This window comes from Microcoleus sp. PH2017_35_SFW_U_B (assembly GCF_020737865.1).
Classification (GTDB): domain Bacteria; phylum Cyanobacteriota; class Cyanobacteriia; order Cyanobacteriales; family Microcoleaceae; genus Microcoleus.
In genome coordinates, this window is the sequence record NZ_JAEQDE010000051.1 from 1 (window position 1) to 57,671 (window position 57,671).

Genomic DNA, 57,671 nt, shown 5'->3' on the forward strand with positions numbered 1-57,671 from the left:
CTTGGGGAAAAATTAGCCCTGTGCGTCACAAATACTGCAAAACTGTTCACCGCAATGATGGTTATATGTATGGGTTTTCCACTCTTGTCCGCTAAATCGGCGATTAGAGGCGTACCGATCGGAATGTCCCAACTGTGGGGCGAAGTTTAAGATTCCCGCGTTGTGGGCGGATGGCTGGTGTCAAGGAGGTTTTGTGAGGTTTAAAAAGATGGCGGAGTATCAGAAATATTGCTGATTCCTTGAGACAATAAAGTTCTGTATGCTTGCTGAGGATGAGTTGGTTCATCAGGATATTTGAGTTCTAGTAATTTTTCTGACAACATTGGATTAATAAAATGAGTCCTAATTGTTTCAGAACTGCGATTCAATAGTTCAGCTAATCTTTTGACAGTTAAATATCTTTCCGAGCAAAGTTTCAGAATCGTGTTTCTCATCAACTCTGGACTTGCCCGTTGCTTTTCTCGAACCGGAGCAGCTATTTCTAGTAAAAAGAAATTTTCATCATTATGCACGGAGCTTGACTCATTATGCACGGAGCTTGAGTAATTATGCACGGAGCTTGACTCGTTATGCACGGAGCTTGGCTCATTATGCACGGAGCTTGGAATCAAGGAAAGTAAATCAGGTTGACTTTTATTTGGTAGAGCGTACTGAGTTCCGCGACCACGACCAGAGCGCTCTAACCAACCATTATTTACGAATTGCTTGAGACATTCCCCTATATCTCTGGGATGTTCTCGACTATAACACTGAATGTCAGCATTGCTAATTTCTCCTGATTGATGTGCCAGTATCAAAATAATCCGCTCTAATTCGGTCAATTCGCAATAGTCATCTCCCACAATTTCCCTTAACTCTGTTTCGACATTTTCGGGAATCATGCTCACCATTGGTAAAGCAACCAAAGTCATCTCTAACTCTAATTTCTCTGATACCAAAGGAAACCATTGCTGCTCTATCCATGCGCGGATCATCTTTCTAAAGCCCGATCCTGCTTTTTCTCCTAAGCCAAGCATTTGAAACATTTTTTGCAAATTAGGATTGCGAGGATCGCTAACGCCGCCTTCGTAAAGCTGCTGAATAGAAATTCTCAGACGACCCGGATTGGAAAACGAAAAACCATTTTTATACTTGGTAATTTTTAAAGGGCGAGTAGATTGATAATCGGCATGAATAAGAGTATTGACCAAAGCCTCTCGCAATGCTTCATGGACATGAGTTTCGCCACGACGTATGGCATCTTTGTCGAGTTGGAAAGGAACTTCTAAATCATTAACTACACGAGTATAAACACGATAGTAAAAATTAAACAAGTTAGGTTCCCACTTGCCGTCAAGTGTTAGTCTGTAAGTCCATCGTGTTTCTGGATCGTCAGAAAGTTGCTCCTGATAATCAAGTTGGTAGTGAGACAGTGCATCTAAAATACTACGTTCGCGACCAAACATGAGCAAACCAGCAATAGTTAACCCTTCTTGACCCGTGCTGCGATCGCGACTCCATCCCCCTAACTGACGCAACAAATCCGAATCATGTAATGCCAGCCAAGGATGATCTGGTTCTCTAGAGCTAAACCGTTGACGAAAGGATTTTAATGTTTCTGTATCGATATCACTAAGGTCGAAACCTTCTAAAATTTGGATATCTTGAGGTGCATCACTGGCATCGCGCAACATTTGACGGATTTCAGCATCAGTGCAACGATAATCCCCTTCATAATTGCGTTTATATGTGCCTGTTAAGGGATTATTGTTAATATAAACTGGTCGCTGTGTCCGAGTCGCTCTTGGCACTTTAATAATGACTAACTTATTAGTTTCAATCTCTAGTTGTTCTAGATCGGAGTTAAAACAGATAGGAGTGCTGAGTTTTTGCAGATTGTTATGATTGTTCCAAAATTCTTTTAATAGTACACTGGGGTTACGGACACCTGAAATCTCGAACCCATTTCGATTTTCCGTGACACCTAGAACAATATAACCACCATCTGTATTGGCAAATGCTGATACTGTTTCCCAACTACTTTTGGGAAAACCACCGTCAGCAGACTTAAATTCAATGTCTTGGTCTTCTCCAAGGTTTATGCGATCGAGTAATGTTTCTAAATCCATTTCCTTATCTCTGAAGCAGGGTGAGTAAACTCCAGTTCTTTCTCATAAAGGCGTTTGAGCGCTGCCAGTATTTCAAAGCTCAAACCCACAGACCAACAAGAGTCGATCGCTGCCAGCGCGATTAAGTATGTTATCAGTGATAAATATTTTGTTACTATACATTAAGTCAGAGTCCTAAATGTCGTAGCCATAAGGCTTAAAAAACTATGGACACAACTGGACTCGAACCAGTGACCCCTACGATGTCAACGTAGTGCTCTAACCAACTGAGCTATGCGTCCTCACGAATTACCAATGTAGCAGAACATTAGATGGATTGTCAAGCATAAATATAAAATTTTTCAAGCCACCCACAGCCACCACCCCTAATTCCCAACCCGCCAAATCTTCACAGTTCGATCGCCCGAACCGCTAGCCAAACACCCCGCATCAGCACTAAAGGCCACCGACAAAACCTCCCCCCCGTGTCCCGTCAGAAGTTCCAGCAAACCCCCCGTAGCCGTATCCCACAAATAAATCGAACCATCCCGACTCCCCGTCGCCAAAAACCCACCATCCCGGCTTAACGCCACACACAAAACATCCCCAGAATTGTCCCTCATACTCCGCAGCAGCGTACCTCGCCCCTGTGCGTCCACCCGCCACAGCTTCGCTGTACCATCCCGACTCCCACTAACCAAAATCGATCCTTCTCCTACTCCCCCCCTTGTAGGGGCGGTGCCCCCGTGCCCGCCCTGGCTGGGGAAGTTCGCAGCAAAGGCGATCGCCCGCACCCAATCCCCGTGCTCTGCTAAAGTACAAATCGATCGACCATTGCGCCAATCCCACAACTGCAAACTCTTATCCCGACTCCCCGTCGCCAAAAACTCCCCACCAGGACTAAAAGCCACCGCCTCCACCCCACCGACGTGACCATTCAAAGCCGACATCGGCCTACCCTTATTCAAATTCCACAACTGCACAGTCTTGTCCCGACTCCCCGTCGCCAAAACCTGACCGTCGGGACTAAAAGCCACAGCATAAACTCGATCCTCGTGACCGCGCAAAGCATACCACCACTTACCCTTATTCAAATCCCAAATTTGAATCGTTTTATCCCGGCCGCCGCTAGCCAAAGTCGCGCCATCAGGACTAAACGCCACAGAAGTCACCCAGTCAGAATGACCAGTGAGAGTGTACCACCGCTTACCCGCGTCCAACTTCCACATCTCGATCGTCTTATCCTCACTCCCGCTAGCTAAAGTCGCACCATCGGGACTAAATGCGATCGACGTAACAGCATGGGAATGCCCTACCAGAGTATGAACGCACCTCCAAGTAGGCGCGCGTGCTGGCACAACCCGCTGCATCGGTGGCACAGGTATAATAGTGCCTGCAACCGTTGGTGGCACGGCATTCTGCACCGCAGGCATCCTCTGCGGCGCGGGAATTGCAGGCGCTGGTAGGGGCGGTGGATGGTGCGTGCCCGCCCCCGACTGCTTCGGCTGCAAATCTTGGAGAACTTCAGCTACAGATTTGTAGCGGCGACTGAGACTCGGTTCGATCATTCTGTCGATGATGCGGCTTAATTTCGGATCGATTTGAACCTTCAAAAAATCTCGCCAAACCCAAACATCTTGATTGATATCGAACAAATCAAACGGAGATATTTGAGTCAGTAAATAAATGCAAGTTACGCCCAAACTATACAAATCGCTAGCATAAACCGCTTGACCTCGAATTTGTTCCGGCGCCACGAATTCAGGCGAACCAATCACTGTACCTGTTTCTCTCAAACCCTCCACAAGTTTTGCAGCACCAAAGTCAACTAAAACTAATTCCCCGGTTAGTGTTGGGTAAGTATAAATAATCGGAGTTTGAGCAATGCGGCGGCGGATAATATTTGGTGGTTTAATGTCTCGGTGAATTACATTGCGATCGTGCACGAACTGCAATACTGGCAATAAATCATTCAGCATACCGAGAATCTGATTTTCGCTAAAAGCCCCAGCCCCCGCCAATTCTTGCTGTAAATTTTGACCTTCTATAAATTCCTGCACTAAATACTGATATCGTTCCTGCTGAAAGTGCGCCAGCAATTCGGGAATTTGCGGGTGTTTCCCCAATTCGTCCAGCCGCACCGCTTCTCGGTTGAATAATTCTGCTGCTTTTTCGGCGCTGCTGGTTCCTTGGGATAGGGGGAAAAACTGTTTAATTGCACAGCGCGGTTTTGAGGGTTTGTCTTCGTCTACTGCTAAAAAAGTACGGCCAAAACCGCCTCTACCGAGGGGTTTGATGGCGCGGTAACGCTCTCTGAGCAACAGTTTGGTGCCGCAATTCAGGCAGAATTGAGTTCGATCGGCATTTTGCGGGTTTTGACAGGCGGGGTTTAGGCAATAACTCATAACTGAACCGGGAAGCAATCAGCAGCATATTTCTATGATACTGAGGCAATACCAAATCCGACTTAAATATCCCCTTTATTTCTTAGTCCGCGGAGGCGGACATCGTTTGTGTAGTCGCGGTTTCAACCGCCGAGTCTTATCTCTCGCGTTACAATTTAAAATTAAAGGACTGAAGTCCGAACGATCAAACCAGTTTGTAGTGAGGACTTCAGTCCGCAGCATTTAAGATCTAGCTTTAACATTCAGAGCATACTCTTTAAACCTTTCCAAGTCAGCCTGAATAGTCGATTCAACAACTCGCCCTACAAATGAATTGTCCATCAATGTTGCCAACCAGCCGGGAACTCCATAAGCCACCGTTAGTTTGACAATGCTGCTGTTTTTGCGATCGTAAAACCGCACCGCACCGCGATTTGGCAAACCGTCTACAGATTCCCACTGAATTATCTGATTTGGCACTAATTTGAGAATCCGAGAAAGCCAGCTAAATTGTAACCCCCCGGTTGCAAGTTTCCAGCGCGATAATTCTGGATCTTCTTCGAGAACTCGAACTGATTCTATCCACTTCATCCAGCGCGGCATTTGCTCTAAGTCAGACCAAAGTTCCCACGCTAATTCGATAGGAATTGCCACTTCTACTTGTACACTATGCTCTAACCAATCAGTCATTCGATTTTAGATTTTAGATTTTAGATTTTAGATTGAAGAATTGTTTCTTCTCGTTTCCAGGCTCGGCCTGGTAACGCATATCCAGAGGCTCCGCCTCGGTTTTCAAAAGCGAATATCAGAGGCAGAGCCTCCTCCAAGGCATTCCCAGCCAGAGCCTGGAAACGAGAGAAAATCATTAGCTTTTAGCTTTTAGCATTTTTCACTGGAGCGACTAATGCCAACTGCCAACTGCCAACTATCAACTGCCAACTAACTGTAAGTTTCCAGAATAGCCTTAGCCGCTTGATGACCGGAAAGAGTCGCACCTTCCATGCTATCAATGTAGTCTTGCTGAGTGTAACTTCCTGCTAAAAAGAAATTAGCAACAGGAGTTTTTTGAGCGGGGCGGTAAACATCCATTCCCGGCGCTTCCCGATACAAAGATTGAGCGAGCTTAACCACACTGTACCAAGTCATATTTAATTCCCGTGCTGAGGGGAATAAATCCTGAACTTGCTTGAGTACGTGTTGGGCGATCGCCTCATTGCTTTGTTTGATAAACGGATCGCCCGGTGTCAGCACCAACTGCAACAGAGAACCTTGTCCTTCTTTATAATAATCCTTAGGACTTGTCAGCGCCAAATCGGCAAAACAAGAAAAATCTGCATCTGCTGAATATAGCAAATTATCGATGCCTACAGCGTGGCTCAACTGTTTGCGCTTGGCTTCATCTTCCAGTTCCGTTACCCAACCGTCGAACCGCAATTGTACTGTCGCAACAGGTACCGCATCTAACTTATAAATGTTGTCAAATTCCGACCATTTGCGCCAAGCTGGAGGCAATATTTTTTGAATTCCAGGCACGTCGCAGGCGAAAACGTAGGCATCTGCGGTAATATGTTCTTCAGTTTCGCCGTTAGCTACTAGCAAACCTGTTACGCGCGTTTCTGTGCCTTCTTCAAACTGAATTTCTCGGACTCGGCGCCGCGTGTAAATTTTGGTTCCTTTACTTTCCAAATATTCGACAATTGGTTTGTGCAAATATTCGTTGGGAGAACCGGACAGCATCCGCATGACAGAGGCTTCGGTTTTGGAGGCAAAGAATTGGAAGATTGTCAACATACACCGGGCAGAAATATTTTCGGTGTCGATAAAACCTAGTGCGTAGGCGATCGGGTTCCACATTCTTTTGAGGGAGTTTTGGTTGCCCCCTTGACTGCGAAACCAGTCAGCAAAGCTAATTTTATCCAAATTGCGGATAGTTTTCATTGCTCCCTCAAAGTCGATCAAACCACGGACGATGGGGCTAGTTCCCAGGGCGATCGCATTTTGAATTTTGTCTTGTACCGTTAGCTGGGATGTAGTGAAAAATGCCTTCAAACCGTGCAAAGGAGCACCCACGGGAAAGCGAAAATCCAAAGAACCAGTTTCGCCGCCTCGATTGATAAAAGTGTGGACGTGATCTTTGAGGAGCAAATCGTCAAAAGCTCCCACCTTTTTCATTAGGGCAAATAAGTTATAATAGCAGCCGAAGAATACGTGCAAACCCATTTCAACGTGATTCCCGTCGGGATCTACCCAACTGCTGACTTTGCCGCCGACAAAAGGGCGGGACTCAAAAATTTCTACTTCGTGGCCGGCATCCACTAAATCGACTGCTGTGGTCATTCCAGCCAGTCCCGCACCTGCGATCGCAACCCGCATTTTACCTATCCTTATCCAGTATTTTTACAAATTGTAACAAGTTTTAGAGTTTCCGAAACATTCTAAAGTGCGTAAATGCCGATCGGCACTTGCACCCCTCTCTGAATTCTTGCCAAAAAATCCGCACTAATTGCACCGTAAGGGCTTTGTTCCAGATAAGTCTGGCGCAAAGCAGACACATTTTCGCAGACAGCTAAAGAATCAGCTTGTAATCCTCCCTCACCAGCCGGAATTAAGATGCGATTAGGATTATCTACGCCTGTAAGGTTACTTGTGAAAGGAACAACAATCACAGAATCGCTAAACTCGTTGCGGATGTCAGGAGAAACCACAACTACAGGTCTTTTTTTGGTATCTCCTAACTGACGCAAAGCCCTTGAAAGATAAATCTCCCCTTGTCTGGGATAAGTTGTAGTTATTGAATTAGAGTCCATCGGCGTTCCATGCTTCCTCTATCTGTTCTTCTACAAAATCAAACCACTCTTTTTCATCCTGAATATCTTCTTGACTGCGGTTGAGATAAAATTTCCGCAATTTATCTTCTATTTGCTTGGCGTACCAGAGACGGAGAGCTTGTTCGATCGCCTCCGTCCAATTATCGGTAAGCTGGTCTATTTTATCAGCAAACTCGGCATCAAGGGCGACCAACACTTCTCGCTTTTGAGTAGAATTTGACACGTTCGTTCTCCTTGCCAATTCAAATAAAAAAATGACTGCTAACTGTTGACTGGCGACTAATATCATTGGTTGTTAGTTATTGGTTATTAGCAGCATCACACGAGTAACAAATAACAAATAACAAATAACAAATAACTAACAACTAACAACTGACTTTAAAACATCGGCATCAACTGAAGTGGCCCAATTCCTAAGTCTTTAGGAGAAACCCAGCGCACCTCAAACAAAGCGACCATATCCTTAAACTGAGGCTGACCGCGAGAAGCACCCATCAACCCTTTAGCAATCACCAAACCGCACCAACCGTTAGTTGATTTACAGCGGCGCTCCCACTTTTTGCGAGCTTCCTGATGCACCGGGTCGTTTTCATTAAACTCGCCAAACAAATACAATTCCCCATTTTTTGTTTGCAAAATACCCAAGTCGTATTGCTCGTCTTGAAAAGGATCTTCGCCCGGATTAAAACAAATTGCCTTCACCCCTCCAGCTTCTTTCAAATCTTGAATCATAGTTTTAGCCTTGGGATTGGAAGTTTGAATCATCACTACAGGCAAACCATCCCCGGCGGTATTAATATCGACTTCTGCACCTTCGTGAAACTGGACACTTCCGCGTAGAAAATCTACCGTTTCCCAAGGTACGACACCCAGACTCAAGAATGAATTTTGCGGCACCAAATCGTCCCGCAGCCGTGGCATTTCAAATTCATCATCCTCATCGTCATCGTCATCGCCCAGCATCTGTAATAATTCGTCTGACACCTCAGGCATCGTCGAAACTTTAACCGATACCTGTTGAATTTCTCCATCAGACTGCGGAACAGGGATGCGGTAGCGACTGTTGAGAGCGGGAAATGTGTCTGCTGCCAATTTCCGGCGGCCGTTGTGGAAAAAGCGGTGGAATGCTTCGAGAGCAACTAACATCGTCAGGGCTTCTTCTTCGTAAAGAATCGATCGCAATCCTTCTAAAGGATGCAGGTTGCCAAAATTCGGTTCAATTTCCGATGGAGGCAAATCGGCTAAATCAATTTCGTCATCGTCATCCTCATCAAGCTCGCCGGCGCTTTCAAAGGTGAGAAACAAACAGTCTTGCCCTAAAAAAGCCTGTTCTAAATCTTCAAAAGAGTCATCGTTGACAACTCGCTCTCGAAACCGCTTCAAGGATTCTAGAGATCGGTACAGCAAAACTCCGTAATCCATTCTCCCTTGGCCCAATACGGATACGTAGAGGCTGGCGACATCCCACTGATTGATTTCAATAGATATAATTTGATGTTCGCTCAAAGTCCGCCACGGAGCATCGTGCCAAATTTGAGCGGCTTTTTCCATTAGCACTTCGGCGTACTCAGGCGGTAATTCGGGAGGCCGATTCACAGCGACCTCTTCCATGCCCCGAAAGATTTCATCAATTAAGGGCAATTCCGGTACGTAGTCAATGGAAATACCTAAATCTTGAAGTATTCCCCGCAGGTAAAATTGAATTTCTCGATTTTTGACTACGATTTTTTGGGGGCGGACTGCCGGGGCCGGACTTTGGGGATGTTCCATTGCCCGCAGGAGAGCGCGGACGATCGCCTCTGGGCCCGCATCTGGGCCTACCATGTCCATTGCTCTGACGATGCCTTCAGAGCCGTCCACCCAGAGAATACACTCGCCACCAGCTTCTGGATCGTCGTCGTCCTCTAGCATCATGTGCGAGTCAGCATTTGATAACGGTCGGCGGTCGCCCTCCCACACGCTGGGAATTTGAGGTAAGTTTTGTAGCCGACGAAGAGTAGAGCGATTCAGCGCTGCCATAGAGTAAGCCCGTTGGGTGAAGCATTGTTGCGGTGCCACAAAGGGTCAACCGCTGCTTCTCAATCATAAACCCTATAGGGGGAGAGGACATCAAGCTTGGAAATGAGGTCTCACCGTAATTAAAAATTTCCGGCTAAAAATTCTGCCTTCAACGTTCAGTTGACAGTTGACAGTTGACAGTTGACAGTTGACTCCGAAAGCTTTTGGCAGTTGGCAGTTGGCAGTTGGTAGTTGGCAGTTGGCAGTTGGCAGTTGGCAGTTGGCAGTTGGCAGGAAAGTAGGTGACTGACTGATGACTGATACTGATAACGTTCGCTCTTCGGGGACGCTCGCACTAATTAATGACTGATGACTAATGACTTCTTCCCTCTTCCTTCTTCCCTCTTCCTTCTTCCTTCTTCCTTCCCTGTACAATGGAGGTATAAGATTAAACTCTTAACATTCGACAGTCTCAGGAGTTCGACAGATTATGACTCAAGCGATTTCCCAACAGCGGGGCATTCAAATGACGGACTCTGCTGTTCGTCAAGTTTTAGCTCTTCGAGAAAAACAAGGTAAAGACCTCTGCTTGCGCGTAGGGGTGCGGCAGGGCGGCTGTTCTGGTATGTCTTACGTGATGGATTTCGCAGACCCCAGCACTGTGAAATCTGACGATGAAGTGTTCGACTACGAGGGTTTTCAGGTAGTGTGCGATCGCAAGAGCATTCTTTATCTCTACGGTTTGGTGCTCGACTTCAGCGATTCGATGATCGGCGGTGGCTTTAAGTTCACCAACCCCAACGCTACTCAAACTTGTGGCTGCGGCAGTTCTTTTTCTGCTTAAATGGGAAAATTGCTTGGGGCATGGGTATGGGCATTGGTAATTGGTCTCCAGCTAATTGCTGACAATCGGGATCGACAATCAGCCTCGGATGCGCTTCCTTTGTCCCGCACCCCATGCTTTTGAGCAATCTAAAATCTAAAATCCAAAATCCAAAATCGAATGACCCCTGAAGAAATGTTTAAAGACGGTTTCGATCGCTACCAAGCTGGCGAAGCCCCTGCTAATCTGATCCCCGTGTTCAAAGAATTGTGCGAGAAATCTCCCAAAAATGGCAATGCCTGGGCTAGCCTCGCGTGGCTCTACCTTTTGGAAAATAAACCCGGATCGGCTCAAAAAGCAGCGAAAACAGCGGTTAAATTGAACCCTCACGACGCCCAAGCTCGCATCAACCTAGCAGTCGCGATTCTGGATCTCAAAGAAAAAGGGGTGCGCCCCCACGTAGAAGTTGCTCAGCAACTCCTGATGGCTTCCGAAGAGTTGTTAGAGGAAGTTACAAAAAATTTTGAAGAAGGATTAAGCCGCAAACCGGACTGGAAGAGTCTCGCCCGCGTGAAACAGTGGCTTCTGGAAGCGTAAGCCCGCAAACAATGTCGATTTGGGGGCGGGGATCAAGGAAATCGGGTTTGTGGTTTATTACGATCTCGTAATAAATCAATAAATAACTTTATGGAAAACTCAGGAAGTCAGTGCTAGTATTTGAAAACTTAGACGATCGACAAACCGGCACAGCGGTTTTCAGACTTGACTACCATAAATACTAGGAGTTGTAAGAACATGAGCACTGACAGCCACGTTAACATCAAACCAGCAACCCGCAACCACAAAGGTTTCTTTATTCAGCCTGCTTCTTACAAATTGATGAGCATCGATAAATCCGGCTGGGCCTTGATTTGCATGGACAAAGCAGTTTGTCATTATGTAGATCCTGATGACTTGCAATTGCCGAATAAGTCGGGAATGTCTGAAGGTTAATCCAGAAGTTTTGAGAGACATTAAAATGCTTTATTTGAGTAGCTGCCCTCCCTGGAGAGGCAGCAACTTTTTTTTTGTCAGTTGTCAGTTGTCAGTTGTCAGTTGTCAGTTGTCATTAGTCCTGCCGTCGGGCAGTCATCAGTCATCAGTCAGAAGTGTACTAGATCTAACCCAATACAGTTCACTTAAGACAGTACACCAGGAAAAACGATTTGACAAACAGACCCTGCGATTGCTTCGCGAAGACGCTCGCAATGACAAAAAACGTTAAGTAAACCGTATTGAGATCTAACCAATGTAAGGAAGTTCGGCAACGGGTTGTGTAGCGGATGTAACGGATAGAATTCCCAATAACCGATTACCGATTACCGATTACCGATTACCAATTACCAATTACCAATTACCAATTACCAATTACCAATTACCAATTACCAATTCCCAATTCCCGATTACCAATTACCAATTCCCAATTCCCCATCGCCTAATTGCTAGATTTGATAGAAAAATTACAAATTACCGATTACCAAGAATAATGGGTTTAAAGCCTCCTCGTTCGAGGAGGAAATAAAACAAAATTATTCACTGTTTCAATCCTGTTCCTTCTAGGTAGAGGTCGATCTCAAACTGTCAACTGTCAACTGTCAACTGTCAACTGTTGACCAATTCCCGATCGCCTAATTGCTAGATTTGAAGGCAAAAAGCAGATCGAGCTGAGCAGTTGTCGGTTCTGTCGAAGTTGTGGCTACGCTGACTCCTCGGAGAGAATTGAGCACTTCAGCAACGGGCGGCGAAACTAAATTGGGCTGTACAGCGAGCAAATAACGGTTCGCCCATGACATGGTTTTTTCCATATCTATATAAAAGTAACCTTGGTTCGCCTGCGGTACAGCAGTGGCGATCGCCTGAAAACTCGGACTGCTGCTTAATGGTTGCGGTGGCGCTGTGGTGATGACATCAACTAAAGGGCCGCCGAAGGCAACAAATACAGAATTTTCATTCAGCCAACCGTGCCCGAATAAGGTTCCTTGTTGCGGTATTTGCCACTCTGTAACCTCTTTTCCCTGGACTTGTCTGGGGGCGACGCTGACTGTAGGATTGCTTTTGGCGATCGCATCGAGTTTTTTGAGGGTTGCTTCGGCTGCGGGGCGATCGCTCGTTTCAAAAATCATCGCCGCCCCCATCCCCAACTGAGACAAAATACCTTGCTCCGAACCGATCGCCCCGATCGCAAATTCCCCATTCATCCAGCCAAAAACATCACGATCGGCATCCAAATCCAAGCGTTTAAAACTACTTCTCACCTGCTGAATGCCCCTGTCAACTTCCGGGCTATCTTTTGCCTCTGCCGTCGCCTGCAACCAAATGCGATCGAGTCCCTTACCCCCTACTAAAGCAATGGTTTCGCCGGGAAATTTGGGCAACAATTTCGATCCGACTGGCGGCTTTTGCTGTCCGAATTTAGGATCTAACCGAGCGATAGTTTTCACCCTCAATCCCGAACTGTCGGCCCCTATTCCCGCTACCAAAGACTTGACTTGTTTAAACTGTGAAAGCACTGTCGAAGGCAATTGAAAATCATCGGGCAAATTAGTTTTTAATTGCTCGATTGCAGCAGGATAATCAGCAATGTAAATAGTTGCGATCGGATTCGGTACGCCAGCACTCTCTGCAAAAAACTTAGTTGTACTCTTCTGGGTAGCGAGGGAGGGCTGTCCTTTAAAAGTATCGATCGCCATTTCCACAGGCTTTCTCAAAGGAGCCATCACTAATTGATCGTCCAACAAAGCCACACTGTAGCGCTTGCCCGTTGGCTCTGCAATCTCAGAAATTTTAACTCCTTTATACTCAGTTTCTTGAGTTGTGGCACCTTCCTGAGATTTTAATTTATTAGCAAAATTCCAAGCACTAATTTTATTTTTGACACTGACTACAACGAGCAGTTTAGGAGGCTCTGTTTTAGCGGTAGCATCTGGGGGTAACAAAGCCACCATCACGCCCCCCAGCCAGGGCTTTAAGTCTCTCTCAAAGTCGATTTGAGTGCCTGCCAAGCTTTGTTCTTGAAAGGCCTTCAAACCCGCACCGACCAACTTTTGAGCGCCCGGGGTGCCGAATTGCTGCAACTGTGACAGTGCTTGGGGATTGGGGGAGATGAAGGCGGCCATCATTGCTTCGTCGGGTACAACTTTGGCGCTGTCTTGGGGGTTGGAGACTTGTTGGCTCAAACCGTGGAAGTAAAGGTACACCGCGGCGCTACCTGCTGCAATGATGGCGGCAGCAATTAGAAGCTTTGGTTTTTTTGCAGGCATTGTTTTCGATCCTAGCGTCCTTTATCAGTTTAATGAAAATCCACTGGGCTTGTGGGGAGCCGATCGAGCTTGCTATTTATTTTTATACAATTTAAAACGGGTTTGGGCGATCGTGTAAACTGCTGTTGAGATGAAGTGCGGGAAGAAATATGAAAGTAGCGATCGCGGGAGCAACGGGATTTGTAGGTAGCCGGCTGGTGGAGAAGCTGCAAGCAGCCGGACATCAAGTGGTGGTTTTGAGTAGAGATGCGGCGAAAGCTGGGCGAGTTTTCCCGGCTTCGGCTTATCCAAATTTGGAAGTTGTCGCCTACACTCCGGCGGAGTCTGGTGATTGGCAAAATTCGATCGCGGGCTGCGACGCTGTGGTTAATTTAGCTGGGGTGCCGATTGCGGAGGAAAGGTGGACGGAGGCGCGCCAGCAAGCGATTCTCGACAGTCGCAGATTGACGACGGCAAAATTGGTAGAGGCGATCGTCAATGCTAATCCTAAACCATCGGTGTTTGTGAGCGCATCGGCGATCGGCTATTACGGAACCAGCGAAACCGCTGAGTTTGACGAAAGCAGCCCTGCGGGAAACGATTTTTTAGCAGCAGTTTGCAAAGACTGGGAAGCTGCGGCCCAACCTGCCAAAAATGCAGGCACAAGGCTAGCAATTTTGCGGCTGGGAATAGTTTTGGGAATGGGAGGCGCGCTAGCAAAAATGCTGCCACCTTTTAAACTATTTGCAGGCGGCCCAATTGGCACAGGAAAACAGTGGTTTTCTTGGATTCACCGCGAGGATGTGGTTGATTTAATTTTGTATTCTTTGCAAAATTCGCAAGTTCAAGGCGTTTTGAATGCGACAGCACCGAATCCAGTGCGGATGAATGAATTGTGCCAAACTTTAGGGGAAGTTTTAAGTCGGCCTTCTTGGTTGCCGGTGCCAGGTTTTGCTTTAGAAATGCTGTTGGGAGACGGCGCTAAAGTTGTTTTGGAAGGGCAGAAAGTTTTGCCGAAACAAACTTTGGCTAGCGGTTTTCAATATCAGTATCCGATGCTGAAGTTGGCTCTAGAAGAGATTTTGGCTGGTAATTAAATCCTGCATTTTTAGATATCCCTCGTTCCCCGGCTCTTCTGCCTGGGAACGCATATCCAAAGGCTATGCCTCGTTCCTTCAAATAAATCATCCCACTCAACAATCAATCACATCAACTACCAACAATCGATTAATTCCAGTCGGTTTTAACCGACTTAAGCTATGAGGCAGGGGTTTAAACCCCTGCCGGACTGCGGAACTGACGGACAGGCCGACTGAAATTTTACCAAAATAGAATCGGAATTTACTATGCCAGAACCACAAGCAAACCAACCAATTATTTGCACTAGCTTTGGCGAATGGTGCTTTCACAAAAATAGTCTTTCAAAAGAAGCGAAACATACAGTTGAAGTGCTGTTAAAAAGAGCAGGAACTTCTTACTGTTATAAAGCTGAGCGAATCCTGTCAAATAGAACTTCTCTGAGTTTTGTAAGCGATCGGATATCAGACCTCACAGCCCTGCTATTTCTGACCGATTTGATCGATCTGAATCTGGAAAACAATCAAATATCAGACTTAACACCCCTGCAATCTTTAACCAATTTGACAACGCTGTGTCTCAACACAAATCAAATATCAGACTTAACACCCCTGCAATCTTTTAACCAATTTGACAACGCTGTGTCTCAACACAAATCAAATATCAGACTTAACACCCCTGCAATCTCTGAGGAATTTGACTCATCTGGGCCTGAGCAACAATCAAATATCAGACTTAACACCCCTTCAATCTCTGAGGAATTTGACTTATCTGGGGCTGGGCAACAATCAAATATCAGACTTAACACCCCTGCAATCTCTGACCAATTTGACTTATCTGAATCTGGACAACAATCAAATATCAGACTTAATACCACTGCAATATCTGACAAAATTAAATTATTTGAAGCTGGAAAAAAATCAGCTTCCAGACTCAACACCCCTGCAATCTCTGTGGAAAGTTACCGTCAATTCTACAGAGCGAGTCGATCGCACTCGTGCCGCAGCAGCGATCGAATTTGCTTACGCCACTCTCGGCAAGACTTGCCCAAAAATTATTTTTTGTGCGAGTCCTCACTCCGCCATAGCACAATTGAAAAGTTTGGAATTTCTAACTAATAAAACTGATTTATTTGTGTGTTTTTATCAACAGATAAAATCAGCCTGTCGGCTTTTTTACTGCATGAAAAGTCGTGTGAGTATTTCAGGAATTAGATGGGAGGGGCAGCTCGAACAAGAATTGCGACGAGATATTTCGGACTATTTGAACTATTCAACGTCGATATTTACTTGGAATTCTGTTATGAATTCTCTGTTGAAGACCATCTACATAGCTGACTTTTGTGTGTCTGTAATTAAAATTTTTATCAACCCCGATGCACAAAAAGCTTTTGAATGCTTGAAGCAGCTTTTAGTTGAATGCGGGTGGATTTTTGCATTTGAGGATGTCTGCTGCGTGTGCGATCGCCCCTCAAAACTATCCCTCGACAGTGAAGATCGACTGCACGCAGAAGGAGAAAGTGCGATCGAATTTACCGACGGTTACAAACTCTACTCGTATCACGGAGTAAATTTGCCGGAAAAATACGGACAAATACACCCGAATCAGTGGGAAGCACGATGGATTTTAGAGGAAGAAAATGCCGAACTTCGGCGAGCGTTAATTCAGGGAATTGGTTACGCTAGAATTTGCTCAGAGTTGCAAGCCACAGAATTAGATAGTTGGCAAGAATACACTCTGTTAAAAATAGATTTTGAGGACGATTTCGACGAATCTGGGCAGCCGTTACCAGTTTTTTTGTTAAAAATGACCTGTCCGAGCACCGGACACATTCATTCGTTGCGAGTGCCTCCTGATGTAGTATCAGCAAAAGAGGCAATTCGCTGGGTAAATTGGGACATTGACTCAGAAGAGTTTTCCGTGCAAACTTGAATGCAAGCAGCAGAAATACAAGAACCTTAGATTATTTGTTCATTAGGATGATTTCAGGAAATACGATATATGGTAGTTGCAGCAAAATCAACGATTTCTCTTGCAGAGTTTTTGCAGTTGCCCGAAACTAAACCAGCAAGCGAGTACATCGACGGTCAAATTTATCAAAAACCTATGCCGCAAGGAAAACATAGCCGATTGCAAAAACGATTGCTGGAGGCAATTTCTGAGGTTGGGGAACCTCAAAAGTTAGCCTGTGCATTTCCCGAATTGCGCTGTACGTTTGGGGGGCGATCGATCGTTCCCGATATTGCTGTTTTTGAGTGGTCTCGCATTCCCGTTGATGAAGATGGAGAAATTGCCAACCGCTTTGAAATTCCACCGGATTGGATAATTGAAATTTTGTCACCTGACCAATCTCCAAATCAGGTGATAAAAAAAATAATTTTTTCGATCAATCACGGTACTAAATTGGGTTGGTTTGCCGATCCGAGCGATAAATCAGTAATAGTTTTTCAACCGAATCAATTGCCTGAGGTTAAATCAGATACGGATATTTTACCTGTTCTTAGCGTGTTGGGCGATTGGCAGTTATCCGCAGCCGAGTTGTTTAATTGGTTGAAAATTAATTGATTTAATACGAATTTAAAAAAGTCTTGCTAGAATCATCAATCTTAGACCAATTCTTAACAGTGGCAGATCCCCGCGCAGGACACGGCAGTGCCGTTTCCCTACAGAAAACTGATATCTTTGCCAAAAACTTAATCCATAAAACACTAATCAACATTGGCCCTGTGCCACTTAAAATGGTGGAATGCACAAACCATCAATTTAGGAAAAACTGTTAATAAGATAAGAAAGAAGCCCGCCTTCAGTCAAAGGTGGGCTAAATTCATGCCAGCTTACAGACAGCTAGGCAATCGGGTCTCTTAGCCGATTGACGTAAAAGTTGAGAAAAAGATCCAAATCTTCCGGAAAAACTTATCCTCAACAATTAAGCTCCAGTTTACCCAAGCAGATCGGGAAAATTTCGCACACAGCGATGTTTCCCTGCAAGTGGGGAAATGCTGGAGCTTTATTTTGCCAGCAATCCCCAATCTCCAAGGGTTTAAGCGTCGTGATCGTGAGCGAAGCGGCGGAAGAGGAAGTCTAGGGCGTAGTTCCGCAAGTTGTAATATTCGGGATCTTCCATCATTTGTACCCGATCGCGCGGACGTGGGAAAGGAATCTCCAAAACCTCGCCAATCGTTGCTGATGGGCCGTTAGTCATCATCACGAGTCGATCGGCCAAAAACAGCGCTTCGTCAATATCGTGAGTAATCATCAACACGGTACAGCGGTGATCGTTCCAGATTTTCAGCAACTCTTCCTGCAATTCTTCCTTGGTAATTGCGTCGAGAGCACCAAAGGGTTCGTCTAAAATCAGCACCTTGGGACGAATTGCTAAGGCGCGGGCGATGGAAACCCGTTGTTTCATACCCCCGGAAATTTGCGGAGGTCTTTTCTCAGCAGCTTCTGTCAGTCCCACCATTGCCAAATGATCTTTGACGATCGCATTTTTCTCGGCTTTCGACTTCTCGGGAAATACAGCGTTAACGGCAATGTAAACGTTTTCAAACACAGTCCGCCAAGGCAGTAAAGCGTAACCTTGAAACACTACCATGCGATCGGGGCCTGGCTTTTCGATCCGCTGCCCGTTAATCGACACGGTGCCTTCGCTGGGATGGCTAAAACCGGACACCATATTTAACAGTGTTGATTTGCCGCAGCCGGAGTGTCCGATCAGAGTAATAAACTCTCCCTCAGCTACGGTCAAGTTAACGTTTTCTAATGCTCTGTAACCGTTTGGATATACTTTATAAACATTGTCCATCACCAAAAAAGGCTGGCGGCGATCGTTTGGTTGCTGGCTCTGGGTTTTGGTGTTTGTCTGGTTGACAGCAGTATTAATCATGGGTTTGAGAAGCCGTTAGTAGGTGATTAGCGATAGCAAATAATGGAGTTTTGAATGGTGAGCTGCGAGTCGAGACTGTAGATTTGCGAGTTCCCTGTATATTTTCAGTATTGAGTTTAAATTGCAAGACTTTTGCATCAATTATATAATTGTGCCGCTTCGCTCTCAACAATGCAATCAATCGCTGTGATTTCTGATTCCTCTTGTCTGACTTGTGAGTTGATAAGTCTTTGACAGGGGCGATCGAGAACCAAGCAATTTTTTCACCTTTTGATATCTCAAAACTCACAGAGCACCATTAGACATTGAGCCGGTGGAAAGAAGTCCACCGGCTGGACAAAAACAGATCCTAAGCAGCTCTGCGGCCCGAATCCAGAATCACTTCAGCCATCGTGTAATCGCGTTTAATCGCTAGATTGTTGAGATAGCCGATCGGATCTTCAGCATTAAACACCGAGCCATCAAACAAACGGAGAGAACCCCGAGTGTAAGTAATATCAGACATTCCCAGCTCCCGTGCTGCTGTACTGAAGGGGCCGACTCGCACCACCCGTTCCAGAATTTCTACCCAGTTGCGGGGGAAGACTGTATCGCCCCAACGCGCCATCTGTACCATGTGCCACAACTGTTCGGTACGGCTTGGGCGGTTCACCCCGTCGCCGGCGAACAAGTGGTGAGCGTATTCCCGCATCGGAGTATCCAGATTGCAAGCAGTAGATTTGGAATCGCCAATTTGGATGTAACTCTTGTCAGTAGCGACGTACTCCCGTCCCGCCACAATTTCGGAAACTTCTTGAGCGTGGGCCGGATCGCTGCAATAGTGACAAGCTTCTAGCAAAGCTTTCACTAGAGCAATGTGAGTGTTGGGGTAAGCATTCGCCCAGTCTTCCCGAACTCCCAGAATTTTTGCCGGGTGTCCAGGCCACAGTTCCAAATCCGTAGCCACGGTAAAGCCGACTCCTTCCATCGCCGCGCGCAAGTTCCAAGGTTCGCCGACGCAGAAACCGTCAATCGTCCCACCTTGCAAGTCCACAATCATCTGGGCTGGAGGGATGTTTTTCAGTGAAACATCATGATCTGGGTCAATTCCGCCGGAAGCCAGCCAGTAGCGCAGCAGCAGGTTGTGCATCGATGAAGGGTGAACGATGCCCATGCGGTGAGTTTGGGCGGGGGTTCTGTGCAGCATTTCTTTGAAATCTGCCAGAGTGTAGATTCCTTGGTCGTAGAAGCGACGGGCCAGGGTAATTCCGTTGCCGTTGCGGCTCATGGTGAGGGCTGTAACGGTTGCTATGGGCTTCTCTTGGTGGCCTCCTAAGCTCAACCACGCTGCCATCCCAGAGGGCATTTGGGCTGCGTCTAGGTATCCGGCGGCGATGCCGTCTACGATGCCGCGCCAGCTTGTTTCGCGCACGAGGTGGACTTCATCGAGGCCGTGTTTGGCAAATAAGCCTTTTTCTTTGGCGATCGCGAGGGGAGCACAGGCTGCGAGGGGGATAAAGCCGAGTTCGAGGTTGACTTTTTCTAGGCCGTGGCGGGCGATCGCCGGTACTTTCCGCGCGCGCAGTTTTTTCACCCGTTTCTGCTGGTTGAGGAAGTAAATCATTTCGCTCCGCAGCGCGTAGTAGCTGGGGTGCGAGACTACTTCCATACGTACCCGGGGGCGGGGGATGTCTACTTCGAGGATGCCGCCAATTTTCGATTCTGGGCCGTTGGTGAGCATGACGATGCGATCGCTCAGCAGCACCGCTTCATCTACGTCGTGCGTTACCATCAAGGCGCTAATTTCGTACTCTTGGCAGATTTCCATCAACTTTTCTTGCAAGTTGCCGCGAGTCAAAGCGTCTAGGGCGCCGAATGGTTCGTCTAAGAGTAACAGTTTGGGACGCAGGGCTAGGGCACGGGCGATCGCCACGCGCTGTTTTTGTCCGCCTGATAGTAGTGCCGGTTGCTTCTCGGCGTGGGGGCCCAAGCCCACCATGTCAATGTGTTTTTGGATGATGTCGAGGCGCTCGGCTTTAGCTAAGCCGCTCATTACTGAGTCTACGGCCAGGGTGATGTTTTCTCTGACTGTCCGCCAAGGTAGCAGCGAATAGTTTTGGAACACCACCATGCGATCGGGGCCCGGCTGAGTGATTCTTTGTCCGTCGATCGTCACCAATCCTTCTGTGGGCAGATCCAAACCTGCCACCATATTTAGCAGAGTGGATTTGCCACAACCCGAGTGTCCGACTAAGGAGATAAATTCTCCTTTTTTAATTTCTAAGTCGATCCCTTTGAGGGCTACGTATGTACCGCCGTCTGTTAAATTAAATGTTTTTCCGACTTGTTCTACCGCAATCAAAACTGACATGGTTTTCTTGCCTTTTTTGTAGGTTTGTCCTTGATTTTTCGATTATTTTTGACTGTTGACCGTTAGCTTTTATATTATGCCGATCGCCCAACTGCAATAATAATATTGGTTCGTAGTGAGGACTTCAGTTCTATTCTTTTAAAAAGCTGAGGACTGAAGTTCTGCTACTCCTTTAACTCGTTATCAGGCACAGCCTGGTAACACATAATCAGGAGGCTCTGCCTCGATTTTCCAGCCGAGGCAGATCCTCTTGGATATGGGTTCCCAGTTATTTTACCGGACTTGATATTAGCTTTTAGCTAACAACTGTCAACTGTCAACTGTCAACTGTCAACTGTCAACTGTCAACTATCAACCGTCAACTGTCAACTGTCAACTGTCAACTATCAACTGTTTTTATTTGCCTTGAGAGGGAGCAATTTTTTGCTGCAACCATGCCATCAGGCGATCGAGCATCAAACCAACAGCCCCAATGTAGAACACCGCCAAGAGAATTTCACTGATGTAGTTTTGCTGGTAAGCATTCCAAATAAAGAAGCCAATACCTGTAATCCCGGACATCACGATTTCCGCTGCAATAATCGCCAGCCAAGCCAAACCGATCGCAATTCTCAATCCGGTGAAGATATAAGGAAGCGCCGACGGAAACAAGATATTGATGTAATATTCCTTCTGAGTAAGTTGCAGCACTTTCGCCACGTTGTTGTAATCGTCAGGAATTTGACGAACACCTTCAGCCGTGTTGATTAAAATCGGCCAAACAGAGGTAATGAAAATCACGAACAAAGCAGCCGGTTCGTTTTGTTGAAGTGCAGCCAGGGCGATCGGTACCCAAGCCAAAGGTGCTACCATCCGCAAAAACTGGAAAATCGGGTCTAAAGCCTTGTTCAGGAAGGGATTCGTACCTACCAAAACCCCCACGCTAATGCCCACAGCGGCCGCGAGAGTGTAGCCTTTTGCTACCCGTTCCAAACTAGCCATAGTCTGCCAAAATAAGCCGACTCCGTAGGTTTTGGAGTTCATGAAAGGATACATCAACAAAATCCGCGTCCGTTCGTCAGTCCAAACGCTAGTTGGGGGTGGCAACTTGATGATTCCTGTACCCGACAGGAATTGCCAAATTAGCAGGAACCCTAAAAGTCCTAAAATTGGCGGCAATATATTTGACGAATTCTTTTTCCAAAACTCGCCAAGAACTCCTTGGACATCGACTCCGCCTCTCCGATTTGTGCTGACAGCCATCTTGCTAATCTCCTGTGTTTCTGCTGTTTTTTTTCGAGACTTAAGTTATGCGAAGCTTTTACCAACTAACAATGGTCTCGCATCCCCACGGAAGCGGATTGTTTTTAGAACGAGGTTTAAATCGCACGCTTCTAAAAACTGTGTTGTCAACTGTCAACTGTCAACTGTCAACTGTCAACTGTTTAACCCATCACGCTTTTTTAATTGCCAGACTCTTGATGTAATCTTCGGGCTTGTCCGGGTTGAATTCTTTGCCGTCGAAGAACTTCTCAACACCACGAGTCGATTTTGCCGGAATGTCAGCTTCAGCAACTCCGGCTAATTTAGCCGCAGCTTTCCACAAATCTCCTCGGTTGACTTTATCGATGATTGTCTTAGAATCTGCCAAGGTTTTTGTTGGCAAGAAACCCCAGCGGACGCTTTCGGTTAAGAACCACAAATCGTGGCTCTTGTAGGGATAGGAAACGTTGCCGACTCCATCATTCCAGTACAGCGTACTCATTTTGAAGTCGTTGATTTCGGGCTTGCCGTCGCCCATGATATACTTGCCTTCATAAGGAGGAAGCAACACTCCAGGAGCTACGTCAAAGAAGTTTTTGCCAGAAACAATCGACACCAATTCCGCACGATTTTCTGGTTTGTCGCACCACTGCTGCGCTTCAATTATTCCTGCTAACAGCGCTTCGGTAGCTTTGGGGTGTTTGTCTACCCAGTCGCCGCGAATTGCGAGGTATTCTTCTGGATGTCCTTTCCACATTTCGGCAGTTAAAGCGGACAAGAAGCCAATTTTTTCTTTGACAATCCGTAGGGGCCAGGGGTCACCTGTACTGAAACCGTCCATGCTGCCGGTTTTCATGTTGGCCACGGTTTGGGCCGCCGGTACTGTTAGCAACTCGACATCTACGTCGGGATTGATGCCGTTAGCTGCTAGCCAGTAGCGAATCCATAAATCTTGGTTGGCTTTGGGAAAAGTGTAGGCTGCTTTGAAGGGCGTACCTGCTTTCTTGAGTCCGAGGATGTAGTCTTGGGCGGATTTTTCTAGTTTGAGTCCGAGGCCTTTACCTTCGTGTTTGGCAGCGATCGCAATTCCATTTCCCTGAGTGTTTAGCTGTAACAGCACGTACATCGGGATGCCGGCTTTATTCTTGGTGATCAGGCCTTTGCTAATCAAGTATGGCATCGGCATTTGCCACTGCCCGCCATCTATACCACCGCCTGCTGAGCCGATTTCTACGTTGTCTCGGGCCGAACCCCAGTTGGCTTGTTTGGCGACTTTGACATCTACCATGCCGTATTTGGCAAAGAAGCCTTTTTCTTGGGCAATAATTAAAGGCGCTGATTCGACGATCGGGATATATCCCAATGTAATCTTCGTGCTTTCGATGCCTTCTACTCTTTTCTCGTTGGCCACAGCAACTGCTGATGTGGCAGCAGGGGCTCCTCCAGCCCCACCAGCACCACCATCAGCAGTTCCACCGGGTTCGGGGGGATTTCCCAAACAGCCTTTGAGCAGTATGGAACTGACGGCAGATGCACCTGCTGTAACTATAAATTTGCGCCGAGAAAAATTTTCTGAAAATTTGGTCATAGCCTAGCCTCGCTCCAATACATAATCTTCTGTAACGACATCACTGAAGTTTATCAAAGCACTTTATTGCTGTTCGCTAAATTAGGCTTAGAGAACTGTTTTAAGCGCAGGTTGGCAGTAAGGATGAAAAAACTTATGGTAACAATAAGTTTTTATGATATCCCTGCTGATTTGACTCTTTTGATTAACTCAATATTGCGATCGGCCAAGTTGTGTTAACTCGCCAAAAGCGAGTTCTACATTTAATTGGCTTGTTTATTCAGTTTACCGTACTCTTGCTGTGATTATAAAACAAATATTAAATTTAAATTATAAGTAAATGTTTTAGGCAGTTGTTCTCAATAAGTAGCCGTTTTTTTTGCAGGTCGGGTTTTAATTCGCGCAATATTTGCATAAAATTCCTTTGCTTATAAGAGTTTTAGCGTAATACCCTCTGAGGGGGTTCCCACCTCATTGTCAATAAGCCGGAAATTAGGCTGCCACCACTCATTAATATTACTTAATAATTCTCTAATTTTTGGCAAAACCAGAAAAAAGTATTCTGCGATACAGAATTATGGTACAATAATGTTATGCAGAAAATTTATCATCAAAAACAGTCGATCGCCCTTAGGGATTGAAATGGCGATCGGGAATTCAAATCGTGCGATCGTAAAAACCTGTACAAAGCCACCCAACAGCAGTATTGGTCGAGTCTGGTTTGTCGCCACCAAGAACCCAGGCAGGCCCTCTTGGCGCAGCCCCTTGAATCTACATTACTGACAGCGTTGCAGATACATCCTCGCAACCATATCCCCAGGATTAGCTTGCAAACATTTATCAAACAGTTGAAAGGCAGTCTCTTTATCCGAGGAATGATAGAAAACGATCGCCTGTTCAAAAGTGCTTTTCATGGCTAACTTCCCCTCTCGCAATTCGGGTAAATCTGCATCGAAAACCTCATACACAGCTACCTGTTCGGACTTCCCCTTGACTCGAACGCGATCGATCAAACGAATGTGATATTTTCCCGGATTTTTCAATACCATAAATGTGCGATTGCTAATCAACAAAGGCACACCGTACTGTTTGGTTAATCCCTCCAAACGAGATGCTAAATTCACCGCATCCCCGATCGCAGTACCATCCATCCGAGATGCACCACCCACCGTTCCTAGAATTAATGTCCCAGTATTAATACCAATCCCAATTTTAATTGGCGGACGTTCCGGTATCGTGCGCGTGGTATTATAGTCAGCTAGTCTTTGTAGCATCGAAATTCCACCCCTAACTGCCCCATCTGCATCTCCACTAAATAAAGCCATAATTGCATCACCAATATATTTATCAATAAACCCATGATTTTCAATAATTGCTGGTTCCATCCGAGAGAGATAACCATTAATAAACTTAAAATTATCATCCGGCGTCATCATTTCTGATAGACTTGTAAAATCTCGAATATCAGAAAACAACACCGAAATTTCTTGCTGAATATGTTCGCCTAATTGAATATCAAGAAAACTCGTTTTTTCCAATAACTGAAGGAACTGACGGGGAACAAACCGTAAAAAAGATTCATTGAGTGCTTGCAAATAACTTTCTTTTTCTTGAAGTTCCGCAATTAGTTTAGCTTGCTGGCGAGTCAGCGCTTCTAACTCTTGATTCATTTCTAGAAGTTTAGCATTTTTTTCTGCCAGTTTCTTATCTTGAATGTAACTGTGAACTGCTTCTGCTACCGTTAGTCTTAAATCTTCATTATGCCAAGGTTTACCGATGTATCGATAGAGTTTAGCGTATTTGACCGCATTAGTAACCGCTTCAATAGTAGCTTGACCCGTCAGCATTACTTTCAGCGTTTTTGGGGAAAGTTCGTGAACGCGGCGCAAAAGTTCGTCTCCCTTCATATCCGGCATAATGTAATCGGAAATAATTAAGGGAATTTCATCTCCATCTTCAAGTAATTCTCCAAGCAATTCTAACGCATCCTCTCCCCCTTCAGCGATCTCGACTCGATACTCTTCTCCAAATGATTTTCTCAATTCCGCTTTCAAACTCGTCAAAATGGTAATTTCATCATCTACACAAACAATGACAGGTTTTTTTGCAACTTTTGTCATAGTTTTTATAATCCATACTTGACGATATCGATCGACTGATTGGGCGACCAGGGTTTAAAGAAACATTTATCTACCTTAGCTGCTGCATAAGCCCGCTCGATAGCTTTTTTATCTGCTTGTCCTGTCAATAAAATTTTGACAATTTTAGTAATTTTCTCATTAACTGAAATTAGAAATTTGTCGCCTTTCATTCCGGGCATTAGCCAATTAGAGACAACCAATAAAATGCTAATATGATGTTTATTTAATTCATCAATATTTAGCGCTTCTTCAGCATCTTGGGCAAATTCATAAGCATAGGAACTGCCTAGTGCTTTTCTCAATTTGGCTTTCAAACTTTCCAAAATTACAGTTTTATCATCAACACACAAAATAACGGGTTTAGACATGGTAGTTAATCAGTTGACGGTTGACGGTTGACGGTTGACGGTTGACGGTTGACGGTTGATAGCACTTGACAAAGGAAGGAAGAGAATTGGAGGAATGAATAGTCTGATTTTAATTTCTCTCGATCGGGCTTGGGGCTTTAAACCAATTCTTTGCGGTAACTGTTGGCGGAGCAACCCGCGACGCAAATCAATTGCTGAACCATTGTTTAAATTGATGTTAATCGGTTTAAATATATGCTTGATTTGTTGAATTTTAAATTGTAGACTAATATAGTTCGGGGCTTTTTTGTGGTTAGAGGCGGGTTTGTTTAACCTGTTTGCGCGCTTTGGGATATTGATTAATCTGCCCCTACAGATTGTTGAAAATGATGCACGATTTCAACCAGCACGAATCGACTGGACATGATATTAGTTGCTAACTTTGTCAGACCTGATGGATCTGAATGTAGAGATACCTAATGGAGTAGAGACAAGAAAATGATTCCTGAAGCAGAAACTTCATTATCTTTACAACTGCTTTGCAGTATATCAGAATTTTTTTAATTTGGTTGATATTTATAATTTATTTTGAGTATTAATTCTTGATTCTGAGCTTGACTTTGGCTTCGGTGTATGTATATAACAATAATTGTTTTTTTATCGGAATAATTTACCGCAGAGGATGCAGAGGGAGTGAAGAGAGAGATGAATAATAGCGATGCTAACGGAATTGATATTACGCGATCGCACTTTTGATAATAAACCATCATTGGTTTGTAGTGAGGAATGCGAGTCAAGCGTCATGGATGCGGACTCGCATTCCTCACTACGAACCTTTAGCGAAGGCTGAATCCTATTAGTTTGGCGGATCGAAGCGGTTGACAGATAGCGCAACACCGATCATTGGTAGGGCGACGCCGAAGCAAATCAGCCACTGATCTAGGTTCATTGGAGCTGTCTCGAAGATGCGATTGATAAACGGAGAATTAGCAAAGATAATCTGCAAAATTACAGCTACGACAATGCCGACACCGAGGGCGGGAGCTCCGCTAACTTTTTCCTGAGAACCGCTAAATTTAGCCATCAAAGAAGGTAACAATTGGCTGAGACTCAGTAGGTAAAAAATTCTGCCCATTACTAAAGCTTGAATCGCCATTGTTCGGGCTAGTGGCAAAGTTCCCCAATCGGCTTGACGCACCCATTCAAACATTCCGAAAATTATTGTCCAATTGTACAGAGAAATAGCTAAGATGCGTTTGATCCGATTTTCAGTCAGGAAAGGTTCGTTGACTGGGCGCGGCTGCTGTTTCATCACTCCGGGAGACTTGGGCTCGAAAGCAAGGGGCACAGTCATGGTGATCGAGTTGAGCATATTCAGCCAGAGGATTTGTAGCGACAAAATCGGCAATTCTCGGCCGAGTAGAGTGCTGAGCAAAATTGTCATTGATTCTCCGCCGTTGACTGGGAGAATGAAGCTGATGGATTTAAGTAGGTTTTTGTAGACCGATCGCCCTTCTTCTACCGCAGATTCGATCGACGCAAAGTTATCATCGGTCAAAATCATGTCGGCGGCTTCCTTAGAAACCTCCGTACCGCTACCCATTGCGATGCCGATATCGGCTTGTTTGAGGGCGGGGGCGTCGTTAACGCCGTCTCCTGTCATCGCCACAATTTCGCCTTTTTGCTGCAAAGCTTCTACGAGGCGCAGTTTTTGTTCTGGGGCGACGCGCGCAAAAACTGAGCCGGCTTCTACGGCTTCGGCGAGGGCATTTTTGTCCATGGCGGCGAGTTGGGCGCCGGTGTAGGCTACAAGTTCTCTATTGTGTTTGGTTTTGCGGAATCCCATGCGGCGGGCGATCGCCCTGGCGGTAGCGATGTGATCGCCGGTAATCATTTTAACTTGGATGCCGGCGGTTTGGCAGGCTTGGACGGCGGCGATCGCAGAGGCCCGCGGCGGGTCGATCATGCCTTGGAGTCCGAGGAAAACTAGCCCTGATTCTACGTCTGAGTGAGCAACGGATCCCTGTTCGTGGGGAACGATTTTTTTAGCAAAAGCTAGGACGCGCAAGCCTTGATCGGCCATTGCATCGACTTGGTGGTGGATTTGCTGGCGATCGACTTCTGTCGAATTTCCTTCAGTGTCGAGACTCTCAGCGCAGCGGGTGAGAATTGATTCGACGGAACCTTTGACATACAAAATTTTGTCGCTTGTCGGAGTTCGATGCAGTGTCGCCATGTATTGAAACTGAGATTCAAAGGGAATTGAATCGAGGCGCGGCATGGATTTTTCCAAGACTTGCTGGCTGAGTTCTGCTTTTTTACCTGCTGCAATTAAAGCTCCTTCTGTCGGATCGCCGACGACAATCCAATCATTATCTTTGAATTCTAAATGAGAGTCGTTGCAGATCATTCCGGCTTGCAAACATTCTTGCAAAGCTGGAGATTGATTGACACTAATTGGTAGTTGGTTGAGTTCAATGTCGCCTTCTGGACTGTAACCTGTACCTGTAACGGAGTAGGATTTGCCACCAGAATAGATTTCTTGCACTGTCATCTGATTTTCTGTCAAAGTTCCGGTTTTGTCAGAACAAATGACTGTGGCGCCGCCGAGGGTTTCTACTGCGGGGAGTTTGCGGACGATCGCGTGTTTGGCGGCCATCCGGGAAACACCGACGGCGAGGGTGACGGTAATGACGGCGGGGAGGCCTTCGGGGATGGCGCCGACGATGAGGGCGACTGCTGGTTCGACTGCTTCTTTAAAGGCTGAAACTCCGGCTGGGACTGGTCGCCCTAAACGCACTGCAAAGGTCAAGGTTGCCATTGCGAGGACAAATAGCAGCCAGTTTTGACTGAATTGATTAAATTTGCGGGTGAGGGGCGTGGTGAGGTCGATGTGGCGATCGAGCAATTGGGAGATTTTGCCGGTTTCGGTTTTATTGGCGATCGCAATTACGATACCGCTACCTTGGCCGAAGGTAACGAAACTGCCAGCATAGGCCATGTTATCGCGTTCTGCGAGCGGCGTTTCTTCTGGCAAAACCAAGTTTCCCGCCTGTCCGAGTTGTTTTTCAACAGCAACGGATTCGCCTGTAAGTCCAGATTCATCTATTTGCAAGTCGCGGACTTTCACTAAGCGCAAATCGGCGGGTACTTTGTCACCGGAAGTCAGGGTTACTAAGTCGCCCACAACAAGTTCTTTTGAGGGAACTCTTAATTTCTTGCCACCTCGAATGACTGTGGCTTCTGTGGTAACAGCTTTAGCTAGGGCATCGATTTTTTTCTCAGCCCCAGCTTCTTGGATGAAACTGATAATAGCGTTGGTAGTTGTTACGCCCCAAATTACGCTGGCATTCAGCCATTCTCCAATCAGTGCTTTGATTAAACCGGCACTCAGTAAGATTATCAGGAGGGGTTGGTTAAATTGCAGTATAAATTTTAACCAGGCTGGTTTCCCTGCTTTAACTGTTAGTTCGTTTGGCCCGAATTTTTGTTGGCGACTGGCTGCTTCTGCTGGATCGATACCGTTTTCCAGATTGGTTTCTAATTGAGTTGCAACTTTGGATCTTTCTAAGTAGTGCCAATATTGCTCTGCTACGTCTACATCGTTGGCGGCTTTTGCTGGCATAATTTTTCCTGGATTTTTGTTGTTTGGCGAGCTTTCTTTTATCGATATTGAATCAGCGCGCTCAATACAACTCCTCGCTCGTTGGAGCGTGAATATATTGAGCGACAATAGGGTTGATTAATTGTTTGAAGGCGTTTTGACTTCAATCTATCTTACAGCAGATGTGTCTGTCTTTGCCAATTGGTTTGGGAAATTCTTTTCGGTGCTAAATCTTTTTTGGGAGTTTTCCGAACAGGTAAAAAAAGCTACTCAACTTCTTGACAGATGGCAAGTTTTAGGTTGTATAGATTCCTGAACAATTTAGCATAAACAGTTTGATTTCCGTACTCTGTAACTGTCAACTATCCACTGGTATATGTCTTCCTTGTCTTGTTTATTTGGCAGTTTTCTGCTGTGAGATTTTCCGATTCTGCGATTCCTCCACGGGCGATCGCGAGTGCGCGCGTGTTACAACCTAGGCTAAGGAACAAAATTGTGATCTCATGGAAATAGTGGTAACGCTGCTGCTGGGTTCGGCGCTGTTTGTCTGGGGAATGCGCGCAGGAAAGGCGTTAGTGCGATCGGGAGTGACGGCTAACGATCTGTTTAAGGGCCGAAACTCGATCGCCCTGCTGTTTTTGGGTTTTTACTTTGGCTTGCTGCTGCTGGCGTTAAATCTGCCTCAAATGCCTGTTTTGCCGATCGAGTGGCGATTCCATGGGATGCGAGTAACTTGGACTCTGCTGCGGGTGATGCTGATGGGAGTCTGCGGTATTGGGTTTACTGTAAGTTGGCTGACGGCGCGATCGCAAGTAATCGCAGTAATTTTAATTGGCTTGTTGGGATTGGGAGGATTTACAAGCGCTGAATCCTATTTTTTGGAGCCAATTTACGCTGATTTAATCGATAATTTGCAGCCAAACGGTGTATTTCGGCAAACATCTAGCAGCAGTTGTGCGCCTGCGGCGCTAGCAACCGTGTTGAGGCGTTGGGGAATCGAGGCGACGGAATCGAGTGTAGCGCGTTTAGCAGGAACCAGTCGCTTGGGAACTTCGATGCCGCAGTTAATCGTAGCAGCAAGAGCGTTGGGTTTGAACGCAATAGAATTGAGGCCGACTTGGGAGCAAATGCAGCAAATTAATCGCCCTGGCGTGCTGGCGGTTTGGCTGTTTGACGGCCCTCGGAAGTTACCGCACGCCGTGGCTTTGCTGGGAATGAATGACAGTGTAGCAGCGATTGGAGATCCGGCGCGGGGCAGGATTTTCTATTTAGACAGGGCGACTTTTGCCATGATTTGGCGGGAGGAGTACGTGCCGATTTTTCGTGCTACGGATATGTTGTTAAGTGACAAACAGGCTGTTGATTATTTGACTAAGTTAGGATATAATTCTGGTAATTTGCCAGCAGACATCGAGCGATTTCAAACAGACAAAAAAATGAAAGTCAGCGGCAAATTAGATAGAATGACTGAGTTAATGTTGAGCGGCCCTTTCTTGGAAGGAGTGCCGAGATTGGATGGAAAATAGTTATAAAAAATACCGCGCTCAAGTTTGTAGTGAGGACTTCAGTCCTCTTAAGTTTTTGAGGACTGAAATCCTCACGAAAAACCCGGGCTTTTAGCGCTCTTTCCTAATATTATAAAGAGCGCTGAAGCGCAACTACGTACCTAATTTGTCTAACGACAATAAAACCACCCTGTTTTTTAAGGGGGGGGTTAGGGGAATCGGTTTTCAGTTAAGCGTATTGTATCATAGCATTCATCAAATATCTCACAAACAAATACCAGCCCAACTATCAATTGACTGAGTAGATTTAACCACATTCATCCCCGCCTGCGCGAATCTTAAAAAAGCCGCATCTGCTTGTTCAGTAAAATCAACAACACCAGGAACAACCACCGGCGAAGTACAATCTTCCAACAAATAAACCTTCCTAGCCAACATAGAATCCCGCGCCACAATGTCAGTCAACAAATCATCAATCGTCCAAGCAACACAATGACTCTTCGCTTGTCCCGCAATAATTACCGCATCAAACTCTAACAACTTATCAATAAACCCAGCATTTTTATGAGCAATCGGATTTCCGTCGGCCCCATCTAAGACTTCCGGCTGCAAAACCGAATAGTTTTCAGTTAAGGGATTCCCACCTTTAATCTCAAAAAGTGCTTGACTGTGGCGCGCCATACTGTGAAAAAATATCGCTTCTTCCACCGCAGAAACCAGGGCGTGTCCAATCCCACCCAGCATCGAGTGATACGGCCAAATTGTCAAGGGAAATTTGCCATTGTCGCTGAGTTTCTGTACGTAGTGAAGGCAGTGTTTTTGTAGTTCCGCATAATTCCCACCCGCGATGCTATCGGCGACGGCTGGGTTGACTTTCCAAATTCCTTGCTGCACATCTTCCAGAGTAATTAATGTGGCGGCGGGAATGGGGTTTTCGCCTGCATCATCGATCCAAAATATGGGATGAAAAATTTGCATGGCGGTGTGCGTATCCATTGTCGGCGCAATCGTGGTAATTGCGTTTAAGTTGCGGTAGATGAATTCGCATAGGCGCAGGTTGTCATCAACAGCACCGCTACCGGAACGCCCGCCGACAAATAGTTCAAATTCCGGTACGCAAAATGTATTTTGGGCATCAATTATTAGCAAACAAATTCGCTTTTCGTCGCTAGCTGCTGGCTGAATACTATGTTTTAAAGCCCAATTATTAGCTTCATTCGCTCTTTCTTGATAGGGAACTCGCCAGATTTGACTGATTTTATGGGCATCGAAATATTCTGGAATTGGGAGTTGTGTTTTTGTGGTCATGGTTGATATGTTCAACAGTTGACAGTTGACAGTTGACAGTTGACAGTTTGAGAGCTACCTCTACCTAGAAGGAAGAGGATTGGAGTAATGAATATTCTGATTTTAATTTCTCCCTCAAGGGGAGAGGCTTTCAACCAATTCTTTCTGGTAAGTTAACAACTGCTATATAATGCTGGTATCTATTTATTTATCGGTCAATTATGGAGCCAGAAGCAAGTCAGATTTCTAGCAGCTATACTTTTAAAAGCAGATTGTTGTTTTTGTCGATCGCCCTTGCAGTCCCTCTGTTAATTGTAGCAACTAGATCCGCCTACGTTCAAGGACTGTTAAGAGCTGTTTTAATCCAAATCGAGCATTTAGGCGTCTGGGGCCCGATCGCCTTTATCGCTACCTACAACTTCGCTACGATACTATTTATACCTGGTTCCGTGCTGACCTTGGGAGGCGGCGTGCTGTTTGGGCTGTGGTGGGGCTCGATATACGTGTTAATCGCCGCCACCCTAGGGGCGACCTTTGCTTTTCTGATCGGGCGATACCTGTCGCGCGATCGCGTGGTAAAATATATGGAAGCTCACCCAAAGTTTCAAGCCCTCGATCGCGCCGTTGCTAAAGAAGGATTAAAAATAGTCTTTTTAACTCGTCTTTGTCCTTTATTTCCGTTCAATTTATTGAATTACGCTTTGGGGATTACTCAGGTTTCTTTGAAAGATTATGTATTAGGTTCCTCCGGCATGATTCCGGGAACCGTGATGTACGTTTACTCAGGTTCTTTGGTAGGAAATATTGCTGCTATATGTACGGTAAATCAGCCTGCAAATCCTCAAGCCGAACTTGTAAAATGGTTGATTAATACCATCAGTTTTACGGCTGCTGTCGCCGTCACCGTCTATATAACTAGGATTGCTCGCAAAGCTTTAGATGAAACTATTTAATTAGGAAGATTTGCTCATGTCGCAGTCAAAAGTCGATCGCGTAACAGTCCCCCCGATGGACGAATACAACCAAAAATTAGTCTCCTACTTGCATCCGCCGGATTGGGTAAACCCGCAGCCCGCTAGCAGCTACAACTTAGTAGTAATTGGCGCCGGGCCCGCCGGATTAATTGTGGCTGCGGGCGCCGCAGGTTTGGGTGCGAAAGTTGCTTTGATTGAAAAACATTTGATGGGTGGCGACTGTTTGAATGTCGGTTGTGTCCCGTCAAAGGCTTTAATTCGATCGGCCCGCGCTGTCGGCGATATCTGGAATGCGAGTAAATTTGGTGTTAATGTTCCTAACAGTGCAGAAGTGGATTTTGCTGCTGTGATGGAACGGCTGCGCCGGATTAGGGCGGGAATCAGCGATGTCGATTCAGTCGATCGCTACCAGCACAAATTAGGAGTCGATGTTTTCTTAGGTTCCGGTAGTTTTACTAGCAATTCTACCATAGAAGTTGCAGGTCAAACTCTTAAATTCAAAAAAGCAGTAATTACCACAGGCGCAAGGGCGCTAGAACCGCAAATTCCCGGTTTGAAGGAAGCTGGATATTTGACAAATGAAACTGTATTTAACCTCACAGAAAAACCTCAGCGTTTGGCGGTAATTGGCGGTGGGCCGATCGGCTGCGAATTAGCCCAAGCTTTTCGGCGCCTGGGTTGCAAAGTCGTGTTGCTGCACAAAAATGCTCAGATTTTGGACAAGGAAGATGTCGATGCTGCTACCATTGTGCAGGAAGCTTTTGTCAGGGAAGATATTCAATTAATTTTAGATTCAAAAATAGACCGTGTTGAACAAACAAATGCAGGCAAAATAGTTTATTATCAATCTCAAGGTAAGGAAGCATCGGTAACGGTAGATGAGATTATTGTCAGCGTAGGGCGATCGCCAAACGTGGAAGGATTGAACCTAGAAACTGTCGGCGTGGAGTACGATACAGAAAAAGGCGTCTTTGTCAACGACAATTTGCAAACAACTAATCCCCGAATTTATGCCGCCGGCGACATTTGCATGAAACATAAATTTACTCACGCTGCGGATTTTGCCGCCAGAATGGTCATCCAAAACACCCTGTTTTTCGGGCGCAAAAAGCTCAGCACTTTGACGATACCTTGGTGTACTTATACTAGCCCAGAGGTGGCGCGCGTCGGAATGGGCGATCGAGAATTGCAAGCCGCGGGGATTGATGTCGATACGTTTTTGATTCCTTTCGATACAGTCGATAGAGCAATTATAGATGGTGAAGATGAAGGTTTTGTGAAAATTCACGTCAAGAAAGGCAGCGATAAAATATTAGGTGCAACTATTGTGGCGCGACACGCGGGAGATATGATTAGCGAGATTACTTTAGCAATGGTAAACAATATTGGTTTAGGAAAGATTGCTAGTGTCATTCATCCGTATCCGACGCAAGCCGAAGCAATTCGGAAAGCAGGAGATGCTTACAATCGTACTCGCTTGACTCCGTTTGTAAAAAATTTGTTCAATAAATGGCTGGCTTGGACGCGGTAAAAAATGCCATTATAATTTACGCACAAATTGTATCTAATCTTGTGGGATGGGCTTCTAGCCCGTCCGAAACATAAAAGTTAAAGGTGAAACAAATTATGTATGTTGATGTTTCTTGTGGGATGGGCTTCTAGCCCGTCCCGAATATGCAATTTAAATGTGAAATAGCCTATTTTTCAGTTTCTGTTTCCGTTTCTATTTCAAAAGTAACACCTTCATACAAAAGTTCGATCGCCAATTCAAATTCAATGCTTGACAAAGTTACAATCTCTCCAGCACTATAAGAATAGTAAAGCCACATTTTACCCTCACCCCGACAGTAACGTTCAACGGAGATTTTTTCAGAATCAATCAAGATATACTCTTGTAAAGTCGGAATTTTCAGGTAAGCCGTGAATTTTTCATCCCGATCCTTACCACTTGTACCGGGCGAGAGAACTTCCACAATTAGTTTCGGATGTTGAATAAACTTGCGCGCATTCATATCTTCAGGATCGCAACTAACTATCACATCCGGGTAATAGTAACGGCTGCGAGGACTGACTTGCAATTTAACATCTGACACGTTCGCGCGACAACCTCTAGAACGCAGATGAGGGCGCACAGCCGTGTAAAAATTAAGTGCAAGATCGTTATGGGGAATTGTACCGCCAGTCATCGCAAAGACTTCGCCGTTGACATATTCGTAGCGAATGTCTTGTTGCGCTTCCCATTCGAGATATTCCTCGAAGGTCATCCTTGGGGGTTGTTGGGGAATAGCTATCATATTGACAGTTGACAGTTGACAGTTGACAGGTAAAATTTGGATTCAATCTTACTTCGATTGTAGCATCACGGCCAGGGCGATTTATCGCCCGAATCCATCCTTCGTTAAAAATCCCCTTCATCTACTTGAAATACAGTCAATCCCAACGATCGCCACATATCAACCACCTGCTGGCGATCGTCCAATACAAACTTAACATTATATTGCCCTGCAATCTGCTGCCGATAGATTTCCTCCTTCATAATCGCATCCTTCCTCATATCCCCAGTTTTCCGCATATAGAGACCTGCATAATTCACCTCGTATTGCCGCAACCATTGTTCAGTCTGAGGTTGACAGTCATCGGTTCTGCCCGATACTACGATAATATTAACGCTAGACTGCCACTTGCGGATGGTATCTAGGACAGGCTGATTCGGTAAATCGCGATCGCACTTTGAAGCATCAAAAGGATTTCTACCATTGAGAAGCGCTAATGTACCGTCCATATCTACAAGAATTGCATCCGGCAAATCCGGGTTATATTCCGGCGGCGCAACCGGAACCCGCACGTACTTATTGTACATCTTCATTATCACATCTTTACCCACCGAATTAAGTCTTTTCAAATCCCGTTTAATACACTCCTCCACCGGAACTTGCAGGAAAGAATCATTAACTTCAACGATGGCTTTACCCTTAACCAACTCTTTGATATGTTCGATATGCGGCCCGAAATTAGTATCGTCCACAATCACGTGCTTGCCACTTTCCAAAGCCATCAGAATAATCGTATCTCTCAACTGCACAATAAACTTTTCATTCGCCGGAGACCAATGAGAAGCGTGAGCCATTTCTCGAAGTAAATCTTTATTGCTACGCACCCATCTTGCAGGTTCAGACAGCAGCAATTCTCTCGCAAATAGAGATTTTCCAGAAGCAGGTAAGCCGACAAGTACAATAACTCTTTTCATAGTAATGGGTAATGGATAATTGGTAATTTGCAACTTAATTCTTTAGTCCGCGGAGGCGGACTTTGTTTGTGTAGTAGCGGTTTCAACCGCCGATTCTCTGCGAACCTCACAAACCTAAATTGATATAATCTAAACCCAATAACTCCTCTATCTTATGAATCGTAACATCGCGGAGAGCTTCTTTCACTCCCGCAACCCTGCGAGCCCGCAAAGAAAACAAAATCCCAGAATACGGCAAATGTTTGACAGCGAAGGCAAAATCTTTCTGCACTTCGATAGATTCGTGCTGTCGGTAAACCTCCTCGATTTCTTGAACTAACAATTCATATTTACTCTTAACTTTTTGATACAAGTCAATCCACTCGGGAAAATAAGCTAAAAACTCTTCTCCTTCATTAGTCAAAACAATTTCGATCATCCGCCGCGTCGAAAACCCTTCGCGAAGGTGGGAAATCGCCACATATTGCGGAGACTTAACCTTAACTCGGTTGAAGTTAGCATCGCAGATAATATACCCTTCTAAATCCATTGGATCTAAATGTTGAGCTGCTTCGATAACTTCTTTCCAGCTAGTTAAAGGATACGAATTGACTACTTTCCAGACATATCTGTTTGCCCAGAAAAGGGGATCTGTTTCTCGCAAGGTTTCAGTATTGCGAACCCCGTGCAGCACGATATCATTGTTTTTTTGCTGAACAACTATTCTATTATAAGGTGTCATCAACTCAAAGATAAAACACTCATCGGTTGCTTCCGGTAATTCATAGCCCAATTCTTTCCAGACTTTCCAAAACAGTTCGGCAAAGCTAAATCCAAAACCATTAACTTCACCCGCTGCATCGGGAGTGCCGCTAGATTGCACTCTCCATTCTCCCTGATAAAAATACAGTACAGTCAGAGAACCGTCTAACTTTTCATAAACTTTGGCGTGACTCCAATCAATCGCTGTGGCGTGGCCTTCCCCGTAATTAAAAAATTTGTCGTAGGGATAAGAAACTATTTCCCAGTTTTGAGATGAATCTAAAATAATACCTCGACACTGCTGGACTATTTTTTCGCCCAGCGGGGATTCTATCTGCGAGTATTTCAGGCAGACTAGATGAGGATATTGGCGGTGGCGGGTAACTTTGATATGATAAGTTTCGCACAAAGTTTCTAATCCGTGCTGGCGTAAATACTCTTGCAGTTCCACGTTTGACTCCTAAATTACTCGCCTTCTCTATTTTATCGGAAATTGCATATTTCCGTGCATTTGTAAAGAAAATTTAAACTTGCTTTTTTCCTGAATGCCTGTTGTGGCTTTTGTATTTGGGAGTTGTGTTGTAAATTAAGTGAACACGCTTGGGTGCCAAACTGGACTGTTTCGACATTGAGGACGAAAATAGTGAACAATAAATTATTACTTTTGGCGACTTCTGCGTGCGTATTGACTGCTTTAGTACCTGTATCGCAAGTTTTCGGTGCGGGCAAGTTGCCGCAGATGCTGGCGGAAACAAAGCCTGTTGCTAAAGCTGATGCTGCCGTGCCTGTAAGTGAAATTTTGCCAAAGTTAAAAGGCAAAACGCAAGTACCTATTTTTATCCCCAGCTTGGTTCCTGTTTCGCAGAAACTTTACTATCGAACCCAAAGTAAACCCGACAGCTATATTGTTTCTATGGAGTTTACAGCAGATTGCAAAGGTACGGGCGCTTGCACTTTTGGGGAAATTAGAGGTCAAAAAGGTGGTGAGTTTTCTACTAAAATGGAAGGGGTAACTAAGACATTAAAAACTGTTCAACTTGCGGGCGGAGTGAAAGGAAATTTTCACGACGGTTGCGGGGCTTACTGTACGGCTAATCTTGAGTGGAAAACTCAGGGTTTTATGTATACTCTAGCCATTAGAAATGGAGGTGAAGCAGATTTAATTAAGATTGCAAATTCTGCTATTCAAGCTGGTAAACGCTAAGATAATTTGCGATTTTGTAGAGAAACGAAGCAATTTTAGTCCTGGCGATTGCTTCGTTCCTCGCAATGACAGAGAATATTATATATTTTGGGAGCCTTGAAACCAGTTAAGCTGGGGAAGCAAGAGAGAATGGTTGTGATGTCTACAGGGAAATCAGGATGAGGGGAAAAGGACTATTTTGGGCGATTTTTGCTGGTGTGGTGACTGCTTTGCCGATCGCACTTTTGACGCCCAACTCCGCGTTAGCACGTCCAGAAGTGTCTGTGACAGAAATTCGCTGGTTTAATTATACTTCCAAAGATGGCTGGCAATCCATCCAATTTATTGTGCCCGATCGCAATACTGCACAATCTACCAGCAGCCGCAAGCTGCGCCCCTACGACGTTCATCTTGCCAAGATGTTCGAGATTTCGCGTTTTTTGTGCGATCGCGATCGCACTTCTGAAGGTTACAATTGGTCTTACCAAGCCGAAAATGGCAACATTGACATGGGAATCTTCAAAATTAGCTGCGAGAAAGCCCGTTCCACCGCCATAACTTACGGATTAGGCAAACTCGAAAATACAGTCATTCGCCGCAACTTCGATCAAAAAGACGGCCGCCCTTCTCTTGCAGTTGTAAAATATTCAATTCCCACTCTGAACGTTGCTAAAAATAGAGTTTTACAGTGGAGAGATTATGTCCAAAAGTTTCCCCCAATCCCCAATAAGTCAGGTACAAATCAAGCTAAAACTCGTTTTCCTGTAAGTAACATTTTTGGGCAAATCAAAGGCAAAACACGAGTACCAGTTTTTCTGCCGAGTATGCTTCCTCTATCGGATACTCAGCAACTTGATTTTGATATCAAAGCTGGCTCCCACGGCTACATTGTTGGAATGTATTTCGGCAAAGGATGTCGCGGGGGAGCCTGTACTTTCGGCACAATTGAAGCGAAAAGAGATGAACCGATTTCGCCTCCTTCGCAATTGCCGAGAGATACTTACAGAAGTATTGAATTAGCAGGCGGAATGAAGGGAACTTATTTCAATAGTTGCGGTAATTACTGCATTGCTTCTGTTGAGTGGCAAAGGCTGGGGGTGTTGTATCGAGTAAGTCTCAAAAACGGACGGCAGTCAGATGTTGTTGCGATGGTAAATTCTGCACTTCAAGCAGGACAACGTTAATACTATTTTCGATTTTGTATTAGGTACGTTGTTGCGCTTTAGCGCTCTTTCTTATAGACCAATACGGTTTACTTAAGATGGTCGGAAGAGAGGAACGAAGCATAAGCCCTAGCCCTTTCAGGGCGGCTTCGCCAACGGGCAGGCTTCGCCAACGCAGTATCTATTTTTCATAGGGTTTTACCCGTCTTAAGTAAACCGTATTGTCTTATAGACAAGAGAAGAGCGCTAAAGCGCAACAACGTACCTTAATAACCTACATTTGTTTCGCGATCGACACGACATAAAAAGTAACGGGCTACATCAAGAGCATTTTTCATGGTTTTATGACTTTAGTAATTTGATAAATTAACTTTTGATGGTACTCTATTAGCCCGGTTCAGAAGTTCGATCGCAATTACATCGCCCTTTTCCCCTCCTGTCTATATTTCTCTCTCCAAATCCCGCCACCTTTGAGCTAACTCTGCCGCCGGCTTCTACCGCGTTCATCCGCATTAACTCTAGGAAAATCATACATCCTCGGCTGCCTTTGGCTCGAAATGCCGATCGACTCAAGCCACCCAAGCCAACGCAAAATTGGAAACACCCTTAAAGCTCGCTGCTGCCGATCAATATCTGGTATTACTATTTTATCGCCCGAATTGTCCCAACCAGCAATTAAAGTCCCCACCTGCGGTACGCTAGATCAGGTGAATATACTGGCTCATTTCAAGCTATCCTGCGATCGATCTTATGTCCCCAACCACATCTGCCCCTTCCCGAACCGTCCGCATCGGTTCCCGCAAAAGCCAACTCGCCCTCGTTCAAACCCACTGGGTGCAAGCAGAATTACAGAAACGCTTCCCGCAACACACTTTTGAAGTCCACACCATGTCCACCCAAGGGGACATAATTCTTGATGTCGCCCTCGCTAAAATCGGCGACAAAGGACTTTTCACCAAAGAATTAGAAACGGGAATGCTGAACCGTGAAACGGACTTTGCCGTGCATTCCCTCAAAGATTTACCGACCAACTTACCCGAAGGTTTAATATTAGGATGTGTCACCGAACGGGAAAATCCCGCTGACGCCCTGGTAGTTCACTCCAAGCACAAAGACAAGCAACTTGACACCCTCCCCGAAGGTGCAGTAATCGGCACTTCTTCCCTCCGTAGGCTGGCTCAACTGCGGCACCATTTCCCTCATTTTGTATTCAAAGATATTCGCGGCAATCTCAATACTCGACTCGCTAAATTAGATGATGGCGGTTACGACGCGATTATTTTAGCAGTTGCCGGACTCGAAAGATTGGGAATGGGCGATCGCATCCACCAAGTTATCGATCCTGAAATCTCCCTCCACGCCGTCGGACAAGGTGCTTTGGGCATCGAATGCCGCGCCGGAGATCCAGAAATCCTGGAAGTTATTAAAGCTCTCGAACACTCCGAAACCGCCCAAAGATGTCATGCTGAACGCGCATTTCTGCGGGAATTAGAAGGCGGCTGTCAAGTACCCATTGGCGTCAATACCAATATAGAAAACGGTCAATTAACATTAACTGGAATGGTATCCAGTCTCGACGGCCAGCGATTCGTCAAAGATACTGTTTCCGGCGCAGCCGAGACTGCTGAAATGCTGGGAATAGACCTCGCTCACCGCCTGCGCGCCCAGGGAGCGAGTGTTATTTTAGAGGAAATCTTTGTCGAAGTTCAACGCGGTTCATAAATGCGATCGACATCTGTTTTTCACGGCTTTGAGACGCGATTTATCGCATTTGGTAAAATAAAAATAACTGGCGGTTCGCTTTTGTTTTGACAGGTACAATAGCAGTCTGATTGTAGATTTTAGATGGTGATTTTAAATAAAATTGCCAAATTCACAAATATCTGACTAATTTAGGATGCTCCGCAGGATGTTGAGAAGCCCGGTTTATGGATAGATACCTTGCTGTAAAGCCCAGGATTTTTCGTAGCAACTGGGTTTCTTTGCATCAGCCCTATCATTGTCAATATACAATCCAAAATCTCCAATCAAACATCGACAATAAATCAACAACCTATTTCAGGGAAATGCAAAATATGAGCGCTCAGGAAACTCAATTAAAGCTAGAATTGGCAAAAGTTCAGCAACTTTATCGCAAAATGCAGGCAGATCGGAAAGCTTTGCAGCAGCAATTGAAAGAGTTTAAAACTCAGACAGGAAACTTTTCCGATGTCGTCGAGCAAGTCTTGCCTTCCGTAGTTTCAGTTTACGTGATGGATTGGGATACAGGAGAAGAAATTTCTTCCGGGAGCGGCTTTTTTGTATCTCCTGACGTAATTGTCACTAACTATCACGTTATCGAAGATATTGCCGATGAAGATTACTTCTACGAGGAAGATGAAGTCGAACAGGTTTTAGTGGAAACTTACGACGGAAAGTTGAGAATGGCAGAGGTGGTATTTACAGGTAATGCGGAAGAGGATTTAGCATTGCTGTTGATTACTGGTTTTATCATCGATCCGGCAACAGGGGAACAAGTGGAGTCTCCCGAAGAATATCCTCCCCTAGAATTGTCTTTTGATGTCAAAGTGGGCGATCGGGTAATTGCTGTGGGCAATCCTATGGGACAGTTTGCTGCAACTGTAACTCAAGGTATTATTAGTGCAATTCGCGAACCGGAAGAGTATGAGGTGGGCGAGGATGATGAGGATGAGATTGCCGAGGTGAAGGTGTTGCAAACGGATGCGGCGATTAATCCGGCAAATTCGGGCGGGCCCTTGATTAATATGGCCGGTCAAGTGGTTGGGGTGAATACGTGGGGGTTGGAAGATGCTGATACTATTAATTTGGCGATCGCCTCCGTTGCATTGGATGACTTCTTGGCTGGATTTGAAGAAACTTTTGAGGGTGAACCTGATGAGGAATAGTCGCTAGTTGTCGGTAATCTGTGATTCGGGCGATCGCACTTTTTGTGAAAAGATGTGAAAAGGGCGATCGGCTCAAACGACGGTTCAAGCAAATAGTAGGTTTTTTGCGATCGTCTTAGGTTTTGGGAGAGATGTACCGTCTCCCTGATATTCTTCAACTAAAAGCTCTAATACTTTAATCATACATAGCGATCGCCCTTCTCCCAAAAAAGCGATCGCCCTCCCTCCCATACATTCACAGCGATCGCCCTTACACACAAAAAAGCCGTCCTTCTAGCGATGAGTATTGGATATTTATTATGCGGCCTCGGTCAAAGTTCTGACACGCAAAACTTCATTAGACATTAACGGTTCAATTTCCGACTCAGCTAAAGTAATTACAGCTATAGTTTCACCTAAAGCATTAAAAACTTCAAGACTGTAGCCATCCTCATCGGGGTGGGGATGATGCTCAACAATAGTGGCAATATCTCCTCGACAGAGTTTGTACTTGGGTACATCGGTTCGTAATGCTACTCTTTTAAACAAGGGAAATTTCATTTTCATAGCTCCTTATACATCACATTGCCAATTTTTATGCTATATTTGATTGGGGTTCATCTGTTTAATAAAAATAATTAATGTATGAATTTGCGCTTTTATATCGATCCTGAAACTGATTTACCTCATATCTATGAGCATGGAGTTAATGAGGTAGAAGTTGAGGATATACTGAGAAAGCCAGGTGAGGATCGTTTGGGGCGCGAAGGTACGCGGGTAGCTATTGGTCAAACTATAGATGGTCGTTATCTTAAGATAGTTTACGTTCCTGAACCTGAGTCATATAGCGCTTTTGTTATAACAGCGTATGAGTTAACAGGTAAACCTTTGAGTGCTTATAAACGCCGACAACGTGGTAGGTAAATATGGCAACACAAAATCAATTTCCCTTGAGTTGGGATGAAAAACGAGTGCGCCAAACGATCGAACATTACGATCGACAGTCAGAAGATGAAGCAGTAGCAGAAGATGAAGCAGCGTTTGACAATAAAGATCAAGCGTTTGTCCAAATTCCTTTGGAGTTATTACCGTTAGTTAGAGAGTTAATCGCTAAACATTATGCCAGTGTTTAAGACCAGATAAATAAAGGCGATCGCACTTCGCATCCAGAAAGGCGATCGCTCTTTTTTTACCGCAAATTAACGACGAGGAAAGAAGGGCGATCGCCCTTCTTTCCAGAAAGGCGATCGCACTTCCCCAAAAAAGCGATGAGCTTGACAAAAGCGTAAAACAGGTGGTAATCTGAATAAGATGAATATAAATGGAAATTTTAATTATGCCAATTGCACAATTATTTCCTCTGCTTGGTCATTTATCCCGTGTGGATAAATTAAGAGTAATAGAATTTTTGGTTTCTGAGTTAGCAAAAGAAGAAGATTTGGCTAACTTAGAGTCTAAAGATAATTATTTTGAGATGTTGCATAATTCCGATGAAGGAGCACGTCAATTGGCACAGTTTTTAGAGGAACAAAAGCAACTGCAAAATGCTTAATGGTGAAAAATACTCTTTTGCCTCTAAATTCGATCGCTTTGGCGAGGTATCTTATGCGCCTTATTTACCGATAATATTAAGCTATCGAAACCAGTCAATTGAAATGATGGGGTTGCTGGATACTGGGGCAAGCATGAATGTTTTGCCTTATGAAATTGGTTTACAATTAGGGGCTGTTTGGGACGAACAAACCTTTGTTATTTCTTTATCTGGAAATCTGGCAAATATCGAGGCTAGGGCTTTGTTGTTGTCAGGGACAGTCAGCAGGTTTGCACCAGTTAACTTGGCTTTTGCTTGGACTAGACAAAGAAATATGCCCATCATTTTAGGAAGGTTAAATTTTTTGGCAGAGTTTGATGTTTGTTTTTATGTATCTGAACTAGGATTTGAAATTGCGCCTAAGCAATCTCACTAATAGGTGGTTATAAGGGGTCGGCCTTCCACACAAAAGAGCGATCGCCCTTCCCATCCAGAAAGGCGATCGCTCTTTTTTGAAAGGGGATAAAAAGAGCGATCGCACTTGAAAAGACAAGGACAATTGCACTCAGCTACACCAGCAGATGAATTTAAACTGTCTAATCTTCAGTAGGACAATATCAGTCTATCATTTTGATAATGCGTGGGATGAGTTGGGTGGGGGCGGGTTTATCAAGATTATTGGTGGGTGGCAAAATTGATCGGCAAACCCGCCCCTACAGATTTTATTCAATATTTTACCATCAATTGTATCCCACATTTTACCATCCATGTAGGGGCGGTTTTATCAAGATATTTGACAGCCACCGCTCAATATCCACTATCCCAGTTAGGTGGACAAAGAATAGGCTTGTTTAAACCCAAGAAAGCAATTCTAGGATCGGTTTCCACCCCTTCCTGGCAAGATCCTGCGCGTGGGGCTAATCCACCAATAAACGTATTACAAATACCACATTGAGTTTTTCCATCTACAGGTCCGTCTTCTGTCATTACTGGTCCCTGGATAGCACATCCTCCCCGATTCATTGTCATATTATTGTACTTTTCAACACCTGTTACTCGACAGGCTCTCAACTGCTGTTGTGGAGGTTGTTGAGGTTGCTGTGCAGTTTGCTGTCCTTGAGGTTTTTCACGTTTTTTGCATAGATTTTTCCAAGGTCCATCAAAACCTGGAAGTTTAGCACCAGCTATTCCAGCAGCACCCAGAGGAGTTCTAACGCTTATGCGATTAGTAACATTAAGAGCTGTGAGTGTGTCTTGTCCAAACTTTCCTAGTTTTAGTCCTCTTCCAATAACTGAATTTAAGGGTAAAGGAGGAATACCGCCGAATACCATATAGCAGCCAACAGATCCTAAATAATGTAGCAAAAATATAAGGGGTGAAACAGAACTACCTATACCTGTGGCTACTGCAATAAGTGCGGCTGCTTGCATAAATGGAACAACATCGCATAAACCTCTTAATGTACCACATGCAATTTTATCTTCATATTGCGTATATCTATCAGTCCAACCCGCTACAATATTTGTCTTGTTACCCTTTTGTGATGGAGGCAACAAAATTATATTACTGGAGAGTAAAACCTCATTATTTGTTTTGCTTTGGAATGAATTGCTGTCAAGGGGAAAATCTTTTTGAATGTTTTTCCCTTCTTCCTGATAAATTAATCTTCCTGTTTTTGAGCTTAATTTTTCCAAGATCACGATTTCATTAGAACTACTTGTAGCAACAATTTTCTGGCCCCGCTCTTGAAAATCAAAGGAGTATGTCTTAGATCCACAAGCATCAGGAGTTGAAGGTACATATCTTGCAGTTTCAAAGAATGACTCACTATCAACAGTTTTAAAGGTAGCTGTAAGAATACAATCTTCAGGGCTTCTGAGAGTAAATTCAAAAGTGTCAGAGCTTAAAGCCCTAGCATCTGTCATTGTCACCCCGTCAGGTTCAATGGCTCTATCTGCTGAAGAACCCGAACCCGGATTATCAAAATCAGGACGCACCGGCTGATTCGGCCCCGGATCTTGAGGAAACGGCGGCGCTTGCGGATTACTCCCAGGCGGTACACTCGGTGCATCATCAAATTCCCCCGGAGCTCGCTGCACCAACCAATCCGAAATATTCCTTTCCACAGCAGGCGGAGTCGCCGCCACCACCCGATCGGACGAATTAACTAAATTCACCGTGCAAATAGTAGAATTAAAACTAAAAACCGTACAAAGTGCAGCCGATAAAGCCCGATTGACAAACGTACCAGGAGCCAGCAAAGCACTCATTAAAACAGCAATAAAACTGACAATACCCAGAGCAAAAAGACGAATACGACGCATAATTTACCTCACGTAAACAATTAACTAAACATCCGCATTCCGATCAATCTTGTAGGGGCGGGTTCGCCAAGATATTTGACACCCATCGACAAATTCGTCAACCCGCCCCCACCCCACGCAAAAATTAAAGAATTAATTGAATTTAACGGTGTGGGGGATGTTATTCGGGTTTATTCGTTGGGTGGGGGCGGGTTTATCAAGATTATCTGTGGGTGACAAAATTCATCGGCGAACCCACCCCTACGAATTTTATTCATGTTTTATTATCAATTTCATCCCTCATTTTGCCACCTCAATAAAAGCGATCGCCCTCACGCCCTAAAACGGCAAAATCCTCCGAATACCCCGTTGAATCACATCTTTAACAATATTTTTACCAAAATCTCCAAACCAACCCTGAGCCTCCCCAGGCTTTACCTCTTCCGCATCCACATTAGCTGGCGGTTTATTATCAATTTTAAAAGCAGATTTATCTATCCCCACCTGCGACATCATCCCCACAAAAGTATTAATCGGAATCGCTGAATTAAACCCCGTTTTCGCCTCTCCCGTATTTTGTCCACTCTCATTTTGAACTGCTATAAGACCGTCAGTATCTCCCTGTCCGTGAATACCAATCACTCGACCACTAACATCAAAAACAGGCCCGCCACTCATTCCCCGCCGCGTCACCGCAGCATAACGCATCGTATATCCTTGATCGTTACTTGACCGGACATTAGTAACTTGCCCATTGGTAAACTGATATTCTCGTTCTTGACTCCCCACACCCGCAGGTAAAGGATATCCCGAAATATAAACCCCCGATCCAATCGTTGCTTCATCGGAATTGCTAATCGGTGCAACGGAATATTCTTCGTCACTTTCAAATACCACAACTGCTAAATCCGGCCCGCTCTCATTATTCCGCAAACCCTTGACATCCGTCACCTTATGCTCTTTCCCCTTAGAAGTCCGAATCATAAATTCAGTATTAGGATTTTTCACGACATGATTTGCCGTTAGCACCGTGTATGTTTTACCTTTCTTAGTAATAATTACTCCAGAACCACTATCTCCTGGACTCAGGATATTGTTGATCTGTACTGTAGTGGGAACTGCTATTTGAGCGACTTCTTTAGCAGTTTTTGCCATGACAGGCTGGCTAATCATAATTGCTGCAACTGTTGCGGTTCCTGCTACGATCGCCGGAACATAATTAAAACGAGAAACTCCGAAATTCATAAATAACTCCCTTGATAATCTGAAACAAAATGTCAAATAATGGCGTACAAGTTCTAAATTTTGTAGGGCAATCCCTCCGTGGTTGCCCCAAATTTCGGGGATTTTGTAGGGGCAATCCCCCCGTGGTTGCCCCTAATTTAAGGGCGCGCACGGGGGCACCGCCCCTACAAAGAAACTCGCGCATAACGCAAATAGGTACTAATCGGAATTCCCCAACTAGAATTAACCATGAGTTCCAACATTGCTCCCGATGGCTCAGTTCCATCCTCAAAGGCATAAATTCCAAAATCTGGATCGCCGTTCTTCATCCGACCATTAATCCCAATTAAAAGCCCCCGATCGTTAAAAATTGGCCCGCCGCTCATCCCTACAGCAATATCATTTGTGTATCCCAAACGATATCCTTGAGCGAGGGATTTTGGTGGCAGCACCGATACAGCACCTTGGGTAAATCTAAATGCCCGAATTCCTTGCTCGAAAGTAGTTGTTAAACTGCGGCCCCGATACATCGGAAATCCGGCGGCAAATACGGGTTCTCCTACTCTTAATAAATCAGTGCTAATTTGGGCGACTTGATAGGTGTTGGAACTGCGAAATTGGACGATCGCCAAATCCGCATTTCCCAACTGTCTCGGAGCACCCAGCAGCCGATAACGCTCACCGTCCGGGGCGATCGCGGTATGCTGCTGGCTGAAACCGACAACGTGCCAATTTGTCAGCACCGTGTAAACTTGACCCTGCCGCTGGACGATCGCCCCGGAACCTGAAGCATCAGGCGTTAAAATACGTACCGTCGTTAGCTTTGCCAACCTTTCAACATCGGCATTTTGAGCATCAGTAACGGGAGAATTTGCGCTAACTGGTTGGGCAATAACGCTGCAACTAGCTGGAAAAATACTCAGCACAACCGCACAAACTCCCGTCAGTCCCAGTCTTCGCAAATTCATCACCTTAAAGCTCCCGCGATCCGGCACCAGTGCTCGGTTGGGTGGGGGCTACTCGCGGTTGCCCTGATGCGGGTTTTGGCGCAGCTACGGGCGCGATCGTACTTCCCTCGTCCCCCAACCTGCCGCTGACATCAATGAACGGAATACTGTCTTTGCTTTCAGACAGAGAAGGCGCACCCGCTTGTCCCTCCCGCCAAGCCAAGAGATTATTCAGTGTTTTCACTGCATCTTGATTCGGTTTCAGTGTAAATATCAATCCTTGGCAGCGGCCATTTACTTGGCTGGCAGTGCAAACCACTCGCTGTCCGTTCATTAGCCCTACAGTGATGAACTTAAGCTCTTTGTTACTGCGGAAAGTTTCCAGGCGACTGCTCACCTCGCGACAACGAGTCGCAGGATCGTACCCAGCACCGGAGAAATCATTAGAAACCCACCGAATCCAAGGTTCTCGATTTCCCTGTACGTTTTGATACATCGTAATCGGCACACCGCTTGAATTGTCGCACCAAAAACCGCGCTGTCCCGGTGCCGGTTGACTTTGAGCGGGTTTAGCGCTTAAAGATACGCTGCTAAGGGCGATCGCGATCGCCCCTACTGTCAAAGCAGTCATTGATTGCCATTTGCTCATGATTATTAACTTCTCTCAAAAAACTAATTATTTGCCAATAAACAACAAGCCGGAAAAGTGACAAATGCGATCGCACGGATCGCCTGCTGCCATTTCCCCAGCCCCGCGAAACTCACATCCGTCACAGACTAGGTTTTATGTCACCTATATTCAGTTGATTCAAACTTTAATGCTGTCAGCCCTCACAGCCGTACAGCCTAGATGCACTTTAGGGTTGAAAAACCCTAAAATGATATTTTACATCATTCTCTTCTATTTATCAATACCCCAATGCAAAAATTTTATTAGCGATCGCCCTCGGTTGAAAAACCCCATTTATTTAGCAGATCCCGGTAAGGAAACAGCAATGCCACGTCCCTACAGATATCGCGTAAAATCTAGCTGTTAGCGTGTTTAACCTGACGGATTAGCGTAATAGCCCGATCGCACTTTACCTTCTCGACTTCCACTCCTCAACATCTTCATCAGTAATAAAATACCGATAATGAGTCGAACCCTTAACAGTAGTTACCCGAATCAAATTTTTCTTCTCCCTCTCACTCTCAATAGTCACCTCTCCAAACCCAGTTTTTTCCCAAGTTTCCGACAGAATGTCCTCGATTTTATCAAAAACCAGATTAATCGGATTATCCCTACTTTCTCGCCCCGATCGCATATCTGTTTCCACCTTCTGACTGGACTTAGATTTACTATTACTGTCTCCCGCTTTCTCAGCCCGATCGCCCGCAGCATCATTTGACACAAACCCCATAGCTTTTTCCTCCCCAAACTTCAGCTTCTATAGGTATTTAGGAAAAAGCCTTCTATTTTTACGCATATTGGCAGGTTTTGTAACAATAATTTACACCATCGCCCCCAGCGCCATTCATACATAGTCAGGTACAATACGTGCGATCGCAATCAGTACGTCCGCCATTAGCAATTCCCAGTATTTGTATCGGAATTATCAAAACATATCTTATCTACCAGAAACTCCATACTTCCTACCTCTAAGGTCGATTTGAGACTAGAGATTTGAGACAAGAAATTTGAGATTTCCTTCACAGCCTCTACTAAATGCTTGAACCGAGCACTAAAAAAATTGCTTAACCATCGACAATAGAGATTTATACTTGTTTTTTGGACGGCACGTTAACATTGTGTCCCTCGCCATTTAAACTTGATCTAGCCTAACTATCCCAAGGAACACAAAAAAATAATGCGAATTTTATTTGTATCCGCCGAAGCAGCACCCCTAGCCAAAGTGGGCGGTATGGGCGATGTCGTCGGCGCTTTGCCTAAATTTCTGCGCCGCATGGGTCACGATGTCCGCATCTTCATGCCCTACTACGGCTTCGTCCCCGACAAAATGGACGTTCCCAAAAAACCTGTTTGGAATGGGGCGGCCATGTTCCAAAGCTTCTCCGTCTTTGAAACTCTTTTGCCGGGAACCGATGTACCTTTATACTTATTGCAACATCCATCTTTCTTACCACGCCGGGTTTACGGCGGCGTAGATGAAGATTGGCGGTTCACTTTCTTTGCCAATGCTGCCGCTGAATTTGCCTGGAATCACTGGAAACCACAAATTATGCACTGTCACGACTGGCATACGGGGATGATACCTGTTTGGATGAAGCAAGACCCCGATATCAGCACAGTTTTTACTATTCACAATTTAGCTTATCAAGGGCCGTGGCGCTGGCGTTTGGATCAGATGACTTGGTGCCCTTGGTATATGCAAGGTCACAATACAATGGCTGCGGCTGTACAGTTTGCCGATCGCGTAAATACAGTTTCGCCCACCTACGCCGAACAAATCAAAACCCCAGCCTATGGGGAAACTTTGGAAGGTTTGCTATCTTTCCTCGGCGGCAAAGTATCAGGTATTTTGAACGGAATTGATACAGAATCTTACAACCCAGAAACTGACAAGTACCTCCACCAACAATTCAGTGTTGATACTATTGACAAGCGCCCAGTTAACAAAATTGCGCTGCAAGAAGAAGTCGGTTTGGAAGTGAATAAAAATGCCCTGTTAATCGGCATGGTGACGCGGCTAGTAGAACAGAAGGGGCTGGATTTGATCATTCAAATGCTCGATCGCTTCATGGCCTATACCGACGCTCAGTTTATTGTACTCGGAACTGGCGATCGCTACTACGAAACCCAACTCTGGCAAATGACCGCCCGCTATCCCGGCCGAATGTCCACCCAATTACTCTACAACGACGCCCTCTCCCGCCGCATTTACGCAGGCTGCGACACCTTCCTGATGCCCAGCCGTTTCGAGCCCTGCGGCATCAGCCAAATGCTCGCCCTCCGCTACGGTTGCGTCCCAATGGTGCGCCGCACCGGCGGTTTAGTCGATACTGTATCTCACAACGACCCGATTAATGATACCGGCACAGGTTACTGTTTCGATCGCTACGAACCCCTCGACTTATTCACCTGCATGATCCGAACATGGGAAGGTTTCCGCTACAAAGATAAGTGGAAAGAACTGCAAAAGCGCGGCATGAAAGAAGATTTTGGCTGGGACATTTCTGCCAGAAAATATGTCAACTTGTACAGCGAAATTCTCGGCATCTCACCAGACGAAATCGCACCGGAACCGGAAACCGAATTAATCATTGGTAAAGGTTAATCTCTTTCTTTGTAGGGTGCGTCAGGCGTTATTGTCGCTTTAATGAGTAGGATATTTGCTGACGCACCCTACAGTAACTGTAATAGTGAAGTTGATTCACGTCCGCATCATCACCAATTACCAATTACCAATTACCAATGCCCAATGCCCAATGCCCAATGCCCAATTCCCAATTAATCAACAAATACATCCAAAGGTAAATGACCGTAAGTCCCGCTAACTCCACCTTCTTCAGAAGATTGGCACGATACTAACACGCCCCGATAAGTTCCAGGATAGCCATCAACATAATACGAACCCTTCAAAGTATTGAACTTAATATAAACCGAACCAGTAAATGCAGCAAAAGCGCTTGGATCTAAAACAGGATCATATCCCAAAGCCTTCAAATAAGTTGCTAAAGCTGCAAAACCCTCATCCGTCGAAGTCGCGCAAACTCCCAGCATTTGGTAATCCGACAAACTTGCTACCAGCAAAATCGCTTCACGCAGCGCCTGTTTTTCCAGCGGCGATGCTACAGATTGCATATCCAGACAAGTGAAATCTTTGAGGATTTGCTGTGCTGCTTCTACAGTTAGGGTAGTCGGGTTTTGAGTAGACATCAATTGCTCTGATATTTCCAAAAAGTACGATCGACACTCGGGTACTCGTCAGTCGATTTTAGATTTTAGATTTTAGATTTTAGATTGACTCCATAGATGAATCTGGGAGATCCAACCAAAGTCTAAATTTGGGGAATCTTTACGACTCCTGTCAAGGGCTTGCATCCCTATCCAGGTGAGGTCAACGGATTTCTGCCATTGCAACCCTCGATCGACAGCCGTAACACTCGCGCCAGCCCCGATTATAACGCATTTTGGGTTCTCGGAAGCATTTTGGGCGATCGGCTTACGGCATCCACACTCTACCTAGATTCCAAAGAAATACCAAAAAAAATGTCAAGTTAGCTGAATTTGCCTCTATTAATGGTAGAGGTAAAAAGCACACAACTTGGTAAAGAAAGTATGAGCTTCGAGCAATTGTTAGAAAACATAAAATTCCTGGAAAATTTTCTTTTTAGACTGCTACACAAAGTCAAACTGATTTACTTATTGGTGATATTTGCCATCAGTATAGGTATTTCTGGCTGGACAGTAGAATCTAACTTCACCAGAATCCCTATAATCGGTTTTCACAACATTGTAGACACTCGCAATCCCGCCGACTTACCACCTCGGAGGCTCGCTTTTCCCACTAACTACACCAAACAAGACTTGTCAGTATTTTTAGAATATCTAATTAAAGAAAACTATTGGTTTTTATCATCTCAAGACTTGTACGTATACTTTATTGACAAGTCGCAGCCAATACCCGCTAAAAATCTCGGTCAAAAACCAATCATGATAACCTTTGACGACGGCTACAAAGGCGTTCATGAAAATGCACTTCCAATATTAGAAAAGTTGTCTGTAACCAACAAAGAAAAGGGTAAATTTGTGTTATTTGTCAACCCTCACTTTTTAGGTATTGATATGGGCAAAGATTTTTTAGCACACACTACTTGCAACGATTTAAGAGATGGATATCAAAAAGGTTTTTATGACATTCAGTCACACGGTTTTACTCACAAAGACTTAACTAAGGTGAGCGGAAAAGAATTAGAATTTGAAATTGCAAAATCTAAGTTAGAGTTGAGAAAATGTCTGGGGGATTTAGACAAAAATAAAGTTATCGGCGCTCACATCGCCTATCCCTACGGCGCATCAGACTCGGAAGTGGAAGATATTTTGCCTAAATATCATTTAAGTGGCTTTTTGTACAATGACCATTTATTTAGAGTAAACCGACTGGAAAATAACTACCGCATCTCTCGCATCACTGTCGATAAAAATACGTCGCCTACAGATTTAATTAGGATAGCCAAAAGAGCTTCTACTTTGAGAAAGAAAGAGTGGCTTTAGGCAGCATTTCGGGTTTTTATATCTCTTTGATTGGGCGAGTTGATGTATCCCCAGAGCCACTGAGGCGCGCGTCTATTGTGTCATCTGGAAAACAAACTATAGCGGTTCTTAATCGTGGTTAGGTATCCCCGATGCCCTGTTTGGCCGATGCCCCATGCCCATGAGTACCTCATCTTTCTGAGAAAGGCTATAGTAGTTTTTATCGGTGTTTTCACGTTTAGATCAGTCCGCGTTTTTTCAGCTTTGCTAACGCATCTTCAGCCGCATTTTTCTCAGCATCTTTCTTGCTTTTGCCTTTACCTTCTCCATAGGATTTGTCTCCAACATAAACTTTAGCGAGAAATTCGGGCTGATGGGGCGTTCCTCCTGCTTGGACTGTCACGTATTTGGGCGGAGTCGTGTCACCGTTGGCTTGTACCCATTCTTGAAAGCGGTTTTTCGAGTCTACAGTCGATCGCGTTTCCACCACATTGTCGGGAACAGAATCAAACATTTGCCACACAAACTCGCGAACTTTGTCCATATCTTCCGTGTCGAGATAGTAAGCGCCAATGAATGCTTCAAAGGTGCTGCTGAGCAAATTTGGATTAGTAATTCCACCTTCTCGATAAGCTCCTTTGCCGAGCCGCATTTTTAAGTCTAAACTGATTTCAGTAGCAAATCTGGCTAATTGTTTTTCATCTACCAATGCAGAACGGCGGCGAGTCATTTGATCTTCTCCCATTTCTGGGTGACGCTGATAGAGATATTCGCCGCTGAGAAATGTCAGCAAAGCATCGCCAAGAAATTCTAAGCGTTCGTTGTCTGCTTCGCGGAATGTGGGGTTTTCGTTGACGTAGGAACGGTGGGTTAGTGCTTGGCGCAGCAGTTTTTCATTCTTGAATTGGGGAATCGTTATTTGGAGTTCTTGTGTTTGATTAGTTGATGGCATGGGAGTTTGATAATTGTTATTGATTTTGGAGTTTCTTGTTGTTATGTTGGCGGACATGAAAGAGCCGCAGATGGCGGTTGGTTTGGAGAATCTAGTTTATCAAATAAACTAGATTTTTGCTATCTGCGGCGGGGTAAATGTCGAGGTTGTTTATGCTGTGACTTTGTAAGTCTCGATCGACTTTGGCAATTCATCGATCAAGTAAAATCTATCTGCAAGCTTTTTGAGATTGTGACTATCATTACCTTTGCGGGCAACAATTATTACCTTCTTCCCCTTTTCATGCAGCTTCTGAATCAAAATCTCACCGTAGCCGTCTCCAGAGACAATAATAAATGTGTGTGGGTATAGGCTACTTGAAGCCTCACTAAAGCAGTCTGCTGACAAATGAAAGTCTACAGCATTTTTAATGTTTTGGGATACATGAAAACATTCAAAATTTTGAGAGCGCAAATTTACTTGTGCTGCCTTATTTTGTTGTTGCCAATTATCGTAAACTTTGCGGTTAACTACATATCCAAATTTATTAGCCAAGAGCAATAAATCTGGGGATAGTTTTAAGGTTGGGATGTTTTGATAATCCCAATAAATGGAAACTAAAGCTTGCTGTTGGTAGATTAATCCATTTGAGGTTCGATGAGTGTCCATTTGAGTAATTCCTAAAATTTGGTGGGCTGGACAGCCTCGACATATCACGCATCTAGCATTAATGGAGTGTTGTCTGTGGATTTGCTCAAAAATGAACATCTCGGCACAAGACAATCTGTTACCATAAAACACTTTGATTTTGTAGGGATTTGATTAGCGTCTTAGCTACAGGGTTGATAGAACTGTAACGAGCTTAGTAGCAGCCCGTTGAAGGGAAATCTAACTCTATAATGTTTCGATTTATGTCAAGCTTGTATTAACTTGTTAAAACGACATTAGACTTAATTTCCGCTCAACGGGATTCTAGAAACTTGCTACAGTTCTATCAACCGTGCAGCTAAGACGACTCAATCAACATTCCTTAATTTTGAATGCGATATTTAGTTTTAGCTCTGCCTTTAATCTAGCTTTTTGAATTTTTGATGTCAAGTATTTAGTAAAAATTATTTTTCTGACATTCTTAGACCTCTGAGCAATATTTTCGTGAACCTGACACCGATCGCAAGTTACGCGCTTGCGACAAGAGTGAAACCCCGTTTCTACGAGATTTGGCGACTACTCACAGAACATATCGGGAGAAACCCGGTTTCTCACCCCCGTGCGATCGCCCACAAGCCCCTCTACACGTCGATTCATCCTGCTGACAAGCAGCATTTGAAAAATAAATGTAAAAATATGTTGCAATGTTTCTTTCGCTATGTTAAGTTTAGTTACATAAGGTTGAAATACAACGAGGTTTATGGTCATGGAAAACAAAGACGCAAAAGTAGGCTTCACCGAGTTCGCTGAAACCTGGAACGGTCGTTTGGCAATGCTAGGCTTTGCGATCGGCTTAGCTACCGAATTCCTCACCGGTCAAGGCATTCTCTCTCAAATCGGTTTGATGTAATCAGCTTAACTCCATACAAGAGCTGTAATTTGTGGGGGCGATCGACCCCCTTACAAGTGCGATCGCCCGCACGCAAATAAGTCCCTTCACTCACAGTGAAGGGACTTTTGCATTTTTTATTAAAAAGTCAAACCGATGGCACAATCAAAAAACTTTTTCGTCTCAATATTTATCGTCAGTCAAACTCGATCTTTCCTAAGCAATTCCTACTGAATCCAAAATTCTCGCTTTAGGAGTCAAACCAGTAAGCTTCACCAAGCCTTCTTGTTTGTGAGTCCGCAGGCTGTTACCTAAAATCATCTCCGACAGATCCGGCATTTCCTGCCAGCAGCGCGAGCAGAACCAATAAACGCGATTGTGGCGAGCGTGGCGTAGCAATTGAGAGGAGCAACAAGGGCAACTATTCATGATATTTTAAACCTTCTTTAAGATATGGATCGATAAACCAATTGATTACAGAGATTGAGGAATGCCGCTGTATCTCTACTCCAGGCACAACAATAAAAAAGCTCTTTTCACTCCAAACTTTGAGCGTCTGACAAGTAGCACTTTTGGATGCCCAACAGCAACACCACAATTAGAACCTGAACGCCCCAAGGAGCCCAAGAGAAACCCCAAATAAAACAACCCAGTCCGGCCAAAGCCACAAGAACAAAAATATCTTGAGAGGTTTGCCAGTAAATCCAGACGGCTGCCAGAGAAACTATCAGTAGCAAAATGTAAGCTGATGGCATAGTCGTCTTCTCCCAAGGTTTTGGCAAACAGTCAGGATAGATTCCTGACGATGTGCTTAAATTAAAACTTAAACCTGAAGAACTTATGAAGATAAGTAAGTTGTTACAAAAAAAAATATAATTCTGCCCGATTATATTCAGCATAAAAACCGAGCAGAAATAATTTGTTTTTTTGGTTAGAGATTTCACAGATTTTAAGGCGCACAATCGACCTATGCTTCCTGCCAGCCCAGAGCTTCAGCCACCTGAGCAGCCAAAGCCATCGGTTCAAAAGGCTTAGCAATCACACTCACTACCCCCAAATCTGCGAACATCCGCCTGTCGCTAGCGAGAGCCTTAGCCGTCAATAAAATTACCGGAATGTGCTGGGTAGCATGATTAGCTTGTAACTGTTTAAAAGTAGTAGGCCCGTCTTGGTCGGGCATCATCACGTCGAGGAGAATAGCATCAGGCTGTTCGGCAAGAGCCTTAGCCATACCCTCGCGACCAGAACTTGCGGTCAGGACTTCCCAGCCCCCCACCACCTCAAGACTGACTTGAGCCACTTCCCGAATATCTTCCGCATCGTCAATAACCAAGATGCGTTTGGCAGTCAAAATTAACATCTTTTTTAAGAATCAGAACTGATCACAGACTAGAGGCGAAATGTGA

The 57,671-nt window shown here is 45.0% G+C and carries 55 protein-coding genes, 1 tRNA gene and 1 pseudogene; 22 read left to right on the forward strand and 35 right to left on the reverse strand.

Going from position 1 to position 57,671, the window contains the following annotated elements:
- Positions 1-200 precede the first annotated feature (200 nt).
- From JGK36_RS14680 to JGK36_RS14720, 9 genes are all read right to left on the reverse strand, one after another.
- Positions 201-2,108, reverse strand: a complete 1,908-nt coding sequence (locus JGK36_RS14680) for an RNA-binding domain-containing protein (protein WP_293186817.1) — start codon at positions 2,106-2,108, stop codon at positions 201-203.
- 207 nt (positions 2,109-2,315) lie between these two features.
- Positions 2,316-2,389, reverse strand: a tRNA-Val gene (locus JGK36_RS14685).
- Between the two features lie 84 nt (positions 2,390-2,473).
- Complete coding sequence (locus JGK36_RS14690; protein ID WP_293197206.1) at positions 2,474-4,492, reverse strand: serine/threonine-protein kinase; 2,019 nt, start codon at positions 4,490-4,492, stop codon at positions 2,474-2,476.
- Positions 4,493-4,714: 222 nt separating this feature from the next.
- Complete coding sequence (locus JGK36_RS14695; RefSeq protein WP_293186819.1) at positions 4,715-5,161, reverse strand: SRPBCC family protein; 447 nt, start codon at positions 5,159-5,161, stop codon at positions 4,715-4,717.
- A 249-nt stretch (positions 5,162-5,410) separates the two neighbouring features.
- Positions 5,411-6,844 carry a 9,9'-di-cis-zeta-carotene desaturase gene (gene zds, locus JGK36_RS14700; RefSeq protein WP_293197204.1) on the reverse strand — a complete coding sequence of 478 codons (1,434 nt, stop codon included), beginning with the start codon at positions 6,842-6,844 and terminating at the stop codon, positions 5,411-5,413.
- A 62-nt stretch (positions 6,845-6,906) separates the two neighbouring features.
- Complete coding sequence (locus JGK36_RS14705) at positions 6,907-7,278, reverse strand: type II toxin-antitoxin system PemK/MazF family toxin (protein WP_293186821.1); 372 nt, start codon at positions 7,276-7,278, stop codon at positions 6,907-6,909.
- Complete coding sequence (locus tag JGK36_RS14710) at positions 7,268-7,522, reverse strand: hypothetical protein (protein ID WP_293192321.1); 255 nt, start codon at positions 7,520-7,522, stop codon at positions 7,268-7,270. The genes JGK36_RS14705 and JGK36_RS14710 overlap by 11 nt, the downstream gene beginning before the upstream one ends.
- A 155-nt stretch (positions 7,523-7,677) precedes the next feature.
- The gene (locus tag JGK36_RS14715; protein WP_293186823.1) at positions 7,678-9,318 is read right to left on the reverse strand and encodes a hypothetical protein; all 1,641 of its coding nucleotides are present in this window, start codon (positions 9,316-9,318) and stop codon (positions 7,678-7,680) included.
- 90 nt (positions 9,319-9,408) lie between these two features.
- Positions 9,409-9,732 carry a hypothetical protein gene (locus JGK36_RS14720; protein ID WP_293192323.1) on the reverse strand — a complete coding sequence of 108 codons (324 nt, stop codon included), beginning with the start codon at positions 9,730-9,732 and terminating at the stop codon, positions 9,409-9,411.
- A 55-nt stretch (positions 9,733-9,787) separates the two neighbouring features.
- On the opposite strand from JGK36_RS14720, the gene JGK36_RS14725 reads away from it, so the two are divergent.
- The 3 genes from JGK36_RS14725 to JGK36_RS14735 all read left to right on the forward strand — a co-directional run bounded on the left by JGK36_RS14725 (position 9,788) and on the right by JGK36_RS14735 (position 11,113).
- Positions 9,788-10,141, forward strand: coding sequence for an iron-sulfur cluster assembly accessory protein (locus tag JGK36_RS14725; protein WP_265238087.1), 354 nt, complete (start codon positions 9,788-9,790; stop codon positions 10,139-10,141).
- Between the two features lie 159 nt (positions 10,142-10,300).
- Positions 10,301-10,717 carry a tetratricopeptide repeat protein gene (locus JGK36_RS14730; protein WP_293186825.1) on the forward strand — a complete coding sequence of 139 codons (417 nt, stop codon included), beginning with the start codon at positions 10,301-10,303 and terminating at the stop codon, positions 10,715-10,717.
- Positions 10,718-10,915: 198 nt separating this feature from the next.
- Entirely contained in the window at positions 10,916-11,113 is a 198-nt protein-coding gene (locus tag JGK36_RS14735; protein ID WP_006632682.1) for a hypothetical protein, read from the forward strand.
- Between the two features lie 674 nt (positions 11,114-11,787).
- Here the strand turns inward: JGK36_RS14735 and JGK36_RS14740 are convergent.
- On the reverse strand, positions 11,788-13,419 hold the full coding sequence (locus JGK36_RS14740) for a DUF3352 domain-containing protein (protein WP_293197202.1): 1,632 nt from the start codon (positions 13,417-13,419) through the stop codon (positions 11,788-11,790).
- A gap of 149 nt (positions 13,420-13,568) precedes the next feature.
- Here JGK36_RS14740 and JGK36_RS14745 point away from each other — a divergent pair, with 149 nt between their 5' ends.
- The 4 genes and pseudogenes from JGK36_RS14745 to JGK36_RS14755 all read left to right on the forward strand — a co-directional run bounded on the left by JGK36_RS14745 (position 13,569) and on the right by JGK36_RS14755 (position 17,040).
- Positions 13,569-14,495, forward strand: a complete 927-nt coding sequence (locus JGK36_RS14745) for a TIGR01777 family oxidoreductase (RefSeq protein WP_293176945.1) — start codon at positions 13,569-13,571, stop codon at positions 14,493-14,495.
- Positions 14,496-14,744: 249 nt separating this feature from the next.
- Positions 14,745-15,080 (forward strand): annotated as a pseudogene (locus JGK36_RS33875) (leucine-rich repeat domain-containing protein); the annotation flags it as partial.
- 25 nt (positions 15,081-15,105) lie between these two features.
- A complete protein-coding gene (locus JGK36_RS14750) occupies positions 15,106-16,407 on the forward strand; it encodes a leucine-rich repeat domain-containing protein (RefSeq protein WP_293200987.1) in 1,302 nt (433 codons plus the stop codon).
- A gap of 69 nt (positions 16,408-16,476) precedes the next feature.
- Positions 16,477-17,040, forward strand: coding sequence for a Uma2 family endonuclease (locus tag JGK36_RS14755; protein ID WP_293197198.1), 564 nt, complete (start codon positions 16,477-16,479; stop codon positions 17,038-17,040).
- A 475-nt stretch (positions 17,041-17,515) separates the two neighbouring features.
- On the opposite strand, the gene JGK36_RS14760 is transcribed toward JGK36_RS14755, so the two are convergent.
- The 7 genes from JGK36_RS14760 to JGK36_RS14790 form a co-directional block, all read right to left on the reverse strand.
- Entirely contained in the window at positions 17,516-18,361 is an 846-nt protein-coding gene (locus JGK36_RS14760) for a nitrate ABC transporter ATP-binding protein (protein WP_293176947.1), read from the reverse strand.
- A 349-nt stretch (positions 18,362-18,710) separates the two neighbouring features.
- Complete coding sequence (locus tag JGK36_RS14765; protein WP_293176949.1) at positions 18,711-20,711, reverse strand: nitrate ABC transporter ATP-binding protein; 2,001 nt, start codon at positions 20,709-20,711, stop codon at positions 18,711-18,713.
- Positions 20,712-21,107: 396 nt separating this feature from the next.
- Positions 21,108-21,953 carry a nitrate ABC transporter permease gene (gene ntrB, locus JGK36_RS14770; protein ID WP_293197196.1) on the reverse strand — a complete coding sequence of 282 codons (846 nt, stop codon included), beginning with the start codon at positions 21,951-21,953 and terminating at the stop codon, positions 21,108-21,110.
- A gap of 190 nt (positions 21,954-22,143) precedes the next feature.
- Entirely contained in the window at positions 22,144-23,541 is a 1,398-nt protein-coding gene (locus JGK36_RS14775; RefSeq protein WP_293176953.1) for a CmpA/NrtA family ABC transporter substrate-binding protein, read from the reverse strand.
- Between the two features lie 755 nt (positions 23,542-24,296).
- Entirely contained in the window at positions 24,297-25,640 is a 1,344-nt protein-coding gene (locus tag JGK36_RS14780; RefSeq protein ID WP_293176955.1) for an adenylate/guanylate cyclase domain-containing protein, read from the reverse strand.
- Positions 25,641-25,645: 5 nt separating this feature from the next.
- The gene (locus JGK36_RS14785) at positions 25,646-26,029 is read right to left on the reverse strand and encodes a response regulator (protein ID WP_293176957.1); all 384 of its coding nucleotides are present in this window, start codon (positions 26,027-26,029) and stop codon (positions 25,646-25,648) included.
- 835 nt (positions 26,030-26,864) lie between these two features.
- On the reverse strand, positions 26,865-29,633 hold the full coding sequence (locus JGK36_RS14790; protein ID WP_293192333.1) for an HAD-IC family P-type ATPase: 2,769 nt from the start codon (positions 29,631-29,633) through the stop codon (positions 26,865-26,867).
- Positions 29,634-30,115: 482 nt separating this feature from the next.
- Here JGK36_RS14790 and JGK36_RS14795 point away from each other — a divergent pair, with 482 nt between their 5' ends.
- Positions 30,116-31,138: a cysteine peptidase family C39 domain-containing protein gene (locus JGK36_RS14795; protein WP_293192335.1), complete on the forward strand. Its 1,023-nt coding sequence runs from the start codon at positions 30,116-30,118 to the stop codon at positions 31,136-31,138.
- Between the two features lie 243 nt (positions 31,139-31,381).
- Here JGK36_RS14795 and JGK36_RS14800 read toward each other — a convergent pair whose 3' ends face one another.
- Complete coding sequence (locus JGK36_RS14800) at positions 31,382-32,425, reverse strand: isochorismatase (protein WP_293192337.1); 1,044 nt, start codon at positions 32,423-32,425, stop codon at positions 31,382-31,384.
- Positions 32,426-32,625: 200 nt separating this feature from the next.
- Between JGK36_RS14800 and JGK36_RS14805 the strand changes: the two genes are divergently transcribed.
- Together JGK36_RS14805 and JGK36_RS14810 are read left to right on the forward strand one after the other, a co-directional pair.
- The gene (locus JGK36_RS14805; protein ID WP_293176965.1) at positions 32,626-33,357 is read left to right on the forward strand and encodes a TVP38/TMEM64 family protein; all 732 of its coding nucleotides are present in this window, start codon (positions 32,626-32,628) and stop codon (positions 33,355-33,357) included.
- Between the two features lie 16 nt (positions 33,358-33,373).
- Entirely contained in the window at positions 33,374-34,909 is a 1,536-nt protein-coding gene (locus JGK36_RS14810) for a mercuric reductase (protein ID WP_293197194.1), read from the forward strand.
- Positions 34,910-35,075: 166 nt separating this feature from the next.
- On the opposite strand, the gene JGK36_RS14815 is transcribed toward JGK36_RS14810, so the two are convergent.
- From JGK36_RS14815 to JGK36_RS14825, 3 genes are all read right to left on the reverse strand, one after another.
- On the reverse strand, positions 35,076-35,642 hold the full coding sequence (locus JGK36_RS14815) for a Uma2 family endonuclease (RefSeq protein WP_325314844.1): 567 nt from the start codon (positions 35,640-35,642) through the stop codon (positions 35,076-35,078).
- 134 nt (positions 35,643-35,776) lie between these two features.
- Positions 35,777-36,625: an AAA family ATPase gene (locus JGK36_RS14820; RefSeq protein ID WP_293176971.1), complete on the reverse strand. Its 849-nt coding sequence runs from the start codon at positions 36,623-36,625 to the stop codon at positions 35,777-35,779.
- Between the two features lie 106 nt (positions 36,626-36,731).
- Positions 36,732-37,817 carry a T4 RnlA family RNA ligase gene (locus JGK36_RS14825; RefSeq protein ID WP_293197190.1) on the reverse strand — a complete coding sequence of 362 codons (1,086 nt, stop codon included), beginning with the start codon at positions 37,815-37,817 and terminating at the stop codon, positions 36,732-36,734.
- Positions 37,818-38,009: 192 nt separating this feature from the next.
- Between JGK36_RS14825 and JGK36_RS14830 the strand changes: the two genes are divergently transcribed.
- The 4 genes from JGK36_RS14830 (at position 38,010) to JGK36_RS14845 (ending at position 42,618) form a co-directional block, all read left to right on the forward strand.
- Positions 38,010-38,570: a hypothetical protein gene (locus JGK36_RS14830; RefSeq protein WP_293176975.1), complete on the forward strand. Its 561-nt coding sequence runs from the start codon at positions 38,010-38,012 to the stop codon at positions 38,568-38,570.
- 158 nt (positions 38,571-38,728) lie between these two features.
- On the forward strand, positions 38,729-39,733 hold the full coding sequence (locus JGK36_RS14835) for a hypothetical protein (RefSeq protein WP_293191440.1): 1,005 nt from the start codon (positions 38,729-38,731) through the stop codon (positions 39,731-39,733).
- A 729-nt stretch (positions 39,734-40,462) separates the two neighbouring features.
- On the forward strand, positions 40,463-41,434 hold the full coding sequence (gene hemC, locus JGK36_RS14840; protein WP_293176980.1) for a hydroxymethylbilane synthase: 972 nt from the start codon (positions 40,463-40,465) through the stop codon (positions 41,432-41,434).
- Positions 41,435-41,787: 353 nt separating this feature from the next.
- A complete protein-coding gene (locus JGK36_RS14845) occupies positions 41,788-42,618 on the forward strand; it encodes a S1C family serine protease (protein ID WP_293176982.1) in 831 nt (276 codons plus the stop codon).
- A gap of 84 nt (positions 42,619-42,702) precedes the next feature.
- Here the strand turns inward: JGK36_RS14845 and JGK36_RS14850 are convergent, their stop codons facing one another.
- Complete coding sequence (locus JGK36_RS14850) at positions 42,703-42,876, reverse strand: hypothetical protein (protein WP_293176984.1); 174 nt, start codon at positions 42,874-42,876, stop codon at positions 42,703-42,705.
- A 39-nt stretch (positions 42,877-42,915) separates the two neighbouring features.
- Complete coding sequence (locus tag JGK36_RS14855; RefSeq protein WP_015176446.1) at positions 42,916-43,158, reverse strand: DUF4926 domain-containing protein; 243 nt, start codon at positions 43,156-43,158, stop codon at positions 42,916-42,918.
- Between the two features lie 84 nt (positions 43,159-43,242).
- On the opposite strand from JGK36_RS14855, the gene JGK36_RS14860 reads away from it, so the two are divergent.
- Positions 43,243-43,521 carry a hypothetical protein gene (locus tag JGK36_RS14860; protein ID WP_293176988.1) on the forward strand — a complete coding sequence of 93 codons (279 nt, stop codon included), beginning with the start codon at positions 43,243-43,245 and terminating at the stop codon, positions 43,519-43,521.
- A 2-nt stretch (positions 43,522-43,523) separates the two neighbouring features.
- A complete protein-coding gene (locus tag JGK36_RS14865) occupies positions 43,524-43,730 on the forward strand; it encodes a hypothetical protein (RefSeq protein ID WP_293191443.1) in 207 nt (68 codons plus the stop codon).
- On the opposite strand, the gene JGK36_RS14870 is transcribed toward JGK36_RS14865, so the two are convergent.
- Positions 43,708-43,878 carry a hypothetical protein gene (locus JGK36_RS14870; protein WP_293176992.1) on the reverse strand — a complete coding sequence of 57 codons (171 nt, stop codon included), beginning with the start codon at positions 43,876-43,878 and terminating at the stop codon, positions 43,708-43,710. The two genes, JGK36_RS14865 and JGK36_RS14870, sit on opposite strands and share 23 nt — an antisense overlap.
- A gap of 55 nt (positions 43,879-43,933) precedes the next feature.
- On the opposite strand from JGK36_RS14870, the gene JGK36_RS14875 reads away from it, so the two are divergent.
- Together JGK36_RS14875 and JGK36_RS14880 are read left to right on the forward strand one after the other, a co-directional pair.
- Positions 43,934-44,149 (forward strand): hypothetical protein, encoded by a 216-nt coding sequence (locus JGK36_RS14875; RefSeq protein WP_293197188.1) that lies wholly within the window; start codon positions 43,934-43,936, stop codon positions 44,147-44,149.
- Positions 44,142-44,564: a retroviral-like aspartic protease gene (locus JGK36_RS14880; protein WP_293197186.1), complete on the forward strand. Its 423-nt coding sequence runs from the start codon at positions 44,142-44,144 to the stop codon at positions 44,562-44,564. Before JGK36_RS14875 ends, JGK36_RS14880 begins: the two co-directional genes overlap by 8 nt.
- Before the next feature lie 371 nt (positions 44,565-44,935).
- Here JGK36_RS14880 and JGK36_RS14885 read toward each other — a convergent pair whose 3' ends face one another.
- The 4 genes from JGK36_RS14885 to JGK36_RS14900 all read right to left on the reverse strand — a co-directional run bounded on the left by JGK36_RS14885 (position 44,936) and on the right by JGK36_RS14900 (position 49,252).
- Positions 44,936-46,453 (reverse strand): hypothetical protein, encoded by a 1,518-nt coding sequence (locus JGK36_RS14885; protein ID WP_293197184.1) that lies wholly within the window; start codon positions 46,451-46,453, stop codon positions 44,936-44,938.
- Positions 46,454-46,771: 318 nt separating this feature from the next.
- On the reverse strand, positions 46,772-47,677 hold the full coding sequence (locus JGK36_RS14890; protein WP_293177000.1) for a serine protease: 906 nt from the start codon (positions 47,675-47,677) through the stop codon (positions 46,772-46,774).
- A 164-nt stretch (positions 47,678-47,841) separates the two neighbouring features.
- Positions 47,842-48,624 (reverse strand): serine protease, encoded by a 783-nt coding sequence (locus JGK36_RS14895; protein WP_293197182.1) that lies wholly within the window; start codon positions 48,622-48,624, stop codon positions 47,842-47,844.
- 4 nt (positions 48,625-48,628) lie between these two features.
- A complete protein-coding gene (locus tag JGK36_RS14900) occupies positions 48,629-49,252 on the reverse strand; it encodes a COP23 domain-containing protein (RefSeq protein ID WP_293197180.1) in 624 nt (207 codons plus the stop codon).
- A 64-nt stretch (positions 49,253-49,316) separates the two neighbouring features.
- On the opposite strand from JGK36_RS14900, the gene JGK36_RS14905 reads away from it, so the two are divergent.
- Entirely contained in the window at positions 49,317-49,640 is a 324-nt protein-coding gene (locus tag JGK36_RS14905; RefSeq protein ID WP_293177006.1) for a hypothetical protein, read from the forward strand.
- Positions 49,641-49,682: 42 nt separating this feature from the next.
- Here JGK36_RS14905 and JGK36_RS14910 read toward each other — a convergent pair whose 3' ends face one another.
- Positions 49,683-50,003 carry a hypothetical protein gene (locus tag JGK36_RS14910; protein ID WP_293177008.1) on the reverse strand — a complete coding sequence of 107 codons (321 nt, stop codon included), beginning with the start codon at positions 50,001-50,003 and terminating at the stop codon, positions 49,683-49,685.
- A gap of 447 nt (positions 50,004-50,450) precedes the next feature.
- Here JGK36_RS14910 and glgA point away from each other — a divergent pair, with 447 nt between their 5' ends.
- Complete coding sequence (glgA, locus tag JGK36_RS14915; RefSeq protein ID WP_293177010.1) at positions 50,451-51,878, forward strand: glycogen synthase GlgA; 1,428 nt, start codon at positions 50,451-50,453, stop codon at positions 51,876-51,878.
- A 173-nt stretch (positions 51,879-52,051) separates the two neighbouring features.
- On the opposite strand, the gene JGK36_RS14920 is transcribed toward glgA, so the two are convergent.
- Positions 52,052-52,480: a DUF1824 family protein gene (locus JGK36_RS14920; RefSeq protein ID WP_293197178.1), complete on the reverse strand. Its 429-nt coding sequence runs from the start codon at positions 52,478-52,480 to the stop codon at positions 52,052-52,054.
- Positions 52,481-52,882: 402 nt separating this feature from the next.
- On the opposite strand from JGK36_RS14920, the gene JGK36_RS14925 reads away from it, so the two are divergent.
- Positions 52,883-53,818: a polysaccharide deacetylase family protein gene (locus tag JGK36_RS14925; protein ID WP_293146205.1), complete on the forward strand. Its 936-nt coding sequence runs from the start codon at positions 52,883-52,885 to the stop codon at positions 53,816-53,818.
- 217 nt (positions 53,819-54,035) lie between these two features.
- Here the strand turns inward: JGK36_RS14925 and rnc are convergent, their stop codons facing one another.
- Positions 54,036-54,749: a ribonuclease III gene (gene rnc, locus JGK36_RS14930; protein WP_293197176.1), complete on the reverse strand. Its 714-nt coding sequence runs from the start codon at positions 54,747-54,749 to the stop codon at positions 54,036-54,038.
- Between the two features lie 150 nt (positions 54,750-54,899).
- Positions 54,900-55,397: an NYN domain-containing protein gene (locus tag JGK36_RS14935; RefSeq protein WP_293197174.1), complete on the reverse strand. Its 498-nt coding sequence runs from the start codon at positions 55,395-55,397 to the stop codon at positions 54,900-54,902.
- A 745-nt stretch (positions 55,398-56,142) separates the two neighbouring features.
- Between JGK36_RS14935 and JGK36_RS14940 the strand changes: the two genes are divergently transcribed.
- The gene (locus tag JGK36_RS14940; RefSeq protein WP_325314842.1) at positions 56,143-56,286 is read left to right on the forward strand and encodes a chlorophyll a/b-binding protein; all 144 of its coding nucleotides are present in this window, start codon (positions 56,143-56,145) and stop codon (positions 56,284-56,286) included.
- Between the two features lie 195 nt (positions 56,287-56,481).
- On the opposite strand, the gene JGK36_RS14945 is transcribed toward JGK36_RS14940, so the two are convergent.
- From JGK36_RS14945 to JGK36_RS14955, 3 genes are all read right to left on the reverse strand, one after another.
- Positions 56,482-56,694 (reverse strand): hypothetical protein, encoded by a 213-nt coding sequence (locus tag JGK36_RS14945; protein ID WP_293146201.1) that lies wholly within the window; start codon positions 56,692-56,694, stop codon positions 56,482-56,484.
- A gap of 107 nt (positions 56,695-56,801) precedes the next feature.
- The gene (locus JGK36_RS14950) at positions 56,802-57,020 is read right to left on the reverse strand and encodes a hypothetical protein (protein ID WP_293177020.1); all 219 of its coding nucleotides are present in this window, start codon (positions 57,018-57,020) and stop codon (positions 56,802-56,804) included.
- A 212-nt stretch (positions 57,021-57,232) separates the two neighbouring features.
- Positions 57,233-57,625, reverse strand: a complete 393-nt coding sequence (locus JGK36_RS14955) for a response regulator (protein ID WP_293177022.1) — start codon at positions 57,623-57,625, stop codon at positions 57,233-57,235.
- Between the last annotated feature and the right edge of the window lie 46 nt (positions 57,626-57,671).

Excerpts from the sequence above, each read along its gene's own strand:
- JGK36_RS14835 (WP_293191440.1), top strand. The coding sequence starts at position 38,729 with ATGAGGGGAAAAGGACTATTTTGGGCGATTTTTGCTGGTGTGGTGACT.
- JGK36_RS14860 (WP_293176988.1), top strand. The coding sequence starts at position 43,243 with ATGAATTTGCGCTTTTATATCGATCCTGAAACTGATTTACCTCATATC.
- JGK36_RS14920 (WP_293197178.1), bottom strand. The coding sequence starts at position 52,480 with ATGTCTACTCAAAACCCGACTACCCTAACTGTAGAAGCAGCACAGCAA.
- glgA (WP_293177010.1), top strand. The coding sequence starts at position 50,451 with ATGCGAATTTTATTTGTATCCGCCGAAGCAGCACCCCTAGCCAAAGTG.
- JGK36_RS14740 (WP_293197202.1), bottom strand. The coding sequence starts at position 13,419 with ATGCCTGCAAAAAAACCAAAGCTTCTAATTGCTGCCGCCATCATTGCA.
- JGK36_RS14845 (WP_293176982.1), top strand. The coding sequence starts at position 41,788 with ATGAGCGCTCAGGAAACTCAATTAAAGCTAGAATTGGCAAAAGTTCAG.
- JGK36_RS14865 (WP_293191443.1), top strand. The coding sequence starts at position 43,524 with ATGGCAACACAAAATCAATTTCCCTTGAGTTGGGATGAAAAACGAGTG.
- JGK36_RS14815 (WP_325314844.1), bottom strand. The coding sequence starts at position 35,642 with ATGACCTTCGAGGAATATCTCGAATGGGAAGCGCAACAAGACATTCGC.
- JGK36_RS14900 (WP_293197180.1), bottom strand. The coding sequence starts at position 49,252 with ATGAGCAAATGGCAATCAATGACTGCTTTGACAGTAGGGGCGATCGCG.
- JGK36_RS14810 (WP_293197194.1), top strand. The coding sequence starts at position 33,374 with ATGTCGCAGTCAAAAGTCGATCGCGTAACAGTCCCCCCGATGGACGAA.
- JGK36_RS14910 (WP_293177008.1), bottom strand. The coding sequence starts at position 50,003 with ATGGGGTTTGTGTCAAATGATGCTGCGGGCGATCGGGCTGAGAAAGCG.
- JGK36_RS14885 (WP_293197184.1), bottom strand. The coding sequence starts at position 46,453 with ATGCGTCGTATTCGTCTTTTTGCTCTGGGTATTGTCAGTTTTATTGCT.
- JGK36_RS14790 (WP_293192333.1), bottom strand. The coding sequence starts at position 29,633 with ATGCCAGCAAAAGCCGCCAACGATGTAGACGTAGCAGAGCAATATTGG.
- rnc (WP_293197176.1), bottom strand. The coding sequence starts at position 54,749 with ATGCCATCAACTAATCAAACACAAGAACTCCAAATAACGATTCCCCAA.
- JGK36_RS14890 (WP_293177000.1), bottom strand. The coding sequence starts at position 47,677 with ATGAATTTCGGAGTTTCTCGTTTTAATTATGTTCCGGCGATCGTAGCA.
- JGK36_RS14695 (WP_293186819.1), bottom strand. The coding sequence starts at position 5,161 with ATGACTGATTGGTTAGAGCATAGTGTACAAGTAGAAGTGGCAATTCCT.
- JGK36_RS14705 (WP_293186821.1), bottom strand. The coding sequence starts at position 7,278 with ATGGACTCTAATTCAATAACTACAACTTATCCCAGACAAGGGGAGATT.
- JGK36_RS14950 (WP_293177020.1), bottom strand. The coding sequence starts at position 57,020 with ATGCCATCAGCTTACATTTTGCTACTGATAGTTTCTCTGGCAGCCGTC.
- JGK36_RS14745 (WP_293176945.1), top strand. The coding sequence starts at position 13,569 with ATGAAAGTAGCGATCGCGGGAGCAACGGGATTTGTAGGTAGCCGGCTG.
- JGK36_RS14715 (WP_293186823.1), bottom strand. The coding sequence starts at position 9,318 with ATGGCAGCGCTGAATCGCTCTACTCTTCGTCGGCTACAAAACTTACCT.
- JGK36_RS14760 (WP_293176947.1), bottom strand. The coding sequence starts at position 18,361 with ATGATTAATACTGCTGTCAACCAGACAAACACCAAAACCCAGAGCCAG.
- JGK36_RS14690 (WP_293197206.1), bottom strand. The coding sequence starts at position 4,492 with ATGAGTTATTGCCTAAACCCCGCCTGTCAAAACCCGCAAAATGCCGAT.
- JGK36_RS14795 (WP_293192335.1), top strand. The coding sequence starts at position 30,116 with ATGGAAATAGTGGTAACGCTGCTGCTGGGTTCGGCGCTGTTTGTCTGG.
- ntrB (WP_293197196.1), bottom strand. The coding sequence starts at position 21,953 with ATGGCTGTCAGCACAAATCGGAGAGGCGGAGTCGATGTCCAAGGAGTT.
- JGK36_RS14780 (WP_293176955.1), bottom strand. The coding sequence starts at position 25,640 with ATGACAAAAGTTGCAAAAAAACCTGTCATTGTTTGTGTAGATGATGAA.
- JGK36_RS14880 (WP_293197186.1), top strand. The coding sequence starts at position 44,142 with ATGCTTAATGGTGAAAAATACTCTTTTGCCTCTAAATTCGATCGCTTT.
- JGK36_RS14925 (WP_293146205.1), top strand. The coding sequence starts at position 52,883 with ATGAGCTTCGAGCAATTGTTAGAAAACATAAAATTCCTGGAAAATTTT.
- JGK36_RS14940 (WP_325314842.1), top strand. The coding sequence starts at position 56,143 with ATGGAAAACAAAGACGCAAAAGTAGGCTTCACCGAGTTCGCTGAAACC.
- zds (WP_293197204.1), bottom strand. The coding sequence starts at position 6,844 with ATGCGGGTTGCGATCGCAGGTGCGGGACTGGCTGGAATGACCACAGCA.
- JGK36_RS14730 (WP_293186825.1), top strand. The coding sequence starts at position 10,301 with ATGACCCCTGAAGAAATGTTTAAAGACGGTTTCGATCGCTACCAAGCT.
- JGK36_RS14935 (WP_293197174.1), bottom strand. The coding sequence starts at position 55,397 with ATGGACACTCATCGAACCTCAAATGGATTAATCTACCAACAGCAAGCT.
- JGK36_RS14955 (WP_293177022.1), bottom strand. The coding sequence starts at position 57,625 with ATGTTAATTTTGACTGCCAAACGCATCTTGGTTATTGACGATGCGGAA.
- JGK36_RS14775 (WP_293176953.1), bottom strand. The coding sequence starts at position 23,541 with ATGACCAAATTTTCAGAAAATTTTTCTCGGCGCAAATTTATAGTTACA.
- JGK36_RS14725 (WP_265238087.1), top strand. The coding sequence starts at position 9,788 with ATGACTCAAGCGATTTCCCAACAGCGGGGCATTCAAATGACGGACTCT.
- JGK36_RS14735 (WP_006632682.1), top strand. The coding sequence starts at position 10,916 with ATGAGCACTGACAGCCACGTTAACATCAAACCAGCAACCCGCAACCAC.
- JGK36_RS14820 (WP_293176971.1), bottom strand. The coding sequence starts at position 36,625 with ATGAAAAGAGTTATTGTACTTGTCGGCTTACCTGCTTCTGGAAAATCT.
- JGK36_RS14755 (WP_293197198.1), top strand. The coding sequence starts at position 16,477 with ATGGTAGTTGCAGCAAAATCAACGATTTCTCTTGCAGAGTTTTTGCAG.
- JGK36_RS14945 (WP_293146201.1), bottom strand. The coding sequence starts at position 56,694 with ATGAATAGTTGCCCTTGTTGCTCCTCTCAATTGCTACGCCACGCTCGC.
- JGK36_RS14875 (WP_293197188.1), top strand. The coding sequence starts at position 43,934 with ATGCCAATTGCACAATTATTTCCTCTGCTTGGTCATTTATCCCGTGTG.
- JGK36_RS14905 (WP_293177006.1), top strand. The coding sequence starts at position 49,317 with ATGCGATCGCACGGATCGCCTGCTGCCATTTCCCCAGCCCCGCGAAAC.
- JGK36_RS14800 (WP_293192337.1), bottom strand. The coding sequence starts at position 32,425 with ATGACCACAAAAACACAACTCCCAATTCCAGAATATTTCGATGCCCAT.
- JGK36_RS14855 (WP_015176446.1), bottom strand. The coding sequence starts at position 43,158 with ATGAAATTTCCCTTGTTTAAAAGAGTAGCATTACGAACCGATGTACCC.
- JGK36_RS14765 (WP_293176949.1), bottom strand. The coding sequence starts at position 20,711 with ATGTCAGTTTTGATTGCGGTAGAACAAGTCGGAAAAACATTTAATTTA.
- JGK36_RS14895 (WP_293197182.1), bottom strand. The coding sequence starts at position 48,624 with ATGAATTTGCGAAGACTGGGACTGACGGGAGTTTGTGCGGTTGTGCTG.
- JGK36_RS14785 (WP_293176957.1), bottom strand. The coding sequence starts at position 26,029 with ATGTCTAAACCCGTTATTTTGTGTGTTGATGATAAAACTGTAATTTTG.
- JGK36_RS14805 (WP_293176965.1), top strand. The coding sequence starts at position 32,626 with ATGGAGCCAGAAGCAAGTCAGATTTCTAGCAGCTATACTTTTAAAAGC.
- hemC (WP_293176980.1), top strand. The coding sequence starts at position 40,463 with ATGTCCCCAACCACATCTGCCCCTTCCCGAACCGTCCGCATCGGTTCC.
- JGK36_RS14680 (WP_293186817.1), bottom strand. The coding sequence starts at position 2,108 with ATGGATTTAGAAACATTACTCGATCGCATAAACCTTGGAGAAGACCAA.